Source organism: Synergistaceae bacterium (genome assembly GCA_017540085.1).
In the GTDB taxonomy this organism is placed as follows: domain Bacteria; phylum Synergistota; class Synergistia; order Synergistales; family Aminobacteriaceae; genus JAFUXM01.
The window spans coordinates 1-56,447 of the sequence record JAFYBQ010000025.1 but is presented as its reverse complement, the minus strand read 5'-3'; the positions used below and the strand labels follow the sequence as shown (position 1 = coordinate 56,447).

The window sequence follows — 56,447 nt, the reverse complement described above, 5'->3', positions numbered from 1 at the left end:
CGCCCCGGCTCTGAGTGAGGCTATAACATACTGCTGTGCGTCATAGGAAGTCAGCATAACGATTGCGGTATTCATTCCCTCGTTCTTGACCTTCTGCGCGACCGCAACGCCGTCATAACCTGGCATACGAATGTCAAGCAGTGCGACATCAGGCCGCAGCTCCTTTATTTTGTCCCATGCCTCGATTCCGTCTTCAGCTTCCGCGACTAGCTCAAATGATTCCTCACGCCTGACAAACTCCGCAATCCCTGAGCGCGTCAAAGGATGATCATCCGCCAACAATATTCTTACTGACATAATATCTGAATCATCTCCGATAGAATTTTTCTGCTACATTCCGATTTCTTTCTCGACCGGGCGCAGTGCCTTTATTGTTTCGGTGATTACGTCATCGAGGGGTATATTCATTTTTTCCGCACCCTGCTTGATTATTTCACGGTTCACGCCGCGGGCAAACGCTTTGTCCTTCCATTTCTTTTTGACGGACTTCAATTCGAGGTCAGCAAGCGATTTTGACGGCCTCACGAGTCCCGCCGTTATGATAAGCCCGGTAAGCTCGTCAACCGTGAATAGAGTCCTCTCCATGTCATTGGCCGGCTCAACGTCAGAGCATATCCCGAATCCGTGCGACTGTACCGCGTGAATGATGTCCTCATCGACTCCCGCTTCCCTCAAAATCACGGGGGCTACATGGCAGTGCGTATTAGGCTCCGGGGCTGTCTCCTCCCAGTCAATATCGTGAAGGACTCCGACGACTCCCCATAGTTCCGGGTCATCGTGGTAGATTTCCGCAAAGTGCCTCATGGCCGCCTCTACTGCGTGCGCGTGGTGAATGTGGGACTCTTCCTTGTTGTGCTGCCTGAGAAGGTCATATGCCTGTTCTCTTGTCGGTATCATGTTTTTGTCTCCCTGAAAATTTTTCCCTGTAATTATATCTTGACGGGATTATATTTTCTTATCACATAAGGCTGATTTTTGCAGGGCGTGTATAATTCAAGCAATCAAACTTTCAAGGAGGCATATTTCTTCCATGCATAAAATTTTCGCGTCAATACTTCTTGTTATGCTCATGATTACTCCGGCAATGTCCCGCGAGAGTCAGCCAAAGAAATCCGCAATGCTCGTTGTGTCGTTCGGAACGTCAATGCCGGAAGCCCGCAAAGCAATCGACAATCTTGTTGACACTGTGAGGAAAGAATTTCCCGGCCATGAAGTGAGGCTCTCTTTCACGTCAAACATAATCCGCCGAAAAATTCAGCGCGAACATGGCGAGGCCGTCCCGAATCCATCACAGGCATTAGCACAGCTCAACGATGAGGGCTATACGCACGTAACAATAATCCCGACTCACATGATACCCGGCGAGGAATATGACGAGGTTCGCGGGGTCGCTTCTGCTTTCGGGAAAATGTCCGGGAAATTCGGCTTTGAGGAAATCAGGGTATGCAGTCCGTTTCTTGACGGCGTGAAAGGCTGTGAGGCAGTCGCGGACATTCTCATGAAGAGATTTGAGTCCCGCCTCAAAGACAAAGAGACCGCAATAATCCTCATGGGACACGGAACCCCGGAGCATTTCGCAAACGCGCAGTATCTTCAATTGCAGCTGGCACTGAATCAGAAGGCATACGGGCGTTTTTTTGTGGGGACTGTCGAGTCGTCGCCCTCGCTTGATGATGTTCTTGCGGAGCTGAAACGCCATCCCGAAATAAAGAGGCTCATACTTTCCCCGCTGATGATAGTCGCCGGAGACCACGCGAATAACGACATGGCCGGAGAAGATGACCCCGACTCGTGGATTAACATTCTCAGGAAAAACGGGTACAAGGACATTGATATATACCTTGTGGGACTGGGAGAGGATGATAATCTTGCGCGTGAGTTAGTCATGAAGATACGCGCTCTCGGTGAATAGTTGCTGCCTGCGTTAATACTTCTTGCGGTGTCATTGTGGCGGATTGCGTCGGGTGAATGGGACATCCCTTTTTCTGACGTGATCCGTTTTTTGCTGACGTGGACGGACTCCCCGGAGGCTGCTGTGATTCATTCGGTGAGGCTTCCGCGTCTGTTATGCTCGATATTCGCGGGGGGGATTCTGAGCGTCTCAGGCGTAACATTTCAGGGACTCTTAGCGAATCCATTGGCGGAACCGTACACGCTCGGAATAGCATCGGGGGCGGCGTTTGGTGCGGCTGTCGGGATATTGGGCGGTGAATGGGCGGTAATGCCGTGCGCGTTTGCCGGGGCAATGTGCGCGTTAATCCTGACGGGAGCAATTGCGCGTGACGGAGGCCGGGAGCGTCTCATTCTTGCCGGGGTAATCTCCAACGCTGTACTGTCTGCGGGCGTAACGTTCCTGAAATCGATTGCGGGCGAGAAAATCGGGGCTGTAGTCCTGTGGCTGATGGGAAATTTTTCGGGGGCTTCATGGCGTGATGTATGGGCGGTAACGGCGGGGGCGGTGATAGTGCTTTTCCCGGCATACATCGCGGGGAATGCGCTTGATGTTATGTCGCTGGGCGGTGAGAGGGCTTCAGCTTTGGGCGTGAATGAGAATCTCGTTCGGCGGACTCTTCTTGTGTCTGCGTCAATGGGAGTCGCATTGTGCGTGAGTTCGTTCGGTGTGATTGGGTTCGTGGGACTCATAGTGCCGCATATTTCGCGTGGGATTGTCGGTGCAAATCATAGGCGTGTTACGGTGAATGCGTTTGTGATTGGTGCTGTGATGATGAGTCTTGCTGACGGAATAGCGCAGAGGCTTGGCGAGATTCCTGCTGGGGTGATTACGGCTGTAACGGGCGGGCCGTTTTTCTGCTGGGTGCTTGGGAGAAGGGGATAATTATTGCGGGCTTATTGTCCAGTCTTCATGAATGAGGCCGTCAATCCTGCCGAACTCGTTTATGTTGTTAGTTACGAGGATTCCTTTTCGGGCTAAAACTGTTGCGGCTATGATTGGTCGTTGTAGCCGATTTTCTGTCCTCTGAGTTCAAGCGAGGCTCTTATTTTCGCGTAAGTCATGAGCATAGAATCCTCAAACGGGACAATCTCATACGGCATTAAGAAAGCAAGCGTTTCCGTGAGAGTTTCATTGCGCCTTTTGCTTTTCTCCGCGCCGACAAGCAACTCACCTTTAACAACAGCCGGAATCTTTATGCGTTCAGGCTCTATTGCGTTGATTCTGTCAGCAAGAATCCCGAACGGCCTGCACATGTGGAAAATGCAGATGTTAGTGTCGAGATAGTACACGTTATTCATGCCCGGCTTCATCCTCATCACGTGCATAACCGTCCGGCGGCCTCACAAATGTTTCATCAGTAACAGAACCGGCCGTGTTCATAACGTATTCGTGCCATCCTTCGGGCGTGTGGTAATCGAAAACTTTTACCATCAGCTTTTCTCCGCCGTAATCAACTTCTTCATAACGCATATTCATTCCTCCTTTGGGATATTACTATTATCACAAAAAACTCCCCCCGATATTCAGGAGGGAGCCTCTATTTTTCTGTAACGCTTAAATTTCAAGCGGCTTAATCTTCCTCACAACGTCGAGAATTGTCCCGTCGCGAGCCTCAAGAATCGCCACTACCTTGTCTTCCCACTCTAAATCGTCCGGCCTTCCTACAAGTGAGTACGCCTTCTCCTGAAGCTGCTTAATCGGAACGTGCTTAATTCCGGCCTTGTCGAGTGCCTCTATTATGTCCGTGCGTCTCGGATTGACCGCCGTCCCAAAATCCGTAACAACGACATCAACGCAGTCTCCCGGAGTCGTAACCGTAACAACATGCTCGCAGATTGTCGCCATTCTCCCGCGTGTCAGGGGCGTAACGATCACGCAGCACTTTGCGCCCTCTGCCGTGTCAGGATGTCCGCCCGGTGCGCCGCGTAATACTCCGTCAGAGCCGGTTATGACGTTGACGTTGAAATCTGTATCGACCTCAAGAGCCGCGAGAACAACGAAATCCAGTTTGTTGACGAATGCGCCCTTGTTGGCGGGGTTGGCATATTCGGAGGCTGTCATCTCGTAGTGATTCGGATTCGTACGGATGTCCTCGATTGCTCCCGTGTCAAAGTCCTGAACGTCAATAATCTTGCCGACCTTGCCTTTTCTCTGAAGCTCACAGATTGCCGCAGTGATTCCGCCGATTGCCCACGCCATTTTGATTCCCTTTGCGTCCATTAACGGCTCCAAGAATCTATTTACGGCTAACGAGGGGCCGCCCGCACCTGTCTGGAAGCTGAAGCCCTCTTTGAACCACGGACAAGCGGCTATGACTTTTGCTGTGTTCTCGGCCATCATCAAGTCGCGGGGATTCTGAGTCATTCTTGCGGCGGCTGAGGCGATTTTCTTCGGGTTACCAATCTCATCAACCTTCACAACGTAATCAACATTGACTCCGTGTATGCTCGGCGGGAAATTCGGGTAAGGCACAAGCGTATCTGTGATAACTACAACTTTGTCGGCGTATTCCGAGTCGACATAGGCATAGCTGAGGACTCCGCAGTCGCCCTTTCCGCCTAATGCGCGGGCGTTTCCGTACTCGTCTGACGTAGGCGCACCGATAAACGCAACATCAATATGTACGTCGCCTTCCTCGATTGCACGTACACGGCCTCCGTGTGAACGGAGAATTGCGGGTGTCTTGAGCTTTCCGTGTGAGACAACATCGCCCATTTTCCCGCGAATGCCTGAAGTCTGAATGCCCGTAACGATTCCGCGCTCAATGTATTCGGCTATAGGGTCGTGAGCGTCTCCGAGACTTGACGCGGCTATAGTGATGTCCTTTATGCCCAAGTCAACAATTTCCTTCATGACCATGTTCACTATGTAGTCGCCGTTCCTGAAGTGATGATGGAATGAAACTGTCATGCCGTCTTTGATTCCGCAGGCGATTACGGCATCACGGATTGAAGGAAGTAATTTGCTTTCCTGCGGGTTCTCGTAAATTCTCGTGGTAGGGCCGGCCTTCTTGATATATTTTCCGTCCCTGTAGCCTTTTCCCTGATACGGCTCGTACTTTCTGCCGTTCTTGAGCTGTACTGCTAATGCTTCTTCGGGTATCTCTCTTCCTACTGCGTTTTTCATGACTTAAAGATCCCCCTCGTAAATTCCGCTGGCTTTCGCTAACTTTATGACTCTCTCTGCGCCGGGGACAAATGCGATGTCAATCATTTTCCCGTTGTCGAGCGTGAAGACTCCGACTCCCTCTTTTGCGTGTTCGCGGAATGCCCGCACAATCTTTTCTGCCTCTGCGATTTCCTTCTGAGTCGGGGCGAGCATTTCATGGACGATGGGAATCTGTTTCGGGTTGATGAGTGATTTACCGTCAAAGCCCATTTCTACATTCTGCTTGACTTCAGCCCTGAATCCCTCGTCATCGTTAAGGTTCGTGAATACCGTGTCAAAGCACTGAATCCCCGCAGCCCTCGCCGCATTGAGCATTAACCCGCGGGCGAATAACATCTCTATTCCGCCGGGAATGACTTTGACCTGCATACACTTGCGGTAATCTCCGCCCGACAAAGCAACGCCGAATAATCTCGGTGAAGCCTGGCAGATCTCGTAAGCGTTAAGCACACCTTTGGGACTCTCAAGCGCGGCCATGAGAAGAGTCCTTCCGACCTCGACTCCGAACTCTTTCTCAGCTTCTGTTACTGCCGCGTCAACTGTCTTAACGTCCTGAGCTGACTCGGTCTTTGCGATTCTGATTCCGTCGCACCCTCCCGCAACGCAGACCCGGATGTCTTCCTTCCAGTGAGGAGTGTCGAGTCCGTTGATACGCACGATAACTTCTGTGTCGCCGTAATCAATCTCTTTGAGCGCGTGATAGAGTGAGAATCTTGCGCTGTCCTTCTGATTTTCTGCTACAGCGTCCTCAAGGTCGAGCATTATGGAGTCTGCCCCGTAAATGTATGCGTCCTTGATGAGTCCGGGCTTCTGTGCGTTCATGAACATCATTGTTCTGCGGAGACGGAATCTCTCCGGCTTCGGTCTCGGTAAACTCATTAGCGAATCACTCCTCCCCAGTCAAATTTGCCGTCCATGTCAACGCCGCAGCCCCTGTAGAACGCGCACTCAACGCGGGCTTTGATTGTGCAGTCCAATGCGCCGTGATCGTTTACGATGACTTTTGCGTTCTTCACGCCGAGCCTTTCGAGTGAGGCAAGCACCTCTGCTTTTATCTGCCTGCCGTACTGATTGAGAACAGAGCTTTCGAGCGTCAAATCGATTCCGCCGCTGTCTTTTGGCTCAAGCGTTATCATTATGTCGCTCGACTCAAGAGTCCCGGCAGTGCCAGCCGCTTTTAACTCCATAAGAACAAACACCTCCTGCAAAATTCGCGATGCCTCCGCTGAAATTCCCTGCAAGATTCACAGAGCCAGCAGACGCGCTCAATGTAAGAAATTTAATTTGTCGTGGAAATATCAACAAGAATTTTATCACATGGGCATGAAATGAAAATAGAATTTATTGACGAAAGACAGAGAAATATTAAGCGCAAGCAGAGTATAATAAATACATTCTTAAGAAAAAATTTAACACAATAAGGAGGGCTTATGATGTTTTATAACAATACGCAAGGCCAACAATACGCCAAAAAAGGCTTCACACTCGTTGAGCTTCTGATTGTTATTATTGTAATCGGCATTCTCTCGGCCATGATGATGATTTCAGCGGGCGAGATCATCGCAACGACAACAGCGACAACCGTCATAAGCAACCTGAAGAATCTTAAGGCAGCTGTAACGTTCTGGTATATCGACAACCCGGACAAAATAGAGAAACAGTCTAACAATGGCGCATATCTTGTTAAATATAACGGCCATAAAAGCCCGGTGCAGGAATTTTGGGAGAGCAGAGAAGACAAAGATTACCGTGATACAAGTGGCTTCAAAGCGGAAGTGCTTCGCTACATGAGCAACATTCCCGGAGTCCGTGCGAGCGGCTCAGGGTATGGAACTGACAAGAAATCCGCGGCTATTACATCGGGAGCTTACCGCCTGAATGACAACGATGGCAAAAATAAAAGAAATCAATGGTTCATAGGCTACGTGATTTCTGACGGCAAAGACGGAGGAAACAGCACCCTCAAACGGAAATTCGCAGAACGCGCAAAATCTTTCGGACTCCTTCAGACGAACAATAAAAACAGTGCACCCTACACAAACGGCGATGTAGTGTGGATGATGATACTTCAGCTTTAATCACGGCAAAAAATTTCCGGTGTCTTTTCTTTTGCAGGATGATAAAAAAGCCTCCCGCGATTCTTTCACGAGAGGCCGCAAACTATTCATGATAATATACGTGTTCGGGGGCGCAGTCTAATGTGTCATCCCAAACTATTGCGCCATCTTCAGCATGAGCTTTCCTGAAGAATGATATATCGCGCAGTTTTCGGAAGACTCCTTTATTGAAATGATCTGAGAAATCACGGGCCTTTATTGTTCCGTCAGCAAATTCAACCTTCAGCACATAATCATTAAGCGGCTCAACTTTCACAGCATCGGGGCATTCATGGCATCCCATTATTATTTCAGCCCCCTTATGCTTGTCAATTCGCGTCCGTCTCTTGCGTCCTCCCAGTTCTCTTCAAGCTCCCGTGAATGAAGTACTGCCCATCCTGCAATTATCTTTGTGATTCGCGCAGGCATTGAGCCTTTCAGCAGATCGCCGTCAAAATTGTATTCGGCTTCTTCACCGTCATATTTTGCATGGAAGTGAGGCGAGTTATGCTCATCATAATACATGTAGATTCTGATTCCGTAGAACCGTGAAATTTCCGGCATAAAATCCTCCTTACAACAAAAAGCCTCCCGCGATTCTTTCACGAGAGGCAAAAATTTTTCGTCTTACGCTTCTTTCTTCCTGAAGAGTGATGACACTATCGGCCACACAAGAAGCACAAGGCTGATTACCATCAACGTACCAGCAACAGGACGCGCAAACATGTTCACGAGGTTAGCCCGCGAAATCGTGTAAGCCCTGCTGAAGTTCCCCTCGCATATCACGCCGAGAACGAGTCCGAGAATCAATGCCGCGCTGTTGAAGTGGCACGCAGAAATTATGAGACCTATCACGCCCGCAATCGCCATGATTTTCACGTCAGCAATGCTCATGTTCGTTGCGTATGATCCGATTATCGCAAGCATTATTATTATCGGCCCAAGATATGAATACGGCACCGCCAAAATCTGCGCAAACACTTTCGCAATCGCAATCGCAACGATGACCATCAATATATTTGTTACGACCATTGAAGCAAATGTTGCGCTGAGATACTGAGGCTGATTTACGAGTAACAGCGGCCCTAACTGTACGCCCTTCAGCACAAGCGCACTCATCATTACCGCCGCGGCATTACCGCCCGGAATACCGAGAGACAGTAACGGCACCATTGCTCCGCCCGTTGCGGCATTGTTGGCGGTTTCGGAGGCGGCTATACCGTCAATGATTCCCGTTCCGAATTTCTCCGGGTGCTTTGAGAGTTTCGTCTCGCTTGAGTAGCACAGGAATGAAGCTATCGTAGCACCAGCCCCCGGAAGTATGCCGATTATCGTACCAATGACAGAACATCTTGCGAGCAACCATTTGATCCCCCACCATTCGCGGAATGATGGCATCTTTGTGTTTACGCTGGCTGTGCTCTCGTCGGCTGTGAGCTTGTCGCGCTTCTTTGTCTGCTTGAGTACTTCTGTTACGGCGAATATTCCGATTAACACGGGAATCATTTCGAGTCCCGCAATAAGTTCACCGCTCCCGAATGTGAGTCGCTGTACCGCGTACATAGGATCCTGTCCCACGCACGCAAGCAGGAGTCCCAAGAGGCCGGAAATCAGAGTCCGCAGAATGTTCTTGCTGTCGAGGCATGTCAGGATTGAGAGTCCCATGAACGTAATCGCAAAAATGTCTGACGGGCTGAATGACAATGCCGCCTGTGTCAATTGCGGTGATAATGTCAGCATTGCGAGAGCCGAAACGAGTCCGCCGATTGCTGACGACCCTAACGCGATTCCGAGAGCCTTCCCCGCCTCGCCCCTCTGCGCCATCGGGTAGCCGTCAAATGTCGTAGGTGCTGACGATGGTACACCGGGAATCTTGAAGAGGATTGCCGTAATGCTTCCGCCCGTGATTGATGAGCAGTAGATAGCCACAAGGAACACTATCGCCGGAACTGGCTGCATTGAGTACGTGAACGGGAGTCCCAGTGCCACCGCCATTGTCGCGCTGACTCCGGGCAATGCCCCGAATATCGTCCCGACAACAATCGCAAACACCACCATCAAAAATGTGTAGGGATCCATCAATACGCTGAAGCCGTTTGTGAACAATTCCCAAGTTGTCATGATTATTCCTCCCTACATGCCTAATGCTGACTGAACAGAAGCTACAATGCCTTCAACGTAAAGTGAGAAGTTGCGACAGGCTTCAATCGTCCCTCGCGGAAGATTCACCGACAGCAACACGCTGAACACGACATAAAGAACGAACGTAATCACCACAGAAAATATTGCGAGCCTGAACACGTGAGTTTGTCCCAGCAATAACCCGTAAAGGAACAGCACAAGGCAGCACGTAGCCATATAGCCGAGAGGCTCAAGCACAAAACTTGCGCCGATGATGATTGCCATACCGAGCCAGCGTTTTACGTTGATGTTGAACATTGACGCGAACGAGAAATCCGGGTTGTTCCTGTTCTTGCGGATGATGTTGATGATGTTGATTGCTATGCAGATGAGTAGCAGTATGATGATTGCTTTCGGCCAAACGTCCGGCTTCAGTGTGTAGGGGTTGCGGGCTGTTCGGTCGGGGATTGGTGCTTCTAGGACGTGGAAGAAGTAAGAATAGAGGAGTCCCAGCCATAATAGAACGTTGCAGATTAATTCAAACACTGTGATTTTCTCCTTTGCACAAAAAAACGGGGCATGACTTCACCCCGCGTATTGTCATGTCGCTATTTGTAGTAATCTTTCTTCAGCACGCCTTCTGATTTGAGGTAATCAGAAAGCAGCCTGTAATCCTTCTCGCAGTCCGCTCCATATTCAGCAGGCCCCGCGAATCCGGGTCTCTCATCGTAGCACCCCTGCACAAGGAACGCCTGCCACTGAGGATCTTGGGACGCTTTCTCGATTGCCGCGACAAGGACATCAATAGCTTCTTTCGGTGTTCCCTTCTTGGCGAAAATTCCCCTTGCAGGCCCTAACACCGAATTGATTCCCAGCTCAACCGAGCATTCAACATCCGGGTAACGCTTCATTCTCTTTTCTGACAGCGCAAGGAGCGGAACGACATCCCCGGCCGCAATGAGTCCCTCTATTTCGTCAGTGCCTGTTACCATAATGTCAATATGCCCGCCGACAAGTGCCGAGTTCATTTCAGAGCCGGAAGGATACGAAACATCAAGAATGTCGAGACCCTCAAGAGCCTGCTTCAATGACGCGCCGTCTAGCCCCGTGCTTGTCAACATACCTACGCTGACCTCAAACGGATTTTTCTTGACGTACTCAATCATTTCTGAGAATGTCTTGTAGCCCTTGCGATCCATTGCTTTTTTCGAGGCTGTTATTACGTTGATTGCGTGAACGAGTCTTGCTACGGGGATAAATTCGTCCTTGAAGTTCATTGACGTTGTTCCCTGAATGTCCTGCATGAAAAGACTCTGAGTCCCAAGCATGTACGTATAGCCGTCCGCCGGCTGCTTGTAGACATACTCAACCGCCGTAACTCCGTTTCCGCCCGTAACATTCACGATTTCAACCTCTTGGCCGAGAATGGGCTTCAACAAATTTGCCATCGGCCTGAGAGTCGAGTCAGCACCCCCGCCGACACTCCACGGGCAAACGATGGTAACCTTGCGCTCAAACTTCCATTCAGTGGAAGCGAACGCCGCGCATGACAGCACAAGCATTACAGCAAGCACTGAACACAAAAATTTTTTCATGAGAATTTTACCCTCCCTGAAATTTGATATGGTTTATGGAAATTTCGATAGCGTAATTCTAACATAGGCCGTTAATGTTGTTATCTGTAATTGTTACGGCGGTGATACAATGTCAGCAAAAATTTTCCCGGAGGCGGTAACAATTCACACTCAATACATGTCCCGCGCTTTGTCGCTGGCAAAAAACGGACTCCGAATGACATCCCCGAATCCTATGGTAGGCTGCGTAATCGTGAAGGACGGACGCATAATCGGCGAGGGCTGGCACCATCAGTACGGCCATCCTCACGCGGAAATTGAAGCCATAAATGACGCGCATAATCACGGCGAAAATGTCCGGGGAGCAACGGTGTATGTTACTCTTGAGCCTTGCTCCCATTACGGGAAGACTCCCCCCTGCGCGAATCGTCTTGTCGCTGAAGGAGTCGCAGAGGTCATAATTGCCATGAGAGACCCGAATCCCAAAGTCAACGGAAAAGGGATAGACATTCTCCGCGAGTCTGGGATAAAGGTTACGGAGCTGAAAGATTTTGAGGCTGAAGCGAAATTCCTCAACCGGGGATTCGTTTTCGTCCACAAATACGGGCGGCCATTCGTCAGCCTGAAGGCGGCAATTTCTCTTGATGGGCGAATGAATCTGCCGAACGGCGCAAGCAAATGGATAACAGGGATCGAGTCCCGCACAGAATCCCACAGAATGAGGGCGGAAAATGACGCTGTATTAGTGGGAGTCGGCACTGTCCTTAGCGATGACCCCGAATTGACCGTGAGACATGTTGCGGGGATTAATCCTGTCCGCGTGATTCTGGACTCGCGTCTGACGACTCCCACGTCAGCAAAAGTTATCGGCCATGACGGGAAATGTATCATCATCACGGCGGAAGGTGCAGACCGTCAGAAGGCAGAAGCATTGACGGACATAGGCGCGGAAATCGCAGAGGTGAAATCATCCGGGGGTCATGTCGGCATTCATTCGGCACTGGAATATTTAGCGGGGCGGGGGATTCTGACACTCATGGCCGAGGGCGGGCCGGGTATATTGGGCGCGTTGCTTCATGAGGGAGTCGCGGACTACATACGGCTGTTCATTGCCCCTAAAATTTTCGGCGGGGGGAAAACTATTGACGCTGGTATGAATTTTGCTGACGTAAAATCGGCCTTCACACTCACGAATCCAATCACGCGCACAGCAGGCGATGACACGGTAATAGAAGGGAGATTGTCATGTTCACCGGACTTATAGAGACGATCGGGACGGTAAAGAGTTTCAGCAGGAAGGGAACGTATTACACTCTCAGCATTGAGTCTGAAATTTCTGGTGAATTGTCGCTCGGTCAGTCCGTCAGTGTGAGCGGGGCATGTCTGACAGTAACGCGGAATGACTCGCACGTGTTCGATGTTGAGATGATGCAGGAGACATTTTCGCGGACATGGTTCGGGCGGGGACTTCATGCGGGGACGAGGGTCAATCTTGAGCGGGCTATGAGGCTGACAGACAGATTAGACGGTCATTTAGTGCTGGGACATGTTGACGGTGTAGCGGTTCTGAAGGAGATTCGCGGGACTGACACGAAAGAGGCCGTATTTGTCCCGGAAGACTCAGACTTATTGCGGGGAATCGTGGAGAAGGGATCCGTTGCGGTTGACGGAATCAGCCTGACAGTGATTGACGCGGGGACTCGCTCGTTCTCTGTCGGAATTATCCCTGCAACTCTGGGCGCGACGACTCTGGGAGGGCTTAAAGCCGGAGGAATAATCAACCTTGAGACGGATATTCTTGGGAAATATGTTGCGAGGCTTTCGGAGTTTGGGACGGGCGTTAAGGACTCGGATTACTGGCGGTCGCTCCTGTCGTGAGAATTTCCCGGAGGCTGTCAATATATGGCGGCCTCGCGATCCCGTATTCAGTAACAATCCCCGCAATCAATGAATTATCCGTAACATCAAACGCAGGATTGTAAACTTTCACGCCATCGGGAGCCATTCTCTTTGAGTACCACATTTCTGTAACCTCATCGGGATTCCTTTGCTCAATCACAATTTCCGCGCCTGTCTGAATTGTCATATCTATTGTTGACGCGGGGCAGAAAACGTAGAAGGGAACGCCGTAATATTTCGCCATGATCGCGAGTCCCGATGTTCCGATTTTGTTGCAGCAGTCCCCGTTGGCCGCTAACCTGTCGCACCCGACAAAAACCGCGCTGACTCTTCCTTCCTTCATGACCTGTGAAGCCATGTTGTCGCAAATCAATGTAGTGTCGACTCCGTCGGCGACAAGCTCAAACGCTGAGAGCCTCGCACCCTGCAATAACGGCCTTGTTTCGTCGCAGTAAACGCGGAAATTCATTCCCTTCTCGCGTCCCAAGTGTATGGGTGCTAATGCGGTGCCGTATTTTGACGTGGCGAGCTGTCCGGCGTTGCAGTGTGTCAAAATTCCGTCCCCGTCGTGTATCAATGTCAGGCCATATTCGCCGATCTTCCTGCATGTTTCTGTGTCCTCTGACTTTATCGCGAGAGCCTCAAGCCTTAGTGCCTCTATGATTTCGGGAATGGCTTTGTCTGCGCTGGCTTCTGCGACTGAGTATACCCGGTTCAACGCCCACGAGAGATTGACGGCTGTAGGCCGGGCGGAATTGAGGTAGTCTTTTGCGTCTTTGAGTCCGGCCATGAACGCGGGGTAATTGCTTGCGGTGATGTTTCTTGCTGACAGGTACAGCCCGAATGCGGCGGCTATTCCAATTGCGGGCGCGCCCCTGACCTGAAGGGTCTTGATGGCGTTCCATATGTCCCGGATGTCAGTCAGGCGGAGAATTTTGACATGGCCGGGCAGTTTCGTCTGATCGAGAATGAGAAGGGCGGACTGATTTTCGTCAAGCGACACAGTTTCATATGTCAGTATGTTCATGATTGCCCCCTGAGATTTTGATTGATGGGAATGATTATAGCCCCTAGAAAATGATTCGGCTATTCGGTGAAGAAAGCTGTTGACAAAGCCCCCCCCCCCTAATAGTATAATTGCCGTAAAATTTCACAGTGCAGAAAAATTAACACTCATCAACAAAGACTTAGCGTAAAGAAACCACAAAACGCAAGGTTGTATTTGTGCTAGTTTAAGGAGGCTACAACATGGCGAAAACGGCGGAGACTTATGAGAAAGTCGCTGAGACCTTCACGCGCAAGGGTAATACCGAATGGGCGAAGGCCAAAAATGGCGAGGGAGATTACCATTACGGGAACGCGAAAAAGGATTACGCGACCGCGGAGCTTGCGAGGAAGAAAGCGCAGGAACTGAGGAATAACGGTTAGGAGGTGCAGTAAATAATGCCCAAGGAAAATGTAGTTGATATAGAAACAACTCCAATACCGGGCGGCGGGAGCAAAACCAAGGTTACAGTGAAGCCGTCAAAAAGCGGTGCTATAGCTGGAGCCAGCGCGGGGGCTGCTATTGGCACTGCGGTGGCCGGGCCTGCCGGGGCTGCTGTAGGAGCTGCGGTAGGAGGGGCTGTAGGTTACATTTTCGGGCCTGCGGATTAGCTGACGGAGGAGGCGCAAGAGCATGGGATTCTTCAGCAGTTTGATGAAAAACGCGGCTAACTCAATGGCGGAGACAGGAATAAAGAAGTAAAGGGAAATGGCCGCGATGGTGGCAAGGTCTGACCCTGAAAAAGCGCGTGAACTCCTTGACAAAGCAGAAGCCGCGTCAATCAGGAAAATTGAAGCGGACGCTGACAGACACGGAATCCATGACCCTAGGGAAAGGGATTACTTCATCGAAAACGAGACCAGGAAAAGACATGATGAAGCAAGAGCCTTGAAATCACGCATACTGCGCGGTAGTGAGTGGTAAGCTGGAACACAGACAAAGGCTCGCGCCCCCGGTCAAACGCAAACAGCTTCGACAAATGCCCCAAATTGCCGGACAAGCGTCATCATTTCGAGGAAGTGTAGCAGGAAATCACAAGAGCATCGGACACTCACAGCCGGTGCTTTTTTTGTGTGCTAATATACCCGCGAAAGGAGATGAAACGAATCATGATGTACCCTTTTATGACCCTCAACGATGACACAGAGATTACGCATTCAGAGATGTACCCGGACGGCACCGTGAAAGTGTATATTGAGACTCCTGTTGACGGAGGATTTCACGACGCTACGTGCTGGCTTCCTATGTACAGATGGGAGGTCAACGGCTATTCGTGGCTGGAAATGCAGTACCTGAAGCACCTTGTCAGAATGAATGAAGCTCTTTTCATGAAGTACTCACAGGACGGAGGGATTACTTGTGCCGACTATTTTTAGGATTGGCCGATACGTTATATTTTCTGGACGAATGAAGGAGAACCTCGCGAGCCTGTGCATGTACATATTGCTATAGGACAGCCCGGCCCAAATGCTACAAAGATATGGATAACGAAAGACGGCAAAGCCATTGTAGCCAACAACAATTCACGGATTCCTGAAAAAGGACTGCGGAGGCTGATTGAGGCAATAAAAGATGACATCGGTACTATCATTGAAGCGTGGCTGGATTATTTTGGCGAGATAAGATATTTCTGCTAATATAACTCCCGCAAAGAGAGATGATAAACATTTGGACTGCCATAATCACGATCACGAAATAATAATCACAAAAAGCAAATACAAGCGCGTTGAGAAAAAATTAACCGTCCCAATCCCGACTCCCTTTGGACTCTTCCAAGTCAGCGCATACAGGAGCATAACGCAGGATGACGACTCCCACACTCATTTAGCGTTAGTCATGGGCGATATTTCGACTCCCGAACCCGTTTTAGTCCGAGTACACAGCGAATGCTTCACCGGGGATGTTCTCGGCTCTCTCAGGTGCGACTGCGGGCCTCAGCTACACACAGCCTTGAAGATGATTGCTGACGAGGGGCGCGGGGCATTGCTCTACATGAGGCAGGAAGGACGCGGAATAGGTCTCCTCAACAAGCTACGGGCGTATCAGCTTCAGGACGAGGGACTCGACACAGTAGACGCAAACGTGGCATTAGGCTTCCCCCCCGACATGAGGGAATACGGAACAGGCGCGGAGATTCTCAAAGACCTTGGACTCAAACGAATACGCCTGATGACGAACAACCCCGGCAAAATTTCCGGCCTAGAAGAATACGGAATAGAAATCACCGAGCGCGTGCCAATCGTAATTACGCCCAACGACTATAATATTAAGTATCTTGACACAAAAGCCAGCCGCATGGGTCATGTGTTTACAGTCTGACCAACATTGTCCCTTTTGTGGTAACCCCTCTGCCCCCCTTAGTCCCCCCTAAATTAGGGGGGAGGGAGCGCGAGCGGAAGAGGGGTTCAGGAACACAGTCAAATGAAGGAGGAAATAAAGCAGTGAAAGTAACAGAAGGAAAATTAATCGGCTCAGGTCTCAATATCGCAATAATCGCCTCACGCTTCAATGACATAGTAACATCCCGACTCATCGAGGGCGCAAAAGATACCCTCATCCGTCATGACGTATCACCGAACGCAATCGACATCTACTGGGTTCCTGGGGCGTGGGAGCTTCCGTTAATCGCCGAGGAAGTCGTGCTTACGGGGAAATATGACGCTGTTATAGCACTTGGCGCGGTGATTCGCGGTGATACTCCGCATTTCGACTATGTAGCGGCGGAGTCGTCAAAGGGACTCGCGTCTGTCGGCCTGAAACATCGAGTCCCCGTCCTTTTCGGGGTGCTTACGTGTGATACATTGGAGCAGGCACTCTTGCGGTCAGGCAGCAAGGCTGGCAACAAGGGATCTGACTGCGCTTTAGGTGCGATTGAGATGGCAAATTTACTCCGTGCCGTCAGAAAAACTACATCAACAGAAGGGAACTAATCCACAATGCTCGACATCAAATATATACTCTCCAACATGGACGAATACGCCGGAATGCTCCGGGACAGAAAGCACGATTTCAACTTGGCTGTACTCACGGAGCTTGACGCTAAACGGCGCAGAATCATCGGCGAAACAGAAGACCTCAAAGCAAAACGCAATGAAGGCTCAAAGCGTATCGGAATGGCCAAGAATGACCCCTCACTTGACGTAAACGCCCTCAAAGCCGAAATCAAAGCAATGGGCGGGAAAATCAGCGAGCTTGATTCAGAGCTGGCAAAAATCGAGGAGGAATTACACGGCTACTTAATGACCCTTCCCAACAAGTTAAGCGCAACGACTCCAATCGGCAATGATGAGAATGATAACCCCGTTGTGCGGACATGGGGAGAACCCCGGAAATTTTCCTTTGAGCCTAAACCGCATTGGGACGTGGCAGAGGCTCTCGGAATTATGGACTTTGAGAAGGGAGTCATGTTAGCGCAGAGCCGTTTCACCGTCCTTCAGGGACTCGGCGCGAGAATGGAGCGGGCATTAGTCAATTTCATGCTTGACCTTCACACGAAACAGCACGGATATTTAGAGGTTGAGCCGCCTTTCATGGTACGTTCGGCGATTCTTGAGGGTACCGGGCAATTGCCGAAATTCGCGGAGGATTTGTACAAATTGCAGAATGATGACTTATGGCTTATCCCTACCGCTGAAGTGCCATTGACGAATCTCAACCGTGAAAGCATACTTGAGGAAAAAGACCTCCCGAAATATTACACCGCGTATACTCCGTGTTTCAGGCGCGAGGCAGGCAGCGCGGGAAGAGATGTACGGGGACTCATGCGTCAGCACCAGTTCGACAAAGTTGAAATGGTGAAAATCTGCACACCTGAGACAAGCTATGACGAACTCGAAAAACTCACCTCAAACGCTGAGGATGTCCTCAAAATTCTCAATCTCCCGTATCATGTCGTAAATCTCTGCTCCGGGGATATTGGGTTCGGCTCATGCAAGACATACGATCTTGAAGTGTGGCTGCCGTCTCAGAACAAATACCGCGAAATCAGCTCATGCTCAAACTGTGAGGACTTCCAAGCCCGGCGAATGAACCTGCGTTACAGGCCGGCGGACGGAAGCAAGCCCAGATTCGCGCACACCCTTAACGGCTCAGGAATCGCAGTAGGACGCACATTAATTGCCATCATCGAGAATTACCAGAATGAAGACGGAAGCATAACAATCCCCGAAGCCCTCGTGCCTTACATGGACGGACTGACGAGAATTGACGCACGGTAATATTTTCGTGGTACTCGGCTGTGTCCTCATGGCCGGAATATGTATCGGAGTCCAGAAATATATCAAGTACCTTCTTGACGCGAGGCAGTACGGATATATGCGGGATATAGTTCTTGCGGGGGCGTTCATGGTTCTTGCGATATGGTTCGGGAGCATGGACGCGAAAATAGTCGTGGCAGGGGCTATGCTTGCGGCTGTGGCAGGAATCGCTGAGGATATTTACGGCAGAAAGGGCTGGCGATGGCTCTACCCCGTAATAGGACTCCTATGCACGTATTACGGCCCGGCGGTACACTTCATACGATTCCCGGACGGAGAATATATCTACCTCACTCCGGCATTCTCGCTCATTGCCGGGACAATGTGGTTCAGCTTTTTCCCGTTCATATTCAGGTACATTGACGAAATTCCCGGACTCACCGGCCATGTTTTAGCGGTTACGTTCGTGCTTATGATGTCGGCCTGCATTGCTACGGGTTCGGGCGAGTTCTTCATGTCATTCGCGGGAATGATGCTGCTTGCGGGATTCTGGTCTCGTTTCGGCAACATGTACCGCCAGGCAGGAAAATCCCTCTCATCAATGTGGGGCTTCCTCGTGGCAGGCACATCAATAATGGGTTCGACAAAAGGAATCGTGTTAAGCACCGTATTATTTCTCTCGCTTGGACTGTTTGCGATTCCGGCGGCTGAAATTCTCGTGTCGTTCGCAAAAAGCATAATGACCGACTCAGACCCTCATGAAGGAGGCAAAATTTACCGTGATATGCTCCGCGACGGCGTGGAACATTCTGAGGCTGTGCAGTCAGTTGCGGGGCTTTGCGCTGTTACGAGCATGGCGGCGGCGTGGGAGAAGTGGACAGTTGCCGGGCTGATAGTGCTTGCGGTGATAATCTTCCGGCACATAAGGAGCAGGAAAAATCCGCTTCCCCCGTCCCTATGGGGCGTTGATTTCGACAACGTGTCAATGAATTACGCGGTCTCAAAAGCGCGGGGAATGATTCAGAATCCCGACCCGCAGTCAGCAAAATTAATCGTTACCCTTAACGCCATAGGCATGGAGACGTTTATTGATGATGAGGAATTTGCAGAGGCTGTAGACTGGTCATCAATGAGGCTTGCTGACGGCTCCGGGTTATGCGCGGGAATGTATATTCTTGGGCGGCCTGTTCAGGAGAGAGTCGCGGGGATTGATTTTGCGGAGAACTTATGCCGGACGGCGGCGGCTGAGGGATGGCCTGTGTATTTCTGCGGTGCTGCGGGCGACACTGCGGTGAAATGCGCGGAAATATTGCAGGACAAAATTCCCGGCCTTGTTGTCGCGGGGGCGAGGGACGGATATTTTGACGTGAGGGACGAGACTATACCCGCTGAAATTTCCCGGTCAGGCGCGAAAATTCTGCTTGTTGCGATGGGTCAGCCGCGCCAGGAGAAATGGGTGTACCGTCATCGGGACAAGCTCCGGGGTATATTGTGCGTTGGAGTCGGGGGAGCGTTTGATGTGTTCAGCGGGAATCTATTGCGCGCTCCCTTGTGGGTTCAGAAAATCGGCTTTGAGTGGCTCTACCGAATGTTGCAGGAGCCTGGGCGGTGGCGGAATAATCTGCGTCTGATTTCGTTCACGCTGAGAATATTTGCCTCACGCTTAGGGCTTTACAGGAAGTAAAAAATTCTCCCCTCCGGCAATTGTCAGAAGGGAGAATTTTTTTGCCTCAAAATCTCACAATGCCGCGCAAATTTTTTCATGGCCGTAGCAATTTCAGGTATAATAATCTCATCCAAGGGGTAAAATTTTCACAAATAACAACGAGGGAGTGAATCAATTTTGAGTCGCCTTAGCATTATGAATGAGACAAAAGCTCAGGCCGCCGTAGAATCCCTTCACAAAGACCTTGAACGGCGTGTTACGGGTGCGCCCCCTGCTCTTTGTCCGCTTGACGTTGCGAGCAGCTATCTCAAAGTTTGCGCCGCACAGACCTGCGGAAAATGTGTGCCCTGCCGCGTGGGTCTTCCTCAGCTTGAGAGGCTCATTGATGATTTGATTGACGGCAAAGGAAATATGAAGACCGTTGAGACGATCGAGAAGACTGCAGAAGCTATTTCAACATCCGCTGACTGCGCTATAGGTTACGAGGCCGCTAACATGGTCTTGAAGGGCGTGAAAGGATTCCGCGAGGACTACGAAGCACACGCTAAAGGCCATCAGTGCACATCAGAAGGATTCCGGGCTGTTCCGTGCGTAACGTTATGCCCCGCGCATGTAGACATTCCCGGATATATCGCTCTCGTGAACGCCGGAAGATATGCCGACGCAGTGAGACTCATCCGCAAAGATAACCCGTTCCCGTCAGTCTGCGCTATGGTCTGCGAACATCCCTGCGAGAACAAATGCCGCAGGAGAATGGTAGATGACGCGATAAACATTCGCGGCCTCAAACTTTACGCGATAGATCACGCCGGCCATGTTCCTGTTTACCGTGAAGGCGAGAAGCCCGCGCCCGCAACAGGGAAGAAGGTCGCCATTGTCGGAGGAGGCCCAAGCGGAATTTCAGCCGCATATTATCTCGGCATGATGGGACACAGCGTAGAAATCTTTGAACAGCGCAAGAGACTCGGCGGAATGCTCCGTTACGGAATCCCGTCATACAGACTCCCGCGTGAAGTCCTGCATGAAGAGATTGAAACATTGCTCACTGCCGGGGACATCAAAGTACACAAAGAGGTATCAATCGGCGGAAAAGATTACCCGCTCTCAAAGCTCCGCGAGAATTTTGACGCTGTATATATCGCAATCGGAGCGCACACGGATAAATCATTACGGATTCCCGGCGAGGACGCAGACGGCGTTATGTCGGCTGTAACACTCTTGCGGAGAATCGGCGATGAGGATTTCCCCGATTTTCGCGGGAAAAAGGTTGTCGTTGTCGGAGGCGGTAACGTTGCTATGGACTGCGCGAGATCGTCATTACGTCTCAACGCGGACAAAGTTACATTAGCTTACCGCAGGCGCAAAGATGACATGACAGCATTAGCGGAGGAAGTAGAAGCGACAGAGGTTGAAGGGTGCGAGATTATAGAGCTTGCCGCCCCGCTGAAGGTTGAAGTTGAAGACGGAAAAGCCAAAGCACTCTGGGTGAAACAGCAGATGATAAGCAACATTAAAGGAGGCCGCCCCGCTCCCAAAGACGCAAGCGCAGATCCTATACGCATTGAGGCAGATATTATCGTTGTTGCGATTGGGCAGGGAATCGACTCGCACAATTTCGAGGAGTCCGGGATTGCGGTCAAATGGGGCTGCATTGAGGCATTCGACAGCGAGCAGGTTAAAGGCGACAAAATGGAGGGCGTTTTCTCCGGGGGAGACTGCGTATCAGGCCCCGCGACAGTAATACGAGCCATCGCCGCAGGAAAAGTCGCCGCCGCTAACATTGATGAATATCTCGGCTTCCATCACCCGATAACGCTTCCTGTTGAAATTCCTGACCCCGTTCCGCATAACCGCCCGGCCTGCGGAAGAGTCAAAATGCGCGAGCGTCCGATTGACCAGCGTATTCACGATTTCGAGCTTGTCGAAAAGGGAATGACACAGGAGGAAATGGAACAGGAGTCGGGAAGGTGCTTACGGTGCGACTATTACGGCTTCGGAAAATTCAGAGAGGGGCGTGAAGTGAAATGGTAAACGCGACAATTAACGGCAAGGCAATACAAGTCCCCGAAAACACAACGATACTTGAGGCCGCAAAGCTCAATCACATAACCATTCCGCATTTGTGCTACCTCAAGAACGTAAACGAAATAGGCGCGTGCCGTGTCTGCGTCGTCGAAATAGAAGGGCTTGACCGTCTCGTGTCATCATGCAACACTTACGTTCAGGAAGGCATGAAGATTATCACGAACAGCCCGAAAGTCAGACAGGCAAGAAGGACGAACGTTGAATTAATCCTCTCACAGCATAACGCAAGGTGCGCTGAGTGCGTCCGCTCCGGGAACTGTGAGCTTCAGACGACAGCAAACGATTTAGGAATTAACACGTTCCCTTACCACGAGGATATAGCCGCGTTCAGATGGAACAGCGATTTTCCGTTAATCCGAAACGATGACAAGTGCATAAAGTGTATGCGCTGTGTTCAGGTCTGCGAAAAGATTCAGCAAATGAACGTGTGGGACATCGCCAAGTCAGGCTCACGCACAACAGTAGGCGTTACGGGCGGAAAAGAAATCACAGATCCCGAAGTACACTGCACAATCTGCGGGCAGTGCATAACACATTGCCCGGTCGGCGCATTGGTTGAGCGCGATGACACGCAGAAGGTTCGCGACGCATTCGCACAGGGCGACAAGATCATGATCGCGTCAGTAGCTCCGGCTGTGAGAACGTCATGGGGCGAAAAGCTCGGACTTTCACACGAGGAAGCAAGCGCGGAGAGACTCGCGGCGGCATTACGGGCTGTAGGGTTCAATTACGTGTTTGATACAGATTTTTCTGCTGACTTGACGATCATGGAGGAAGGCTCAGAATTTGTAGCGAAACTCAAGAACGCAGCAGCAGGAAAGCCGGAGAAATTCCCGATGTTCACATCATGCTGCCCGGGCTGGGTACGCTTCATAAAGATGGAATTTCCTGATCTTGTGCCGAATCTCTCATCAGCGAAATCACCTCAGCAGATGTTCGGTGCAATCATCAAGACGTGGTACGCACAGATTCTCGGAGTTGAGGCCGACAAGATATATCACGTGTCATTCATGCCCTGCACCGCAAAGAAGTATGAGTGCGATGTTGACTGCATGAACGCTTCAGGCGCGAGGGATATTGATGTAGTCTTGACAGTGAGAGAGCTTGACAGGCTCATAAAGTCGGAAGGAATTGACGTAAAAGCGCTCTCAGACGGAGAATTTGACGCACCCCTCGGAACAGCGTCGGGAGCTGGTCATATTTTCGGGACGACCGGCGGAGTCATGGAGGCGGCATTACGGAGCGCGTATTACCTCGTTACGGGCAAGAACCCGGACGCAAATGCATTCCGCTACGTTCGCGACTATGACGGCATAAAGGAAACAGAATTTGAGATTGCCGGAAAGAAACTGCGTATTGCCGTAGCTCACGGACTGGGAAATATCCGCAGGCTTTGCGAGGATGTCAGGAGCGGAAAAGCTCAGTATGATTTCATTGAGTGCATGGCCTGCCCGACAGGGTGCGCGGGCGGAGGCGGTCAGCCCATCGAGGAAGGTAACGAACTCGGAGAAAGCCGCGGGAAAATCCTTCTCGACATGGACAGGAAGATGACTCTGCGATTCTCACACGAGAACCCGTCAATCGTTCAGTGCTACAAGGAATACCTTGGCGAACCGTTAGGCGAAAAGGCACATCACCTTCTTCACACAGATCAGTCAAAGTGGGAGCTGTGGAAGTAAAATCGTAAGCAAAATTTTCCCTCGTCAGAAAACGGCGGGGGAAATTTCATGCTGATATACATTCCCATAAAAGGCGGTTGACAGACAGTGATAAATAGTATAATAGACTCAGAATGAATTATGGCCTCTTAAAGTACTCATACACATCGAAGTACTTATACACAAATATAGGCGATGAGATACAGAGTCTTGCCGCGCAGAGATTTCTGCCACATGTGGATTACTATATATTCAGGGAAAAGATGAATGAGTTCCGCAGCAATGACCATGAGAAAGTGAAAATGATTCTCAACGCGTGGTATATGTTTTGCCCTGAGAATTTCCCCCCGTCAGAAGATATTGATCCTCTTTTGCTGTCAATGCACTTTGCGGAAAAGATACGGCGGAAAATAGAAAAAAGCAGACGCGCGAGAGATTATCTTATTTCGCACGGCCCTGTCGGCTGCCGGGACGAGTCGACAATGAAATTCCTTCTCGAAAACAGCATACCCGCATATTTTTCCGGATGTCTTACAACAACTCTCATACCGAACGAAAATCTCAGGAAGAAGCGCGAAGCCGAGTATATACTCTGCGTTGATGTCTCTGATGAAGTTTATGACTATGTTTCACAAAGAGCGGAAAAGCCTGTGTACCGTCTCACAAAAAACTTCAGCCCGATGTTTGGCAGCAAGAGCCGTTTTGAGATTGCAAAAATAATGCTGTACACGTATCACAATGCTTATGCGGTCATAACGGGAAACCTTCATACGGCAATGCCCTGCTTGGCATTCGGGACTCCTGTCTGCCTTATTGACAAGAAAAAATATGACGGAAGGTTTGACGGGACGGAAGAATGGGTGCGACACTGTCCTGAGCAGGAATTTCTGGGCGGCGGATTCTATGACTTCAATACGCCTCCTGACAACCCGGAAAAATTCATCCCCTTCCGCGATTCTCTGGCGGAAAAATGCAGAGCCTTCACAGGATTTGACTCAGGGCGTTCACTGTTTGAGGATGACTACAGGCCGGATTTATTTTCTCTGCTGTCCATGATGGCCGAAAGCTATGAAGGTAGCCGCAGGGTAATACTTCGGACACCCGGAAAATATCTACTCAAAATAGGCGTGAAAAAATTGCTACATAAAGTATTGCCGTCTGTCTTTGGGGAATGTTCTATGTATGCCTTGAGTGAGGAAGATGAAAGCAAATAAATAATCCCAATCTCCCGCAGGAAATTCGGCGGGGGATTTTCTTTTCTCTGCGTTAAAATATACCCATCATGAATAATTTTCACATACTAAGAATATATCAGCGTCTTTGTGATGACGTTGGCAGGCTCCAATTCTCATGGCCGGCCGAATTTGTGTATAACCCCCTCAGTTATGCGTGGGACGGCTTCAGGCAGTACGCGAAATTCTCAGAGGGCAGGAAGCGCGCTGTCTTTCTCGGAATCAACCCCGGCCCTTGGGGAATGGCTCAGACCGGGATTCCTTTCGGCGAGGTGAACGCTGTGCGCGATTTTCTCGGCATAACACGGATAAAGATCTTCACGCCCGAAAATATGCAGCTCTCTTACCCCGTCAAAGGGCTCGACTGCCCGCGCTCTGAAGTCAGCGGCAAAAGACTCTGGGGACTCTTCCGGGAAAAATTCGGGACAGCAGAGAATTTTTTTGCGGAGAATTTCGTCCTCAACTACTGCCCGTTATTGTTCATTGCCCGGACAGAGAAAGGCAGCCTCCGTAACCTTACACCCGACAAGCTCGCCCCCTCAGACCGTCAAAGCCTCTGCGAACTCTGCGACAGCGCATTAATCGAGGCAATAGAAATTCTCAGGCCGGATTACGTTATAGGTGTCGGGACATTCGCATATTCACGTGCAAAATTATCACTGTCGTATTCACTGAGCTACGGACATCCGCGAATCATCAGGATACTTCACCCAAGCCCCGCAAACCCACGCGCCAATAATGACTGGGCCGGGAAAACTGAACGCCAGCTTACAGCGTTGGAGGTGTGGCAATGAGTTACTACGAGGACAGGAGCAATTTTATCCGCGTTAGGGCGTTAATCTCCGGGAGAGTCCAGCACGTTGGCTTCAGGTATTGGGCATGTCAGCAGGCTGAAAGGCTCGGACTAACGGGAACGGTTGAGAATCTTTTTGACGGACGTGTAGAAGTCGTAATGCAGGGGCCTCCCGAATGCGTCAACGAAATGAAAGAGAAGCTCCGCCGCGGGCCGTCAATGGCAATAGTGAAGCAGGTCATATTTTACCGTGAGAGAGTCGACAGTGAAGAGACAAATTTCGGCGAGATATATTAAGTATGCTATTATTTCGCGGAGGTGAAAATTTCTTGGACGGCACAAAGAAAATACTTCACGAGCTTCACGGACATAATATCACTGTTGAGGAAGCATACCTTAAATTACGGGAGCAGCCTTTTGAGGATATTGGCTATGCTAAAGTTGACCTTCACCGAAAAATTCGGCAGGGAGCGTCTGAGGTCATTTACGGCGCGGGCAAAACTCCCGGGCAGATAGCCGGAATAATTGACGTAATGAAATCCCGCGGGCAGAATACTATTCTCATCACCCGTTTGTCGCAGGACTCAGCGGACGAGCTTCACCGCCTAGGCTGTGAGGTAGATTATCACCCTGACGCAAGAGCCGCTGTTTACGGAGAAATTCCCCGGCCTGAAGGAAGCGGATTCATTCTCGTTGCAACAGGGGGGACAAGTGATATACCAGTCGCAGAAGAAGCCGCCCTCACAGCTGAGACTCTCGGAAACCGCGTAAAACGACTCTATGATGTCGGAGTCGCCGGCCTTCACCGTATACTATCGCATGTCGATGACGTAATGAGCGCGAGTGTTATTGTCGCCGTCGCAGGGATGGAGGGAGCATTAGCCAGCGTTATCGGGGGGCTTGCGGATTGTCCTGTTATCGCCGTTCCTACGAGCGTGGGCTACGGGGCTTCATTCGGCGGGGTAAGTGCGCTTCTTGCCATGCTGAACTCATGCGCCAGCGGTGTCAGCGTCGTGAATATAGATAACGGATTCGGCGCGGGGTATTTGGCCTCAATGATAAACAGAATACGCACGGAGAGTGAGTCCCGGCCATGAAGGTTTATGATGATATTACTTGCAGGGGTGAGGAAATTTGTTCGGAACTGATATAGGTATAGATTTAGGGACTGCCACAGTATTAATTTACGAGAAACATCACGGAGTTGTCCTGCGTGAGCCTTCTGTTGTTGCGGTTGACCAGGACACCGGGGAGATTCTCGCGGTTGGCTATGACGCTAAAAGCATGGTAGGCAGGACTCCGGGAAGTATTACATCTGTCAGGCCGCTAAGGGACGGAGTAATAGCGAATTACGCGATGACTGAGGCAATGTTGCAGCACTTCATGAGGCGAATCACTAAAGGGACACAGAAATTTTTCCGCAACAGGGCAATGATATGCGTTCCTTCCGGGGCTACTGACGTTGAACGCAGAGCGGTACTTGAGGCGGCATTAGAGGTCGGAGCGCGTGAGGCGTATTTGATTGAGGAGCCAATGGCCGCGGCAATCGGTGCGAATCTGAATGTCGAGGAAGCCCGCGGGAAAATGATTGTCGACATAGGCGGAGGAACTACGGACATTGCGGTGATTTCGCTGGGCGGGGTTGTCGTGTCGAAATCTCTGCGGCTCGGCGGGGACAAGTTTGACGAGGGAATTACGCGGTATTTGCGCCGTCAGTATAATCTCGCAATCGGAGATCAGACAGCGGAGAACCTCAAAATCATGATTGGTACGTGCGTACCGCTGGAGCAGGATCAGCGTATGATAGTCAAAGGGCGCGACTTAGTGCAGGGACTCCCGCGTCAAATTGAGGTAACAAGCTCGGCGGTAAACATGGCCATAGGCGAAATGATTCAGACTCTTGTTGACGGGATTCGGAATGTTCTTGAGCTAACTCCCCCGGAACTTTCAGCCGACATAATCGACAGGGGCATAGTGCTTACAGGCGGAGGGGCATTGCTTCACGGACTCCCGGAATTAATCGCACAGCAGACAGGCATAAACTGCTTCACGGCGGAAAATCCGATGGAGTCAGTTGCACTCGGAACAGGCAAAGCCCTCGCGGAAATTGACAGCCTCAAAGGAACAGGCAGAAGCACAATGTTAGTCAACCTCAAACGCTCATCACGGAAACGCTACTAGGAAGGAGACATTGACACATGCACCGCGGAATATATGAGGCCGCTTCCGGAATGCTTGTTCAGGAAACGCACCTTGATGTCATCACAAACAACTTGGCCAACGTTGACACACCCGGCTACAAGCGCAGGATTTCGGCAACGTCTGATTTCTCCGCATTGCTTGACCGTATCGAGAAAGTATCAGAGGACGGCGAGACAAAAATCACAACTGTTCTTCCCGCTGATATGCCGTTCAAAGGCAGGGAGATTATCGGCTCTGTTGCGCTTGCGGCGATATTCTCCGAGGATGTCATGGACACTTTTCCCGGAGTCGTAAAGACCTCAGAGAATCCGCTCGACATGGCCATAGACGGACAGGGCTTTTTCTCTCTTGCTGACGAGGAAGGCAACACCTACTACACACGCGCCGGAAATTTCACCCTCGACAACAACGGGAACATAGTCAACCCGAACGGCCTTATGTTACAGGGCGAGGGAGGCCCGATTAATGTCGGCAACAACGCAACAACACTGACAGTTAATCTCAGCGGGCAAATCATCGTAAATAATGAGATTGTCGGGCGGGTATCGGTCTTCAATTTTGAGCGTCCCACGTACCTGCGTCATCACGGCAATAACCTTCTCACGCCCACAGAGCAGTCCGGGGAGGCCGAGAATGTCGAGACCCTAAAATATGGTCGGGAATGCTTGAAGCCTCAAATGTAGAAGTCGTTACGGAGATGGCGCGAATGATTGAGGCTCAGAGAATCTACGAGGGAGCGTCAAAGGCTCTTACGACTCACGATGAGCAGACAAGCAAATTAATCACGTCATTCAGCAGAGGATAACAGGAGGGATAAATCATGTTGCGGTCATTATGGACTAGCGCGTCAGGAATGATAGCCCAGCAGACGCACTTAGACGTTGTAACGCATAACCTTGCCAACGTCAACACACAGGGCTACAAGAAACGCCGGGCAGACTTTGAAGACTTGATGTATCAGATTTACCGTGAGCCGGGCGCACCTATTGAGGGAGGCTCAGTAGTGCCGACAGGAGTCCAGGTCGGACTCGGTACGAGGGTCAACGCTACGCCAAGTTTCATGGTACAGGGAAATTTTCAGATCACAGACGGCCCATTAGACTGGGTAATAGTTGACGACAACGCATTTTTTCAGGTCAACATGGGAAACGGGCGCATAGGCTACACACGCGGGGGATCATGGCAGATTGACGATCAGGGGCAAATTGTTGACGAGGACGGATATTTGCTTGAGCCTGGAATCACAATTCCCGACAACGCGCAGAGCATACAGCTTTCACCAACTGGAGTCGTTTCGGTGAGAGTCGGAGATGAGACAGAGCTTCAGGAGCTAGGGCAGCTTGAGTTAGCGCGGTTCGTCAACCCTACGGGACTCCGGGCATTAGGCGACAGGCTTTTTGTCGAGACCCCTGCAAGCGGCCAGCCCATAACAGGCAACCCCGGCGAGGACGGAATGCCGCAGGTAAGGCAGAATGTCATAGAGATGTCAAATGTTCAGGTCGTTGAAGAAATGGTAGAAATGATAGTAGCGCAGAGGGCTTACGAGGCAAACTCAAAGGGGATTCAGACGGCGGACGAGCTTTTGAGGATCGCCAACAGTCTCAAGCACTGAGGCGGGCTATGCTGCGGAAAATTTCAGGGCAGGGGCATATCTTTATGCTTCTGCTTTTTGTCATACTTACAGCCTTATGTGTTCCGGCGTATTCGGCGCAGTCTGTCATTCTCGAAATACCAAGCGTGATTTACACCGCAAAAAATCCCGTTAGGCTCGGAGAAATCGCCCGTATCACAGGAGGCAGCCAGCGAACCCGCAAAATGTTGGCTGACATTCAAGTGTGGCCGGACGGAGACAGGCTAGACCGCCGGGAAGTTATGCGGGCAATTGATGACAGTGATGTGAGTGATATACGTCTCGAAATCCGTATGCCGCTGTCGTCAAGAATCGAGTCCCCCGAATATGAGGGAAACTTCACGGAGACTTCACCGCCTCAGAAATCGCGCTCCCTTTCTGACCTTGTGCCGACGCTGAAATCTATTGCCGGCTGGAGCGGAGGACTCGAAATTGCGGGAAATTCCCCAGTCCCGGAAGGAAAGCTCATAGACCCCGCAAGCCTCGTACCCGGCACTTCAGGCGCGACTCTCAGGTTTCAGGATGACAGCGGAAGAGTCCGCCCTCTGAATGTCCGTCTCACATGGTCGCAAAATGTATTATTCGCCGCAAGCAACATCAAGAGGGACGACAGAATTTCACGGCAGAATGTTTTTTCCCGTCCCATGAAAATCACCCGCCCCGGTATTTACCCGTCAGACATCGCGGAAATCTCCGGCTTCACGTCAAACAGGAACATAAAGCAGGGTGAGCCGTTAGAATTTCGGTATCTCACAAATTCGCAGGTACTCAAGCGCGGTAGGCAGGTCAAAATCATAGCGCGTTACAACGGTGCGAGCGCAAGCACAGACGGTGTATTATTGGAGGACGGCAGGCCGGGCGAATGGGTCAAAGTCAGAAGGGCGGACGACAGGCGCGTAACACTCAGGGCAAGAATCATTGATGAGAACACTGTAGAAGTAAGCACAGACTGAGGGAGGGCAAATCATGAAAAAGTTGCTTTGCGTAATAATGATGATGATGATTCCGGGAATGTCATTCGCGGGTTCATTGTGGGATGACGGCGCAAACTGGTTCGGAGACACACGTCCGGGCAGGGTCGGCGACATTGTTACGGTTCAGGTTAATGAACGCACAGACGCTAAGGACGAGGCTACTATGGACGTAAACAAGACGGCAACCAGCAACATTAACGGAGGCGTGAACGGCACAAGCATATTGAGCTTTATACGCGGGCTGGCGAGTTTCACAACAACGAATACTTCAGCGGGAGACGGCTCTGTTGAACGGAAACATCACGCTACGGCAACGCTTGCATGTATTGTTACGGAAGTTTTGCCGAATGGTAATCTCGTCATCGAGGGCACAAGGGACGTAAGGACAAGTGAGGAAGTATTACAGTTTCAGCTAATAGGCGTTATCCGTCCTCAAGATGTAAACTCGGACAACAGAATAGACAGCTCACTAATCGCGAACGCTGAAATCGCGGTGAAGGGGCGCGGCATAATCTCACGAACACAGAAGCCCGGAGTAATCACGCAGATTTTGCAGACGGTATTTTAGGGAGGGGACTCGGCCATGAGGAAATATATTTTTGCGGCGGTTATCGTGATTCTTTCTGCGGGAATTTCATTCGGGGCGGTAAACCTTCAGGACATGGATTTTAACCGAGTGAATCCCACTGTCAGAATCAAGGACATCACAGAAGTAGAAGGCGCGAGAGGCAATCAGCTTACGGGAGTCGGTCTTGTTACGGGGCTTAACGGAACGGGCGACAATTCCCCGATGGCCGTCCAAATGATGAGGAACATGATGCGGAATTTCGGCGTAACTCTTGACGCTCGGTCAGTCAGAACCCGTAATCTTGCTGTCGTGGCATTAACCGCTAACCTTCCTCCCTATGTCAGGCCGGGACAGACAATAGACGTAAACGTCAACACAATGGGCAACGCCTCGAACCTTCAGGGGGGAGTCCTCGTTCAGTCTCCGTTGAGGGCGGCTGATGGTAAAGTCTACGCAGTAGCGCAGGGGCCTGTGATTGTCGGGGGAAGCTCGGCGCAAGGGGCGGGCGCGACTCGTACGCAGAACGTTCCCACAGCCGGAAGAATCCCGGGCGGCGCAATCGTTGAGCGTGAAGTCCCCGCTGATTACACGATGGGCGGTCAGGTTGCGTTATTGCTGAGGCAGCCGGATCACACGACATCGCAGAGGATTGCGGACGCGATTAACCGGGCTTACGGAGTCGTTGCATATGCGACAGACGCGGGACGTGTTGAAGTGAATTTGCCGGGGCAGTACGTCCAAGCCCCGAATGCATTTCTCGCCAGCGTTGGAGGGATTGAGATTGAGCCTGACACAACCGCAAAAGTTGCCGTGAATGAGCGTAACGGCACAATCGTAATGGGCGGGAATGTCCGTATATCATCAGTCGGAGTCGCACACGGGAATTTAGTCGTCAATGTCGGAGAAACAGCGCAGGTAGTCCAGCCTGAGAGCCTGAGCGCGGGAACTACGGCCTACAATTTCAGGACGGACATCACTGCTGACGAGGAGGGCGGAAGCATGATAGCAATGCCGGCGACAACTACGGTTAGGGACATGGTAAGAGTCCTAAACTCACTCGGAGCGAGGCCGCGGGACATCATAGAGATATTGCAGGCCATCAGCAAAGCAGGTGCGCTTCACGGTGAATTAGTCGTAATGTGAGGGGATAAATCATGCGGGTATATTATGACTATCAAATCATGATCGCGCAGAAATTCGGCGGTATATCTCGCTATATATACGAAATTTCGTCGAGGCTGCCTGCTCTTGGTGCTGACGCTGAAATATCCTGCGTCCATAACATGAATTACTACTTTGCGAAAAAGTTCGGGCTTCACGAAATGACGAGGCTTCAGCAGGGAGTCTTTCACGTTCTCGGAAAAATGAAGCGCGGACTCGACCTCATTCGCGGGAATTATGACATCTTTCACCCGACATACTATTACGCCTCAAAGCCGCCTCACGGGAAATTTGTTGTTACAGTGCATGACATGACGCACGAAATATTTTCGGGGAAATACCCTGTCAACCCGCGAGTCATTTCAGCAAAGCGCAGAATAATCCCGCAGGCCGACAGGATAATAGCGGTCTCAGAAAACACAAAGCGCGACATCCTGAAATACTTTCCCGGAATAAGCCCCGCAAAAATCTCGGTGATATATCACGGTGCGTCATCCGCTCCCGTCAGCAAATCACACAAAGTAATGCCGTATGATTACGTTCTGTTTGTCGGGAAACGCTCAATGTACAAAAATTTTTCCCGTTTCACCTCGGCCATGAAGGGAATAATGTCAAAAAACTGGGACATTGATGTATTGTGCGCGGGCGGGGGAGCTTTCACGGAGGAAGAAATTTCGTCATTCGGGGAATTTTCCGGGAGGTTTCATCAGGCGGAACTGACTGACGTGGATTTGTCGCAGGCTTACGCGGGGGCGGTATGCTTTGTGTTTCCGTCAGAATATGAGGGGTTCGGGATTCCCGTGCTTGAGGCGTTTGCGGCTGAATGCCCGGTAATTTGCGCGGAGGCCGGCTCTCTGCCTGAGGTGGCCGAGGACTCGGCGGTGTACTTTGACCCGCTCGACATTGATGACATGGCCGGGAAGATTCTTGCGGTGATTGAGGATGAGAATATCCGGGAAGAGCTGAGACACTCAGGGCGTGAGAGGCTGAAATTTTTTGACTGGGACAAAGCCGCCCGCGAGACATTAGAGTGCTACAATCTCGCGCTGAAAGGAGAATGACAGGTGATAAACAGCATACCGACATCAAAAATTATTCGGACTGACATTGACCCGGAAATCCACAAGACTCAGGAAGCGTTGAAGCTCAAAGAGTCGTGCCAGCAGTTTGAGGCTATATTGTGGTCAAAGCTGTGGAAGGACATGCAGAAGTCAGCGCGTGAAATCAGCGGAAACGACAAGGGCAGGCCGTATCAGCAGATGGAAGAATTGACGCTCGAAATGGCTACGGATGACCTTGTTACGAGTTCAGGCGGTGCGGGGCTGTGGAAAATGCTTTATGACTCGATGATAGGGAAGCTCGCCGCAGATCAGGAAGCCGAGTCGCGCAGGAAAGCCGATGAGGAAGCCGCGAATTATGAGGCAGGGAATGTCCCGGAATATGACGAACAGAGTCCGGGACTCGACGTTCAGGGATAATATTTTTCCCCTCGTCTGTTATTCGGCGGGGGGATTTTTCTTGCGGAATATTAATCTTCCCGGATAGAATATATACTCAGTCCACCGCAGGAGCTTCACGTTCCTGTACAGCCAAATTACGCAGAACGGAATCACCATCGCCGCGGCGAACGTAATCACAAACATCATAATAGGGTCAGAATTTGACGACATCCCCGAAACCGTGAATATCATCCTGAAACACGCGACAATCCAATTGTGCAGGCAGTAAATCACCATGCTGTAAAGCCCGTAAATTACCAGCCCGGAAAATTTCACCTCCAATGCGTAAAACAGAGTGAACAGTCCCAGACATGAGCATACCGCCGCGCCCGTCCTCGTGAAAATATTTGCCGCTCCATAAGCCCAAGGCGCAAAATAGAGCGTGGCCCCTGCGATAAACAGAATCAGCCCGGCAATGACACCTGGATTTTTGTCCCGCGAAATATAATTACGCTTCCTGAGAATGTACCCGCAATGAAAATATAATCCGTAATGAATCCCGGCGGGCAGTGAAATTCCTGACAGCACCGGGAATATGAACACCGTAGCCCAGAATAGCGCGTGAAGTTTTCCGGGACATCGCGAGCATTCAAACGCGGAATGAATCACTTTGATGAAGAATAATGACGCAAGAAACCAGTACTCCTTGAAGCCCCTCACGGGGATCATGTATAGGTCTGTGCTTTGGAGCGCGCCGAAATTCGCGGGGTTGTGGCGGGAAAAAATGAAGTACATTACCGCCCATTGTGTGAGCGAGAAAATCATGCAGGGAAAGTATATATCAATCGCTGATTTTTTGAGCCAGTGAAGCCAGCTTGATGCCCTGTAATCTTTCATGCCCTGAACATATCCTGAAATCATGAACATCAGCGGCATGTGGAAAATGGCTATAAATTCGCCTGCTACAGTCGAACGCGGTAGAATTATTCTTGAAGAACCGAACCAGTACACTACATGAGCGTACACAACAAGGATAATCGTAAATCCCCTCAGCGAATCAGCGACAATATCCCGCCCATCGCCCTGAAGCCCTGAAGCCCTGAAGCCCTGAAGCCCTGAAGCCCTGAAGCCCTGAAGCCCTGAAGCCCTGAAGCCATTATGAGCCGTTAATTTCATTTGTCAACCGCTCCTTTTATGTCCTTTTATGATTTTATTGTCGTGATTCTATCATGCAGGGTGAATTTGTCGTGATACAATTTAGGGTATCCCATTATCATTAACAGGCGGGAGGATTATTTTTGCGCGGTATTAGCCCGGCCGTGTTAAAATTCGGCGGAGTAACTCCGGGAATTGTACAGCGCAGATTTTCTCACTCTGAATTTGTTCATGGCGGTCTGGCTTTTTTCACTCACGCACAGCAAAATTAATATCCAGTCTACGAGGTCAAGCGCGTTGTGGCCGTAAAATATGCCTCCTTCAAGAATAGCATAATAATACATGAGGACAATAATTGCCCCGGTAAGTTTTTGTGTCTCGGTCATGTCCTTAATGTTGCTGAAATATACGAATGTAACACCAAGCGCGGAAGTAAAAAATATTATAAACCCTATAAGGCCGGTTTTCAGCAGAACAGACAAGTAAAAGCTGTCCATTAAGGGCATTTGTGTAATGCTGTTTATGGCTGACCTGCTTAACATACCTACGCCGGCAGCCCAGACTCCTTTTGCAGAGAGCCAAGGAAAGAGGCCGATGTAATTTACCCCCCTGCTTTCCCAAAAATAATTCCATAGAGCTTCCCAGTCTATAGCGACAGAGAGCATAAAAGCAAGCCACAGCATTATTGCTACCAGCATGGGTTTGGCATAGCGTTTCCCCTTTTGGTAGATACTCAGTGCCGAATATACAAGCCAAAATAGAAGCAACGAGGAAAGAGAGGTACGCGAGGCTGTTGTTAGCAATATTATCATCACAGGAGGGAACAAGAAAGCAAACTTTTTCCAGGCAGACGCTGAACGTATTTTATTCGATAATTTTTTTTCTCTGAGAATTGCCCTGTATATTGCTGTAAAAATAAAGAAGAACAAGCATAATCTTCCCCCTGTATTTGACTGCCTGAAGCCGTATCTGCTTCTGAATCTGCCGCTTTTCTGGAATATGCTTGCCAGTGAGTCTACAAAGTCAAAGCCCCTGTTGTAATATATAAATGCGTACAGCAAATACATACCCAGAAAGAAAACAGTTACGGCTATGACTTGGGACTTCAAATCATACAATTTTATTATCTTCACAGAAAGGAAAAGCGTATGCGTAAACACTCCTACAACAATAAACTCTCTGAGGGAAGAGAAATTCAGCGAAAGATATACAACGGACATACCTGAAAAATTTGCCAGGAAAGCCCATAATAGCCATAAAGAAATTCCGGCAAAGAAAAACTTTTCTGTCCCGCTCATAAAAACTTTGCGCCTTCCTGAAGTCATGTCTATTAATATGCAGACTGCCCACAGCAATACAGTAGCAAAAGACCCGAACGCAACTGCAAAAAATGCTGAATCGTATTCATCAAGATCCATAAGAAATCTTGAAATTAAAAATATTGAATAAGCAGCGAGGAAAAGTACAATTTTGGATTTCTCACCCGCGTTTGATTTTGCAATTGCCATAAATTTCTCCATGTGACTGTATTTTTCACTGAATTTTAATCAGCATGATAAAATACGTCAATCCCGTAAATATATGCAAAAAGGAGACATTCACATGCTCAAACAGGACATGCGTGAAATTCTTGACGGAGCAATAAAAGCAGTGCTGCCCGAAAACGCCGTGAAAGAAGCCCTCAATAACCCCGCTTTCACATCACGCAGGGGAAAAGGCCGCCTCATAGTCGCGTCAATCGGTAAAGCCGCCTGGCGAATGGCCAAAGCCGCAAGCGACATTCTCGGCTCAGGCATTTCGGGCGCAGTCGTAACGAAATACGATCACTCAATGGGAGACATTGCCGGGCTTGAGATTTTCGAGGCAGGACACCCAGTACCCGACATGAACACTATCAGCGGCACAAAAGCACTCCTCGAACACGTCAAAGGACTCAAGGCTGAGGATACCGTTCTTTTCCTCGTGAGCGGGGGAGGCTCTGCACTGTTTGAATTTCCTGCTGAGGGCGTTACGCTTGAGGACATGCAGAACGTAACAAGCCAGCTCCTTTCATGCGGTGCTGACATCGTAGAGATTAACACAATCCGCAAGCACCTCTCATCAGTGAAGGGCGGAAGGTTCGCGGAACTCTGCGCTCCGGCTCATGTCTTCATGGTCGTATTGTCTGACGTTCTCGGCGACAGGCTCGACAGCATCGCCTCAGGCCCCGCCGCCCCGGACATGTCAACATGCGCTGAGGCTCTCGCAATCGTCAAGAAATACAATCTCAAGCTCAAGCCCGAACTCCTCGAAAGGCTTTCCCATGAGACTCCCAAGAAGCTCGATAACGTTACAGCAACGATTACAGGGAGCGTTACGGAATTATGCAGGGCTGTGGCTGAGTTGTCCGCGAAAAAAGGATATTCACCCGTCATTCTCACAACGACTCTAACGTGCGAGGCTCGCGAGGCTGGCTCATTCATGGCCGGAATCGCAAGGGAAGTATTAACATCAGGAAACCCGGCAAAATCTCCATGCGCGATTATTGCGGGCGGTGAAACAGTCGTACACCTCACAGGCAGGGGCATGGGCGGACGGAATCAGGAGCTTGCGCTTTCTGCGGCTGAAGGAATTTCGGGGCTTGAGGGAGTCGTTGTAGCCTCGCTCGGTTCTGACGGCACGGACGGCCCTACAGACGCAGCCGGGGGAATCGTCGACGGGAAAACAGCAGGCATACTCCGGGAAAAAGGCATCAGCATTCCCGTTGTACTCAGGAACAATGATGCCTATAACGCACTCAAACAGGCTGACGCTCTCCTCATGACAGGCCCGACAGGAACAAACGTTAATGATGTCAGCGTTGTATTGATACGCTAATCCCCCGAACGAGCCGCCATTGCCGCGCCGATTAACCCTGCCTTGTAGCCCAGTGTGCATGACACTATACGGGGCAGGGCGAGTCCCTTGTAGATTTCACGCTGTACTTTCGCCCGCAGGGGGGCAAGCAATCTTTCACCCTGTTTCCCGATTCCCCCTCCGATTCCGATTACTTCAGGCTGAAGGCCGTTGATGAGATTCGCAAGCCCGCACGCTAAATACTCCGTGTAAGTGTCGATGACGTTCACCGCGTTTTCGTCGCCTTCCTGCGCCGCGTCAAATACCGTATGCCCGCTCACTGTGCCTTCAGCGTCCGCAATTTTCGCCATTATTCCGCCGGGATTGTCGGCAATTGCTTCCCGCGTCATGTTGATTAGCCCCGTTGCGGAACAATACGCCTCAAAGCACCCGGAACGCCCGCAGGTACATTTCCGCCCGCCGTGATGTATTACCATGTGGCCGAACTCAGCACCCCGGACTATTTTCCCGTCAACAACATACCCGGAGCCTACACCGGTTCCGAGCGTGATAATCATCGCACTGTTCGCACCTTTCGCACACCCCGCTACGACTTCACCCAATGCGGCCGCGTCCGCGTCATTCTCCAGTGTCGCTGGGATTTTGAGTGCCTCACTCATGGCCGGAGCTATCGCAAACTCATTCCATCCCAAATTGTTATTGTAGACGACGACTCCGCGTTTGCTGTCAATCAGACCGGGTGATCCCATTCCCACAGCTATGGGCGTAACTTGGGCTTTTGCGATTGACTCCTTCACCGATGATATTATGTCCTGCAAAACGACTTCCTGCGGTCTGTCCGCGCCTGTCGGAACACTGTCCTCGCTGATGATTTCGCCGAGTTCGTCAACAATTCCCGTCTTGATGTTTGTCCCGCCTATGTCAATTCCCGCGTAAAATTTCATGGATAATTCCTCCCTTTGCGTGTAATAATATCCCATGAAAGGAGAGTTTTCCATGAAGAGAAAATTTATTGCCGCCCTCGTTCTGATTCTTGCGGGACTGCTGTCGCTCTGCCTGCGCGTTTTTCGTGAACCGCAAGAGTATACCCGACATTCCCAAGCCATGAACACAATCATACGCATGACGGTTTACGGCCATGACAACACTGCGCTCGATGACGCATTTACGCTCCTGAATGAGACTGACCGCAGACTCTCAATGTATGATCCCTCGTCAGATATTTCACTCGTCAACAAAAACGCCGGACTCGTTCCCGTTTCGCCAAGCCCTGAAACTGTCGAGGCAGTCAACGAGGCAATCAGGCTGTACGAAATCACCGGGGGAGTCTTCAACCCGCTAATCGGCCCGGTAACGAGGCTGTGGAAAATCAACAGGGAGGACGGACTCAATAAAATTCCTTCCCCGGAAAGTTTAGACAGTGCTGTGAAACTGGCTGACATTGGCAACATTTCAGTGTCAGGGGACAAAATATTTCTGCGTGAAAAAGGCTGTGTCATCGATTTGGGCGGAATGGCAAAGGGATTCGCGTCAGCAAAAATTGCGGATATGCTCCGGGATAAAGGCATATCATCAGCAATAATAGACCTCGGCGGGAACGTTCACACAGTCGGGACTAAGCCGGACGGGTCAAAATGGCGCGTGGGAATCAGAAATCCCCTCAAGCCCGCCGGGACTCCTGCTCTTGTCGTTGACGTTGAAGACAGCGCGGTGATTACGTCCGGGAACTATGAGCGGTACAAGACGATTGACGGGAAAAAGTATTCACACTTCTTTGACCCCCTCACAGGGCAGAGCGTGAACAGCGATTTATTGTCGGTTACGGTGATTTCTGAGAACGGCTCACTCGCTGACGGTCTCGCAACGGCATTCATGATTACAGGAGTCGAAAAGGCACTGGGAATCCTGCGGAATATGGCCAATCCTCCCGGCGTAATCTTCATAACGCAGGAAGGAATCACGGCAACGGAAAATCTCCGGGAAGTCATTACGCAGTCTTTGATTCCCGTAACTTTTCGTGAAGTCCGCTGAGTTCTCTCATCTCGTCAAAATCTGCCGTATTCGCTGACATTTTCCCCTCAATTTCACGGATACGGCGCATTATTCCCTGCCTCTGAATGTCTGAGCATATGCGCTCCCATTTCCCCGCCTCATCAAGCCCGGCAAACTGCGACAAAAATATTTCTCCCCGCGATATTATTCCCGTCTTGCCCGTCTCGCCCATTGCCCGCCACATGTCAAGAAGTCCTTCCGGCCCGTCAGAAATTATGCTCCCTGCGACAGATTTAGCGTCCTCATCCGTGAGAAGCCCGGCGATTTTTCCCGCGTAAGGCGACATCCTGCACTCACTGTTATGCATGAGCATGGCGCAGAATCCGCACTCTAATCCGTTGCTGACAGTTTCAGGTTCCGGGACAGGGGCAGGAATTTCACGCGCAGGATTTTTCCGGCCGTCAAGAATACGCCGCCTCATTTCGTCAGGAGGAAGCGAGAATATCCCGCACAGACTCGCAAGGTACCTCAATGACTCGTCAGCACCTGCTTTTCTCACGCCATCCCACAAATCACGGAGCGCACCTTTCCGCCGGAGTCCGTCTTCAAGCAATGGCCGCAACATCTCAATGTGATACGGGATTAACGGCAGGGCGGAGGCTATAGCCTTCTCGAAACTCTCCGGGGGGTTAGCCCGGAGGAAGTCGTCCGGGTCTTGTCCTTCAGGCAGTCGAATCACACGCACGTCAAGACCGTTTTCCGCAAGGATGTACATTCCCCTGATTGAGGCTTTCTGCCCGGCACTGTCCCCGTCATAGCAGATATAGCACCTGTCAGCAAAACGCTTCAGGAGTCCGGCCTGCTCCGCCGTCAATGACGTACCCAATGACGCAACACTCTCACGGAATCCGGCCATGTGCAGCCGTATAACGTCCATATATCCCTCGCACAATATGCTGTAACCCTTCTCCCGGATATAATTCCCGGCGGTGTTCAGCATGTAGAGATTTCTGCGCTTTCGGTAAATGTCGCTTTCGGGCGAGTTTATGTATTTCGCTGTGCCGTCAGGAGCAACAAGCCTCCCCCCGAACGCTATAATCCTCCCGGAAATGTCCTTCACAGGAAACATCAAACGCCCCCGGAAACGGTCATGCATTCCGTTTTTCCCCTCAATGACAAGCCCCGAATCAATCATCATTTTTCTGTCAACGCCGCGCCGCGAAAGTACGTCAAGAAGATCGCTCCATGATTCCGGCGCATAGCCTATCCCGAAAGAAGCAGCAATTTCCGGCGATATTCCCCGGCCTTCAAGATATACCCTGCCCGCTGTAAGCCTCCTGAAATTTTCCGTGAAAAATTCCTGCGCCATCTTCAGAACGTCATATATACTTCTGTCCCTGCCGCCTCCCTGTTTCCTGTACTGCCCCGCGTCAATGCCGGCCTCCTCAGCAAGAAGCGATACTGCCTCCGGGAAGGTGAGATTCTGAGTCTTCATGACGAACGTGAAAATGTCGCCGCTCTCATGGCACGCGAAACAGTAATAGCTCTGCGACTCGCTGTACACATGGAAGGACGGCGATTTATCATCGTGGAAGGGACATAATCCGCTCCAGCCCCTTTGAGTTTTTCTGAGACTGACTGTGCGGCCTATTATGTCCTCGATTCGGAGGAGGCTCCGTATTCTTTCGGTTAAATCATTCGGCATAACGTTAATTTCTCCTTTGCAATATAATATAACTTCAATGCAAAATGCAGAAAGGAGAATTTTTTTCCATGCGTAAATTTTGCATGGCACTTGCTATTGTGTTCGTCTTTGCGGGGGCTTCATTTGCTGACCCTGTTGATGACCTTCTCGCCTACTATGCCGGGCAGTTCGGAGTCGAGCGAGGAGAAATCACCGTTGACGCTCTTCCCGATGAGACAGGGCAATTCAGCGACATATACATGACTTTGACCGGGCTTGTAGTCGAGGGACTCAGGATCGACAGTGTTACAGTCAGGATGAAGGGCGTACAGTTCAATGAGCCGTCAAACTGGAAGGCCGGAAATGTCGAATGCAAAAGCGCGATTTCAGTAAACGCTGTAGCAGAAATTTTCGAGACCGACATAAACCGGGCAATTGCGGCAAAAACTTTCGGCGAGGACGGCGACAATGACGAATGGCATGATCTTTCGCTGAAGATAAAGCCTGCGGGGCTGTCCGGGAGAGGCTACTACAAGTTCGGTTTCCTCGATATTCTCATAGAGATAATGAGCAACCTGCGTGTAGTCAAAGGCAAAGAGCTTTGGCTCAAAGATCCGCAGGTAAAAATCAACAAAATGAATCTCCCCGACTACGTAACAAAACAGGCACTCGGAAAAATTCAGCCTCTTGTTGACCTCAGCGACTTTCCTATGCCGCTTACACTTCACAAAGTCGAGCTGAAAGACGGAAGCGCGGTGCTGTCATCGCGAAATCTTCCCAAGCCAATCGAAAACGGCCTGAAGTACACCTACACGAAATAGCAGGCTGAGACATGAACAGAACAGACAGAAACCGCTATATATGCGTGGCACTTACGGCACTATTTCAGGGGTTATTGCTGGGAATCTACGCCGTAATAACGTCCGGGCATCCTGCATTGCTGCGTCTCAGGATAATTCCTTCGAAATTCTTGGCGTTCATGCCATTGCCCGCGATATTTCTTGTTCCGCTGGTGTTCTGGCTGTCTCAGGAGCACTGGGGGCGGCGGCTCTGGAATCTTCTTGCGGGGCTTGCGGCGGTGCTTCTTGCGCTCTGGGCTTACCGTTTATGGTCTTACGGGGGATTTTTAGCGGGCGTAGTGCCGTCGCAGAAGGCTGACCTTATACGCATATCGCTTGCGGTGTTCATGATTGTGCCGTTCTTCCAGTGCCGTATAGCCTCGTGGAGCTGGAAATTTCCCTACAGCGAGATGTTTTTCCAGATGTGCAGAAATTTGTTCCTGCTCTTTCAGGCTTCAATAGTGATTGCGGTCTTCTGGGGCTTGCTGATTACGGCGGGGCTTCTTTTTGACATTGTGGGACTTCATTTCGTGCCGCTTCTGCTGTTCAATCCTGTCTGCGCTGTTCCTCTGACAACGATAATAATTGCCGTCTCAATCTCCGTAGCCATAAAGCACCCGGGAATAGACTCACTTGGCCGCTGGCTGCTGGCTGTTCTGGCGTGGCTTCTGCCGTTCTTCTCGCTGTTGTCGCTGGCGTTCCTCGTGTGCCTTCTATGGGGCGGGTCAACGGGACTCAATGCCCTTTGGAACACCGGCCAGGCTTCAACGCTAATGCTATTGCTTCAGGCGGGTACAATAATTCTCGCTAATGCGGCGTGGCTTGACGGGTCAAAATCTGCGTTCAGGACTCGGAGTATTGACATCCTCGCGCAGGTCTCGCTGCTTTGCCTCCCGGTGTATTCTGTCCTTTGCCTGTACTCAATCAGCCTGAGAATTTCGCAGTACGGCCTTACGTCTGACCGTGTGCAGGCGTTATTTCTTGCTGTTACGGCTGGTATATGGGGAGTCGCTTACGCCGGGACGGTAATCGCACGAAACTGGCCTGTCTCAATCGGCCGGGTTAATATCGCGTGTATATTGTTCGTGGCACTCCTTGTGATTCTCATGAACTCGCCTGTTCTTGACCCTCTTAGGCTGTCGGCTGAGGATCAAATTTCGCGGCTAAAGTCCGGGGAGATTCAGCCGGAAGATTTCGACTACAAATATTTAGCGTCATTAGGGCGTTACGGGCGGGAGAAGCTCGACATCCTCAGCACCTCAAACGACATGGCCGGCCCTGAGTCCCCGAAAGAAATCACGCAGGGGGGAATAACTTTCGTGTTCAGCCCGTCAAAAGTCCGTCTCCTGAGTCAGGACAAATCACTAATCGGGACGATATACGGATATTTTCCGCCGAATGTCAGCCGCTCGGTTAAGCCCGTGCCAGTCCCGCCGGATTACGAGATTGACGGAACAATTTACCGCCCCGATTACGCCCGCTGATTTACTGCGTGAACATGTCCGGGTACAAAGGAATCCACGCCCGCGACTGTATGAGTCCCGCGTCAAGATAAACAGCAAGCATTGACCTTCCCGGATAGCCCGATGATGAAAGCTCTTCCGGGAGGGGTATTTGTATCTGCATGTGCGTCCGCTGAACGGGAATGTCGAGAGTGTCGCCGAGAGCGTAAAGAGTTTTCCCGCCTGTGAATGAGCTTGCACGCATGAGTCCCAATGACGGAATATCGCGTGCGTAAATATCAATCTCAAGCCCATTCAGTATGCAGAACTTCAGCAGCATTAACATATCTTCCTCCGTGAACGGAATAGAAGCGTCAACAATAACATTTGTCAGCGTCTCCCGGTGAAGAAGCCACACAGACGACAGAACGCTCTGAATGTCCCGGCCTGATGTAACTTGAGACGGCCTCACATTTAGCGGGAAAAGAGTCCCACGCGGCACAGGCATGTGAAAGAGTACTGCGTCAAAATTTTTCGGTCTTTGCCAGATGACATTACAGCGCATGTTTCTGTCATTCCATACGGACTGGGCTATGATTCGGGCGTTGTTGGCGTAGTGCATGAAAGGCGACATCAAAGCCGCGTCAATAATGAAGCTCTCGCGGTTCTCAGTGTCAGAAGCTATTGACGGGTTGTATATGCTGAGGAAGCCGGGAACCTCATCGCGGGCGGGCATCATTATGGCCTTGTAGATTCTCGACACGCTCATGTCAAGCCAGGAAATATCACCTTCAGCACTCTTGAAGAATGTCCATGCGTTTCGGATACCTTCCCGCCATGCTCCCGCGCTCCTGCTGGCGTAAGTGCGAGTCCCGAAATCAATAATGTAGTCGTAAATATTCCCGTCGTCCGTAAGCACAAACAATTCTCCCGTGCCTGACCATATAAGATCGCGGGGCTTCCGTATGTTTCGGATGTAAAAATATTCATGGCTAACGGCGTTCAGCAGATATACGCGGTCATTCATTCTGTCGGCAACCGCAAGCCAGTCCGCATAGCCCTCAACCGCGACAGGCTCAAAGAGAAAATCACCGTCCATTAACGGAGGCCGCCAATACCTGACCCGTATATCCCCTCTTGCGGTGCTGTAGAAGGCTATATTTCTCTCGGCAGGGTCTGAGACGGCGAAAAGATTCTCCGCAATCATTTCCGCGTCGCTCACAACGACAGAAGGAAGGGTCGCGAAATAGTCGGCTGAAATTCTCTGCTCACTCAGGCGCGAGGCGTTCAGCGTGTACATGTCGCCGTCAGCGTTGAAGATTCTGAATGTTCCATCGCCCATAGGAATCGCCGTAACAGGAGCAGGGACTCCGATTTCCCTGATTGCCCCGATTCCGCCCAAGAGATTCCGCCCGGCCTGACGGATATATATCTTGTTGCCGAACTGATCGGGGATGCATATCGTTGTTCCCAGTGAGCGAACTTTTCCGAGTCCCCGTATGCTGAAAGGACGAGTGTAGCCCGTACTCCATTCGGATTGGACGTTTGACTCTGAATATCTCCATGAGACTGGAATCGGAGCAGTGCCGAGAACGGAGCGCAAAACCCTGTCCTGCTCGTCAAAATTCCTGTATATTCTCGGCGCGGAGACATCAAGCGGGCGGACTTCAAGATAGCCGCTAAGAGCCGTCATTGATTCGTCCGTGTAGCCCATTCGGTTAAGGTTTAGGGCGGCAAGAAGATAGTAATCAACCATGTATGTATTCTCGCGTATTGCCTGGTCTAAATACACTTGCGCGTCCCTGTAGTCGCGTCTCATGAAGTGAATATAAGCGTTGTGGAAAAATCTTTCTGCCTCATCGAGATTTGCCCTCGGAACTTCAGCGGCATGTGAGACTGTAACAAGCAGTGAGAAAATCAGAGCCGTGAAAACTTTTCGCATTCATAAAAACTCCTTATGTTAAACGGGTATTTAGTAGTATTATAAGACTGCATTCCACGAAAGGAAGTAATAGCAATGAGCGCGGAAAGCATACAGGGAAATATTCAGTCATCAGGGCAGTACGGCATACGCGCAAAACGCGAGGCGCAGACATTGAGTCAGGCGCAGGAAGCACAGAAAGCGACTCAGATTCAGGCAGAGCAGAAAGCCGCAGAGACTGACACATACGACAAGGACAACCCCGCCGGAGTTTTAGCGAGGGCAGAAGGAGTCTACAGCGTATCGCATGACGAGTCCGGGAATCTGAAAGTCGATTACGTTCAGCCCGCCGGAAAATCTGACAGCACGAACGCGAGTCAGTCAGCAGAAAACGCACAGGCCGCCCCGAAATCACAGCCCGCTTCAGCCGGAGGAATCGCACAGGCTTCAAGCTCAAGCAGTGATGATGACGAACTCGAAACATTACAGCGTCAGAAGAACGAGATTCAGCAGCAGCTGAACCGCGAGCAGGACGAGAACGTGAAAGCGCAATTGAGATTACAGCTTCAGAATATCGAGGCACAAATTATCCAGCTCCAAGCAAATTAGGAGGAATAATCATGAGGAAAATTTTTGCGGCGTTTTTTGTTATTGCGGTCATGGCCGGGAGCGCGTTTTCTGAGACGGTGAGTCTTCCTGCCCCCGACAAAGCATGTGATATGACATTGACGGAGGCATTGACATTCAGGAGGACAGACAGGAATTTTGCTGACAGTGATTTCACGCTTCAGGAGCTGTCAAATCTCCTGTGGGCGGCAGGAGGAGTCAACCGCCCGGACGGAAAATTAGTTTACCCTGTCGCAATGGGCAAGCAGGACATTACGATTTACGCCTTCACGCGGGAGGGAGTCTGCAAATATGACCCGAAAGAAAATACACTTGAGCTTGTCGCGGAAGGAGACCACAGAGCCGAAACAGGACAGCAGGATTTTGTCTCAAAAGCTGCCGTGAATCTCGCGTATGTTCATGACGTTTCATTGTGGAAGGACATGAAAGCCCCTGAAGAGGTCGTGAGGAGATGCGGTTTTGCTCATTCAGGGGAAATAGTGCAGAATGTTTATCTCTACTGCGCGGCTATGGGATGGAACTGCGTTGTGAGGATGTCATTTGACGCTGAGAATCTCGCAAAGCTCATGAAACTTTCACCGTCACAAAATATTACGCTGATTCAGACAGTCGGGAAGAGGCCACAGAATTAATCCCCGTAAATCTCACGCGCAAGACGGAATATCACTGAGGCGAGTTTTCTGGAGTCATGCCGGAGAACTCGCTTCTCTTTTGCGCTGTCATACACTGACATAATATCAGCCTCGACACATTCACAGCCCATACCCTGAATCGCTTTCCGCTGTCTGTCATCAAGATACAGGGGAGTCGCTCCTTCCTCCGCGTAACGGTCAACAATATCATCCGGGATTGCCGCCGAGTTTGTGATGATGTAGTCCGGCGTTTTGCCCAGTGCCGCGCTCACCCATTCGAGATGGCGCACAATGTTGAAGCCCTGTGTTTCTTCCGGCTGTGTCATGAGATTGCAGATATATATTTTCGGGACGGGCGAATCTTTCAGCTTTCCGGCAAAATCCTTCATGAGAATGTTCGGTATTACGCTCGTGAAAAGACTCCCAGGCCCAAGCAGAATCACATCAGCGTCATCAACCGCGCTCAAAACGTCCGGCAATGGCTTTGCGTCGTGAGGCTCTAGCCATATTTCCGACAGATTCCGGCCATGCTCCGAGATACTAAGCTCGCCTTTCACAGTGAGGCCGCCTGAAGTTTTGCCCATTAACGTTATGCCCTCGGTTGTTACAGGGAGGACGCGCCCGCGTATAGACAGCAGGTGATTCATTATTTCAACTGCCTTGCTGAAGTCCCCGCTCATTTCCGTAACAGCAAGAAGCAGCAAATTCCCTAAACTATGTCCGGCCAATTCTCCCCTGTCGAACCTGAAATCAAGTATGCGCTTCAGCTCCGAGTCATTCTCCGCAAGTGCCGCGATACAGTTCCGCACATCGCCCGGCGGGAGCATTCCCCATTCATTTCGGATTCGCCCGGATGAGCCGCCCTCGTCAGTAACCGCTACAACCGCCGTAATATTCCGCGTGAATGACTTTATCCCCCGCAGTAATGTTGACAGCCCGGTGCCGCCCCCTATGGCGAGGATATACGGCCCTTCCGACAGTCTGCGGTTAATTGCGCGCTCAATAGCCGGCCTTCCTGATGAGAGCTTCAGCCGCCCGAACATGAACAGAATCACGACCGCCGTAATCACTCCGAGTATGAATGTCGTCATTGCCGCCCGTGTCCTTTGTCCCTGTGGACTACGCAGACTCCCTCATACAGGGAGGCGCAGTAATCTCCGAGCCATTCAGCCACAGCCACAGAACGATGACGGCCCCCCGTACAGCCGATTGCGACATGAAGCTGTCCGCGTACATTGCTGAGGAACTGAGGAACGGCGAAATCAAGAAATTTTTTCACGAGGTCAAGAAATTCTGAGGTCTCCGGGAATTTCAGAAGGTAATCTTTCACTGCGTCATCTTTCCCGGTCAAGTCCTTCAAGTTTTCGACATAGTAAGGGTTAGGGAGGCAGCGAACATCAAATACATAGCTTGCGTCCTGCGGGACTCCGTACTTGTAGCCGAATGATGAAATTATGATTGAGACTCCGCCGTCATTGCCGAAAAATTCACGCACGAGCCTTTCACGGTGCTGGTGAAGATCCATCATTGACGTGTCTATAACAATGTCCGCCCTGTCGAGAACCGGCGCAAGCATTTCACGTTCTGCCCGTATGCTCTCACGCATTGACAGTCCTTTGTTCAGCGGGTGGACTCTCCTTGTACGCTCGTAACGCCTCAATAATTCCTCGTCCGATGCTGTGAGAAATAATACTTTCACCGTTCCGCCCCAGGCTTTTGAGACATCATCAATGACCTTCACGAAATCGCCGTTTACATTACGAACGTCAACAGTAACAACGACTCCGCGGGCATCTGACTTCTCAAGAAGCGCGAAAAGCTGAGGCAGTAATTTCGGCGGAAGATTGTCGATTGTCGTGAAGCCAAAATCCTCAAGCACCTTCAGAGTCATAGTCTTTCCTGCTCCGCTCATGCCCGTAACAATGATAAACTGTTTCAACGTGTGAATACCCCCTTGCGCCGTCATTGTACACTAAAAATTCACTGTGCTATAATTCGGCAATCATTTCATTTCACAAAGGAGTAGCCAGTTCATGAAGAAGGGAACATTTCAGCCTCACAAGTTACCCAGAAAACGCAAGATAGGATTTCTCGCCCGCAGCGAAACACCTTCAGGGCGCAAAATTCTCCGTAACAGAAGGCGCAAGGGACGCAAATTTCTGACACGTGCTTAGAGTCTCAAGGCTCAGGAAAGGCCGTGAGTTTGATGAGATATTCCGCACTGGCGCAAGGATAAACGGAGGGCTGGTGCGGATATTGTATTTGCGGGGCGATGACGGGGGAATAAAATTCGGCTGTGCTGTCGGAAAACGTCAGGGCAAAGCACACATACGCACGAGGGGGCGCAGAATATTGCGGGCGGCCTTCCGCGAAATTTCCGGGCGTATAATCTCAGGCATGAAGATAGTATTACTGTTACAGGACAAAGGACTCACATCAAAATCAACAGACATTCAGCGCGAACTCGAAACCCTAATGTTACGCAGGAAGCTCATCAAATGAAGTACATCGCTATAATCTTAATCCGCATATACCAGTCTGCAATATCACCGTACTTAGGCAATAACTGCCGCTTTTACCCGACATGCTCAAACTATGCCATAAGCGTTTACGAGGAATGGGGATTCTTGCGCGGGACTTTGCTGACGGTGAAGAGGCTGTTAAAGTGCGGATTCTGGAATCCGGGGGGCGTTGACCTTCCGCCGAAAAAATTACGAGAGGTGAAACAATAATACATGTGGGCACAGGCAAAATCATTGCTGCTGGCACTTCTTGAGACAATCCACAGCGGCATTACATCAATCGGAATCGGTACAAATTTCGCATGGGGTCTGGCAATCATCGCGCTGACTCTGCTAGTCCGTCTCCTTATGCACCCTCTTACGGTCAAGCAAATGAACAGTATGCAGAAAATGCAGAAATTGCAGCCTCAATTGAAGGTCTTGCAGGAGAAATACTCGGACGACAAAGACCGACTCAATCAAGAGACAATGGCACTCTACAAGGACAACAAAGTGAACCCGGCAAGCGGCTGCCTTCCGTTAATCATACAGCTACCGATATTCATATTACTGTACGGGGTACTGTATGACCTGACAAAGACAGAGGCATTCACGGACGTTACATTTTTCGGCGTGAACCTTGGCGGGAGTGTCCTTACGACAGTAGCCAACGCGCTGAATCTTGTTGACGAGTCCGGCGTGAGGATTCCTGATGAGCAGCTCGGCTTCATCATGGTATTTCTTTCGTCATTCACGAATCTGGGACTCCTCTTCTCGCACATTGGGACATGGATATTCAACTTCATACTGCTGATACTGATTGCCTATCTTACGTGGCTGCAGCAGCATTTGACGAGCGCGGGAAATTCTCAGATGGCTATGATGAACTGGTTTATGCCGCTGTTCCTGACGTTTATATGCTTCGGGCTTCCGGGGGGAGTCCTGCTCTACTGGGGAGTGTCCTCACTGATGGGAATAATTCACCAGCTCAGAGTCTCAAAGAAAACGAGCGAGGAAATGAGTCAGAAGCCCACGCTGTACAAGGAGAAACCAAAGACAAAATGATTCAGGAAAGAAAAATAACGCTTGAAGTCCCTGACGTTCAGGAGGCATTGAACGAGGCTTCCCGGCAGTGGAAATTACCCGTTGAGGATCTGCACGCGGAAATACTCAGCACGGAGCGCGACGGATTTCTGGGTTTGTTCGGGAGCAAGAAAATCCGCGTTGAGGTTACAGCGAATGCCCGCCCGGATATTATGGCGAGGGGACTTGAGTTTGTCGGCGAAATTCTGAGGCTTATGGATTTTGACGCACACCCGGCCATGTCTGAGACTGAGCGGAATATGATCGACATTCAGGGCGATGATGCCGCAGATTACGTTGTCGGGCGTTACGGGGACGCGCTGAAGGGGCTTGAGTACATCGTGAATCTTGCGCTGAGAGACCCTAAGACAGAGCCGCGAATAAAGATCGACTCATGTGGCTACCGTGAACGGAGGACTAAGAGTCTTGAGCGTCTCGCGGAGGCTACAGCACGGCAGGCGGTGAAATTCGGCAGACCCGTCAGGCTTGACCCTATGGCAAGCTGGGAACGCTGGGTAATTCACACAACGCTGAAGAACCGCAGCGATGTTACGACCGAGTCAGTCGGCGAATCCCCGTCAAGAAAAGTCGTAGTAATCCCGAAATTTGAGCCGGAAGAAGTCAGAATGCCCGGCCCGGCTACACTGCGAGTCCGTGTACAGCGCGAGCTTAACGAGAAAGCCGGAGCAAGGAATCCCGCCCCGCAGAGCCGTTACCCAAGACGGAGAAACAGAAACCGCCGCGACACACGCAGGGACGACACCGCGACTCAGGAATAGGCTATACTTTTATCCCCCGTATTCCCCATCAAATCCCACCGCAAAAACTACCCCCCTAAATCCCCCCTTGGCAGGGCTACCCCCCTTCCGCTTGCGCTCCCTCCCCCCTTGGCAGGGGGGACGAGGGACTCGCGCCGAGGCTCTTGCCTCCCCTGCGAAAGGGGAGGTGCCTGCAAGGCGGAGGGGTCGACAACTCTGCGAAAGGGGAGGTGTCCGAAGGACGGAGGGGTCGCGGAGGGGTCAACCCTGCGAAAGGCGAGGGCAGAGAGGGGGCGCAGAGGGAACGGGGAAATTTTCACATGGCCAGACATAAAACAAGAGACCCGCACCGAATGCGAGTCCCTTTTCTGTGATGGGTGATAGAAGAATCGAACTTCTGACCTCTTCCGTGTCAAGGAAGCGTTCTACCTCTGAACTAACCACCCGTCTGGCAAAACGAAAGGTATAATACCAAATTTCGCGCCAATGTCAAATCATGCCCGCCCGCAAAAATTAAAGTCTCAAAATCGCAGGCCGATATATAACACGTGAGGGCAGGGAAGCCGATACACTGCAAGGGAATGCAGCACAAAACCCAAAATTTGAGAGACGGAGACAAATTTCACCGTTTGCAGGAGGCTTACACACAATGAGGATATATCACAACATACCGGCACTCACGGCGTATAACTCGCTCAATGCGACGAATAACGCGATGGAGAAGACAATACAGAAGTTGTCAACAGGACTCCGCATAAATTCAGCGGCAGATGACGCGGCAGGGTTCGCGATCTCCGAGAAAATGCGCGCTCAGATTTCCGGCCTTGAAGTGGCAATCCGTAACACTCAGGACGCTACATCAATGCTTCAGGTTGCTGAAGGCGCGTTAGGCGAGACCAACTCAATGCTCCAGAGAATGCGCGAGCTTGCGGTTCAGGCCAGCAACGACACACTCACATCACAGGACAGAAGCTATATACAGCAGGAAATAGATCAGTTACAGGATCAGATAGACAGAATCGCAAAGACTACACAGTTCAACAAGAAGAGGCTTCTTGACGGCTCATCAGCGGGAATCACATCATCTAGCAATCAGAGCGTGAAAGTATACGTTCGCGGCTCGCTGAGGGAGATTGACCAGTTCGGGCAGAAGAAATCCTTTGAGGGCAACTACAAAATCACGGTGAATGTTGACCCCAGCCAGACAGGAGCGGGGCAGGTTCAGAAGTCCTCAGTGATGACCATCAAGCACCCCAATGTAATCACGGACAAGGTAGTTGATTCGGACAAGGGCATAAAGGATGTTACTGTCGACAACCTTCCGGCGGGGGATTACACGGTCAAGAAGACAACAGCGGCAGAGGGCGCGAAACTTACAGGCTTCTATAACGCTGGTTCAGGCACTGCCGCGAATGCGATCGCCGCGGTAACATTCGGAGGCGGCACGACACAGACAGCCAACGCAAGCGTGCTTTTCGAGGTTGTGTCAAAGACAGGAACAGGCGCGGATGGAAGCGTAACGCTCCGGGCAACATCGAACGTGCTCGGCAAAGACGGCAATGTAGATAATTACCTTGAGGACGAGATTATAGTAACGTCAACCACGAAAAATATCGGCGACAAACTCGGACTGGGGGCTGCTGATGCCTGTACGCTCACGCTTGCAAATGCGGACAACATCGAAGTCGGCACAAAGTTTGTCTACACCTACACAGCAGCCGGCACAGGAGTATCGATTTCAGGCGTTCAGGATGAAAACTGGCCGAACAAATGGGGAACTGACCCTGCAACTGTAACATGTGCAGATGACGGAAGTTACGCGAGCGGAAATGCTGTAACATTTGGACTTACTGCGGGTGCAGACCTTGACAGCAAGGAGATACATTTCCGTAATTTCTACGTAAACGGCGATAACGGTTCAGTCTATGAAGGCGATATTATCCTAACGACAACTGAAGATTTCTCGACAAAAGCTCCCGCTGCTAAAGACGACGACCCGCTGGCCTCATTCACAGCGGCTTACATCGGCAAGACAGCCACGCTTGATACGAAACTTCGCGACCTCAATACGTTCTGGAACAGCTCCGGCGTGTTCATGCTTGAGACTCCCAAGACAATCACAATCAATCAGGGCGACGGCAAAAGCGCGACAGTAACGCTTTACGGGACTGACACAATCCGCGAGCTTCAGGCCAAATTCAACTACGCAATCGGCACAGAGTTAGGGCAGGGCGCATATGTTGACGGCTCCGGCGCAAGCAAGTTCTGCACGTTTGTCGAGAAAGGCAGCGAAGACTCACAGGGACTTGAGACAGTTCCCGGCACGTTCATGTTCAGGTCAGTGCTTCCCGGCGCGGGCGGTGAGCTTACATTTAGCAGCGATGACGAGGATTTAATCAACACATTCGCGCTCAATGAAGTAAAAGCAGGCACAACAACGGCATTCAGGGCATCAATATATGACGCTCACACGGGAATCGCCATCCCCGGCGCGACGAACATCAAAGTGTCAGACAACAAACTTGTTGGAGTCCTTCACCCGAACGTTGACATCGAGTTTGACCCGACAGCCAACATCAAAGCGGTGTGGAGCGACGCGGAAAAGAATTTCATTCTCTCACCCGATGATACGACATACGAGGCAACAATTCACATTGTCGACAGCTCAACGGTCTTCCAGATCGGCGCGAATGAGGGAGAAGACATCGCAATAGACATCGGCAACATGTCAGCGGCTTCAATCGGCGTTACGAACATCAACGTTACGACACGCGAGTCGGCCTCGAAATCAATCGGCCTCATTGACGCGGCAATCAGCAAAGTGTCATCACAGCGCGCCAAAATCGGAGCGTACCAGAACGCGCTCGACTACACAAGCGAGAACCTGACAACAACAATGTCCAACCTGACAGCGGCGGAGTCCAGAATAAGAGACGCGGACATGGCCCAGACAATGATGGAGTTCGTGAAGCTGCAGATCCTCAACCAGAGCGGTACAAGTATGCTTGCTCAGGCAAACCAGCTCCCGCAGTCAGTGATGAGCCTCCTTCAGGGCTAACGGCAGAAATTTTCCCAGTAAATATAACTCCAACCCAAAGAGATCCGGCGGACAATGCCGGGTCTTTTTTTGCGCCTGAATTGTTGTATAATAGTCGCATTCACATAACAGGAGGAAAAATTAATTATGGCTGTAAGAGTTGCTATCAACGGCTTCGGCAGAATCGGCAGGCTTGCTTTCCGCCAGATGTTTGACGCAGAAGGCTATGAAGTCGTCGCAATCAATGACCTTGTGAAACCTAAAATGCTCGCTCACCTTCTCAAGTTCGACACAACACACGGACGTTACCCGCACAAAGTAGATTTTGACGATGACAAAGGCACAATCACTGTAGACGGAAAGACAATCACAATTTACGCCATGCCCAAAGCCGAGGAGCTTCCCTGGGGAGATCTGAAGGTTGATGTAGTTCTTGAGTGCTCCGGGTTCTATGCGTCAAAAGCAAAGGCTGAAGCACACATCAAAGCAGGTGCGCGCAAAGTCGTAATCTCCGCCCCCGCAGGCAATGACCTTCCGACAATCGTCTACAATGTCAATCACAAGACACTGAAGCCTACAGACACAATCATCTCCGCGGCAAGCTGCACAACAAACTGCCTCGCGCCTATGGCCAAAGCCCTCAATGACCTTGCCCCGATAGTGTCAGGATTCATGACGACAGTACACGCCTACACAGGGGATCAGATGATTCTTGACGGCCCTCACCGCAAAGGCGATTTGAGACGCGCAAGGGCGGCGGCCTGCAACATAGTGCCTAACTCAACAGGCGCGGCAAAAGCTATCGGACTCGTAATTCCTGAGCTGGCCGGGAAACTTGACGGCGCAGCGCAGAGAGTCCCGACTCCGACAGGCTCAACAACAATCCTTGACGCTGTCGTCAAAGGCACGTGGACAAAAGAGCAGGTCAACGAGCAGATGAAGAAGGAAGAGACAGAGTCATTCGAGTACAACACAGAAGAGATTGTATCTTCCGACATCATCGACAGCACAGCAGGGTCAATCTTTGACGCGACTCAGACAAAGTGCAAGCCCGTAGGCGATGATATGACGCTCGTACAGGTTGTTTCATGGTACGACAACGAGAACAGCTACACATGCCAGATGGTACGCACAATCAAGTACTTCTCCGAGCTTAAATAGCATTCACGAAAAATTCCCGGACTCCTCCCGAATTTAACCGGGGGGAGTCTTTTTTTATGCGCTATAATATTTCCATTCCCAATAAAACAGAACAGGAGATGAATATTCATTCACATGAAAATGCTTCTCGCCCTCATCGGTTTTCTTTCGGCTGTAACGCTGTGCTTTGTCCTCAATGTCGCAAGCAATGTATTTATCCCGCTGGTTATTGCCTGGTTCATTCTGCAAATGCTAAGGCCAGTGATAAAAATCGGCAACGTTCTGCGCTTCAATGCCTGGTCAAATGTAATTCTCGTGTTCGCCATTCTCTCTGGAGTCGGGCTTCTTGGCTTCAAGTTCGTAGCGTCTCAGGTTGTCGAGTTCGCGCACGTCTACACAGAATACTCCGACAAGCTCATAGAATGGTCAGTAAGTCTCATGCAGACATTGAGCGTACCCCCGGAGGCCGTGAAAAATTTTGACTGGTTCGCGATTTTACGCAGCAACACAAGCAACATTTCATCCGTCATCATCGCCCTGTCAAGCAAATTTGTCATGACGCTGGTATTCTTGATGTTCATGATGATTGAGGCACCTTTTCTTGACGACAAAATCAACAAGGCTTTCGGCAGAAATTCCGAGCGTGTACGCAAAATTCTTTCTACGATTTCCGAGCAGGTCAGCCAGTATCTTGGGACTCTGACTCTGATCAGCTTTGCTACTGGTGTATGCGCGTGGCTTGTGCTTACGGTCTTGGGCGTGAGGCTTGCGGCGGGCTGGGGGGTATTAACATTCCTGCTAAACTTCATTCCTACAGTCGGGTCAATAATCGCGACAATTCCGCCTGTTGTCATGGCCATAATACAATTTTCGCCGGGGCTTTTCCGTCCGTTTATGGTTCTCGTGTCATTGGCGGCAATTCAGCTCCTCATAGGCAACGTGATTACGCCGAAAGTCATGGGCGACAAGCTCGGAGTGAGTCCCGTCATGATTCTGCTGTCATTATTGCTGTGGGGAATGATCTGGGGCATACCGGGCGCGCTTCTGTCAACGCCGATAATCTCAATCATCAAGATTGTGTGCGAGAATATACCCGTCATGCACCCTATAGCGGTTCTAATCGGGAGTACTGAGTCCGTGAGAAAACTTGCTGAAGTGAAAACACCTGAGGCCGTCGGGAATGTAGTAGAAACAGTGAAGAAAAAAATCGCCGAAACCGCGAAAAAAGTCAGGCTTCCGAGAAGGAAAAAGGGACGTGAAAAATAAACTTGACGAAAGCGGGATAAATCACTAAAATTATTTCCCGTTGCAAGGCGGTATAGCCAAGTGGTAAGGCAGAG

At 50.7% G+C, this 56,447-nt stretch carries 63 protein-coding genes and 1 tRNA gene (1 of these 64 running past the window's edge); 43 read left to right on the top strand and 21 right to left on the bottom strand.

The genetic code is table 11. The features are described from left to right. Positions 1-297, bottom strand: partial view of a response regulator transcription factor gene (locus tag IKQ95_05040; GenBank protein ID MBR4196060.1) — the beginning only. Its footprint begins 342 nt before the window's first position; the window shows 297 of its 639 coding nt (coding positions 1-297); the start codon lies at positions 295-297; the stop codon falls past the left edge of the window. A gap of 33 nt (positions 298-330) precedes the next feature. Continuing rightward, on the bottom strand, positions 331-897 hold the full coding sequence (locus tag IKQ95_05035; protein MBR4196059.1) for a hydrolase: 567 nt from the start codon (positions 895-897) through the stop codon (positions 331-333). A gap of 133 nt (positions 898-1,030) precedes the next feature. Here IKQ95_05035 and IKQ95_05030 point away from each other — a divergent pair, with 133 nt between their 5' ends. Together IKQ95_05030 and IKQ95_05025 are read left to right on the top strand one after the other, a co-directional pair. Then, positions 1,031-1,912, top strand: coding sequence for a sirohydrochlorin cobaltochelatase (locus IKQ95_05030; GenBank protein MBR4196058.1), 882 nt, complete (start codon positions 1,031-1,033; stop codon positions 1,910-1,912). Further along, positions 1,913-2,836 carry an iron ABC transporter permease gene (locus tag IKQ95_05025; protein ID MBR4196057.1) on the top strand — a complete coding sequence of 308 codons (924 nt, stop codon included), beginning with the start codon at positions 1,913-1,915 and terminating at the stop codon, positions 2,834-2,836. Between the two features lie 107 nt (positions 2,837-2,943). On the opposite strand, the gene IKQ95_05020 is transcribed toward IKQ95_05025, so the two are convergent. The 5 genes from IKQ95_05020 to citD all read right to left on the bottom strand — a co-directional run bounded on the left by IKQ95_05020 (position 2,944) and on the right by citD (position 6,309). Next, on the bottom strand, positions 2,944-3,252 hold the full coding sequence (locus IKQ95_05020) for a type II toxin-antitoxin system VapC family toxin (GenBank protein MBR4196056.1): 309 nt from the start codon (positions 3,250-3,252) through the stop codon (positions 2,944-2,946). Further along, positions 3,245-3,424: a hypothetical protein gene (locus tag IKQ95_05015; GenBank protein ID MBR4196055.1), complete on the bottom strand. Its 180-nt coding sequence runs from the start codon at positions 3,422-3,424 to the stop codon at positions 3,245-3,247. Before IKQ95_05015 ends, IKQ95_05020 begins: the two co-directional genes overlap by 8 nt. Positions 3,425-3,508: 84 nt before the next feature. After that, on the bottom strand, positions 3,509-5,080 hold the full coding sequence (citF, locus tag IKQ95_05010; protein ID MBR4196054.1) for a citrate lyase subunit alpha: 1,572 nt from the start codon (positions 5,078-5,080) through the stop codon (positions 3,509-3,511). A 3-nt stretch (positions 5,081-5,083) separates the two neighbouring features. Further along, positions 5,084-6,001 carry an HpcH/HpaI aldolase/citrate lyase family protein gene (locus tag IKQ95_05005; protein MBR4196053.1) on the bottom strand — a complete coding sequence of 306 codons (918 nt, stop codon included), beginning with the start codon at positions 5,999-6,001 and terminating at the stop codon, positions 5,084-5,086. Then, positions 6,001-6,309, bottom strand: coding sequence for a citrate lyase acyl carrier protein (gene citD, locus IKQ95_05000; GenBank protein ID MBR4196052.1), 309 nt, complete (start codon positions 6,307-6,309; stop codon positions 6,001-6,003). Before citD ends, IKQ95_05005 begins: the two co-directional genes overlap by 1 nt. A 246-nt stretch (positions 6,310-6,555) precedes the next feature. Here citD and IKQ95_04995 point away from each other — a divergent pair, with 246 nt between their 5' ends. Further along, the gene (locus tag IKQ95_04995) at positions 6,556-7,200 is read left to right on the top strand and encodes a prepilin-type N-terminal cleavage/methylation domain-containing protein (GenBank protein MBR4196051.1); all 645 of its coding nucleotides are present in this window, start codon (positions 6,556-6,558) and stop codon (positions 7,198-7,200) included. A gap of 82 nt (positions 7,201-7,282) precedes the next feature. On the opposite strand, the gene IKQ95_04990 is transcribed toward IKQ95_04995, so the two are convergent. From IKQ95_04990 to IKQ95_04970, 5 genes are all read right to left on the bottom strand, one after another. After that, positions 7,283-7,522 carry a DUF2442 domain-containing protein gene (locus IKQ95_04990; GenBank protein MBR4196050.1) on the bottom strand — a complete coding sequence of 80 codons (240 nt, stop codon included), beginning with the start codon at positions 7,520-7,522 and terminating at the stop codon, positions 7,283-7,285. A 2-nt stretch (positions 7,523-7,524) separates the two neighbouring features. Beyond that, positions 7,525-7,782, bottom strand: coding sequence for a DUF4160 domain-containing protein (locus IKQ95_04985; protein MBR4196049.1), 258 nt, complete (start codon positions 7,780-7,782; stop codon positions 7,525-7,527). A 63-nt stretch (positions 7,783-7,845) separates the two neighbouring features. Continuing rightward, the gene (locus IKQ95_04980) at positions 7,846-9,339 is read right to left on the bottom strand and encodes a tripartite tricarboxylate transporter permease (protein MBR4196048.1); all 1,494 of its coding nucleotides are present in this window, start codon (positions 9,337-9,339) and stop codon (positions 7,846-7,848) included. Positions 9,340-9,351: 12 nt separating this feature from the next. Beyond that, a complete protein-coding gene (locus IKQ95_04975) occupies positions 9,352-9,885 on the bottom strand; it encodes a tripartite tricarboxylate transporter TctB family protein (GenBank protein MBR4196047.1) in 534 nt (177 codons plus the stop codon). A 62-nt stretch (positions 9,886-9,947) separates the two neighbouring features. Continuing rightward, positions 9,948-10,934: a tripartite tricarboxylate transporter substrate binding protein gene (locus IKQ95_04970; GenBank protein MBR4196046.1), complete on the bottom strand. Its 987-nt coding sequence runs from the start codon at positions 10,932-10,934 to the stop codon at positions 9,948-9,950. Between the two features lie 109 nt (positions 10,935-11,043). On the opposite strand from IKQ95_04970, the gene ribD reads away from it, so the two are divergent. Further along, entirely contained in the window at positions 11,044-12,177 is a 1,134-nt protein-coding gene (gene ribD, locus IKQ95_04965; protein ID MBR4196045.1) for a bifunctional diaminohydroxyphosphoribosylaminopyrimidine deaminase/5-amino-6-(5-phosphoribosylamino)uracil reductase RibD, read from the top strand. Beyond that, positions 12,159-12,791 (top strand): riboflavin synthase, encoded by a 633-nt coding sequence (locus tag IKQ95_04960; GenBank protein ID MBR4196044.1) that lies wholly within the window; start codon positions 12,159-12,161, stop codon positions 12,789-12,791. Before ribD ends, IKQ95_04960 begins: the two co-directional genes overlap by 19 nt. Here the strand turns inward: IKQ95_04960 and mtnA are convergent. Beyond that, positions 12,754-13,839, bottom strand: coding sequence for an S-methyl-5-thioribose-1-phosphate isomerase (gene mtnA, locus IKQ95_04955; protein ID MBR4196043.1), 1,086 nt, complete (start codon positions 13,837-13,839; stop codon positions 12,754-12,756). The two genes, IKQ95_04960 and mtnA, sit on opposite strands and share 38 nt — an antisense overlap. 221 nt (positions 13,840-14,060) lie before the next feature. Here mtnA and IKQ95_04950 point away from each other — a divergent pair, with 221 nt between their 5' ends. The 24 genes from IKQ95_04950 (at position 14,061) to IKQ95_04835 (ending at position 33,500) form a co-directional block, all read left to right on the top strand. Continuing rightward, the gene (locus IKQ95_04950; protein MBR4196042.1) at positions 14,061-14,240 is read left to right on the top strand and encodes a hypothetical protein; all 180 of its coding nucleotides are present in this window, start codon (positions 14,061-14,063) and stop codon (positions 14,238-14,240) included. Between the two features lie 15 nt (positions 14,241-14,255). Then, positions 14,256-14,468, top strand: a complete 213-nt coding sequence (locus tag IKQ95_04945) for a hypothetical protein (protein ID MBR4196041.1) — start codon at positions 14,256-14,258, stop codon at positions 14,466-14,468. 97 nt (positions 14,469-14,565) lie between these two features. Beyond that, positions 14,566-14,781 carry a hypothetical protein gene (locus IKQ95_04940; protein MBR4196040.1) on the top strand — a complete coding sequence of 72 codons (216 nt, stop codon included), beginning with the start codon at positions 14,566-14,568 and terminating at the stop codon, positions 14,779-14,781. 185 nt (positions 14,782-14,966) lie between these two features. Next, positions 14,967-15,233 carry a hypothetical protein gene (locus IKQ95_04935; GenBank protein MBR4196039.1) on the top strand — a complete coding sequence of 89 codons (267 nt, stop codon included), beginning with the start codon at positions 14,967-14,969 and terminating at the stop codon, positions 15,231-15,233. Positions 15,234-15,242: 9 nt separating this feature from the next. Beyond that, the gene (locus tag IKQ95_04930; GenBank protein MBR4196038.1) at positions 15,243-15,494 is read left to right on the top strand and encodes a DUF4160 domain-containing protein; all 252 of its coding nucleotides are present in this window, start codon (positions 15,243-15,245) and stop codon (positions 15,492-15,494) included. After that, the gene (gene ribA, locus IKQ95_04925; protein ID MBR4196037.1) at positions 15,484-16,176 is read left to right on the top strand and encodes a GTP cyclohydrolase II; all 693 of its coding nucleotides are present in this window, start codon (positions 15,484-15,486) and stop codon (positions 16,174-16,176) included. The genes IKQ95_04930 and ribA overlap by 11 nt, the downstream gene beginning before the upstream one ends. A 122-nt stretch (positions 16,177-16,298) precedes the next feature. Further along, the gene (locus IKQ95_04920) at positions 16,299-16,787 is read left to right on the top strand and encodes a 6,7-dimethyl-8-ribityllumazine synthase (GenBank protein MBR4196036.1); all 489 of its coding nucleotides are present in this window, start codon (positions 16,299-16,301) and stop codon (positions 16,785-16,787) included. 6 nt (positions 16,788-16,793) lie between these two features. Further along, positions 16,794-18,074: a serine--tRNA ligase gene (gene serS / locus IKQ95_04915; GenBank protein ID MBR4196035.1), complete on the top strand. Its 1,281-nt coding sequence runs from the start codon at positions 16,794-16,796 to the stop codon at positions 18,072-18,074. Next, positions 18,061-19,737: a WecB/TagA/CpsF family glycosyltransferase gene (locus IKQ95_04910; protein ID MBR4196034.1), complete on the top strand. Its 1,677-nt coding sequence runs from the start codon at positions 18,061-18,063 to the stop codon at positions 19,735-19,737. The genes serS and IKQ95_04910 overlap by 14 nt, the downstream gene beginning before the upstream one ends. Positions 19,738-19,896: 159 nt before the next feature. Next, positions 19,897-21,750 (top strand): FAD-dependent oxidoreductase, encoded by a 1,854-nt coding sequence (locus IKQ95_04905; GenBank protein ID MBR4196033.1) that lies wholly within the window; start codon positions 19,897-19,899, stop codon positions 21,748-21,750. Then, entirely contained in the window at positions 21,744-23,483 is a 1,740-nt protein-coding gene (locus tag IKQ95_04900) for a [FeFe] hydrogenase, group A (GenBank protein MBR4196032.1), read from the top strand. Before IKQ95_04905 ends, IKQ95_04900 begins: the two co-directional genes overlap by 7 nt. A gap of 215 nt (positions 23,484-23,698) precedes the next feature. After that, on the top strand, positions 23,699-24,676 hold the full coding sequence (locus IKQ95_04895) for a hypothetical protein (protein ID MBR4196031.1): 978 nt from the start codon (positions 23,699-23,701) through the stop codon (positions 24,674-24,676). A gap of 68 nt (positions 24,677-24,744) precedes the next feature. Then, positions 24,745-25,488, top strand: coding sequence for a hypothetical protein (locus IKQ95_04890; protein ID MBR4196030.1), 744 nt, complete (start codon positions 24,745-24,747; stop codon positions 25,486-25,488). Continuing rightward, on the top strand, positions 25,485-25,784 hold the full coding sequence (locus IKQ95_04885) for an acylphosphatase (protein MBR4196029.1): 300 nt from the start codon (positions 25,485-25,487) through the stop codon (positions 25,782-25,784). Before IKQ95_04890 ends, IKQ95_04885 begins: the two co-directional genes overlap by 4 nt. Positions 25,785-25,786: 2 nt before the next feature. Beyond that, complete coding sequence (gene larB, locus IKQ95_04880) at positions 25,787-26,584, top strand: nickel pincer cofactor biosynthesis protein LarB (protein MBR4196028.1); 798 nt, start codon at positions 25,787-25,789, stop codon at positions 26,582-26,584. 37 nt (positions 26,585-26,621) lie between these two features. Beyond that, positions 26,622-27,668 (top strand): rod shape-determining protein, encoded by a 1,047-nt coding sequence (locus tag IKQ95_04875; GenBank protein MBR4196027.1) that lies wholly within the window; start codon positions 26,622-26,624, stop codon positions 27,666-27,668. 17 nt (positions 27,669-27,685) lie between these two features. After that, positions 27,686-28,372 carry a flagellar hook-basal body protein gene (locus IKQ95_04870; protein ID MBR4196026.1) on the top strand — a complete coding sequence of 229 codons (687 nt, stop codon included), beginning with the start codon at positions 27,686-27,688 and terminating at the stop codon, positions 28,370-28,372. Further along, positions 28,351-28,494 carry a hypothetical protein gene (locus IKQ95_04865; GenBank protein MBR4196025.1) on the top strand — a complete coding sequence of 48 codons (144 nt, stop codon included), beginning with the start codon at positions 28,351-28,353 and terminating at the stop codon, positions 28,492-28,494. The genes IKQ95_04870 and IKQ95_04865 overlap by 22 nt, the downstream gene beginning before the upstream one ends. 15 nt (positions 28,495-28,509) lie before the next feature. Then, on the top strand, positions 28,510-29,301 hold the full coding sequence (flgG, locus tag IKQ95_04860; protein MBR4196024.1) for a flagellar basal-body rod protein FlgG: 792 nt from the start codon (positions 28,510-28,512) through the stop codon (positions 29,299-29,301). A gap of 44 nt (positions 29,302-29,345) precedes the next feature. Further along, positions 29,346-30,272, top strand: a complete 927-nt coding sequence (flgA, locus tag IKQ95_04855) for a flagellar basal body P-ring formation protein FlgA (protein MBR4196023.1) — start codon at positions 29,346-29,348, stop codon at positions 30,270-30,272. Between the two features lie 13 nt (positions 30,273-30,285). Further along, positions 30,286-30,861, top strand: coding sequence for a flagellar basal body L-ring protein FlgH (locus IKQ95_04850; protein MBR4196022.1), 576 nt, complete (start codon positions 30,286-30,288; stop codon positions 30,859-30,861). Positions 30,862-30,876: 15 nt separating this feature from the next. Then, positions 30,877-32,004, top strand: a complete 1,128-nt coding sequence (locus IKQ95_04845) for a flagellar basal body P-ring protein FlgI (GenBank protein MBR4196021.1) — start codon at positions 30,877-30,879, stop codon at positions 32,002-32,004. A gap of 11 nt (positions 32,005-32,015) precedes the next feature. Beyond that, a complete protein-coding gene (locus IKQ95_04840) occupies positions 32,016-33,083 on the top strand; it encodes a glycosyltransferase family 4 protein (protein MBR4196020.1) in 1,068 nt (355 codons plus the stop codon). Positions 33,084-33,086: 3 nt separating this feature from the next. Further along, complete coding sequence (locus tag IKQ95_04835; GenBank protein ID MBR4196019.1) at positions 33,087-33,500, top strand: hypothetical protein; 414 nt, start codon at positions 33,087-33,089, stop codon at positions 33,498-33,500. Positions 33,501-33,518: 18 nt separating this feature from the next. Here IKQ95_04835 and IKQ95_04830 read toward each other — a convergent pair whose 3' ends face one another. Further along, positions 33,519-34,637: an acyltransferase gene (locus IKQ95_04830; protein ID MBR4196018.1), complete on the bottom strand. Its 1,119-nt coding sequence runs from the start codon at positions 34,635-34,637 to the stop codon at positions 33,519-33,521. 146 nt (positions 34,638-34,783) lie between these two features. Then, positions 34,784-36,136 (bottom strand): hypothetical protein, encoded by a 1,353-nt coding sequence (locus IKQ95_04825; GenBank protein MBR4196017.1) that lies wholly within the window; start codon positions 36,134-36,136, stop codon positions 34,784-34,786. Positions 36,137-36,212: 76 nt separating this feature from the next. Here IKQ95_04825 and IKQ95_04820 point away from each other — a divergent pair, with 76 nt between their 5' ends. Continuing rightward, positions 36,213-37,472: a glycerate kinase gene (locus IKQ95_04820; GenBank protein MBR4196016.1), complete on the top strand. Its 1,260-nt coding sequence runs from the start codon at positions 36,213-36,215 to the stop codon at positions 37,470-37,472. Here IKQ95_04820 and IKQ95_04815 read toward each other — a convergent pair. After that, on the bottom strand, positions 37,469-38,395 hold the full coding sequence (locus tag IKQ95_04815; protein MBR4196015.1) for an ROK family protein: 927 nt from the start codon (positions 38,393-38,395) through the stop codon (positions 37,469-37,471). The two genes, IKQ95_04820 and IKQ95_04815, sit on opposite strands and share 4 nt — an antisense overlap. Positions 38,396-38,447: 52 nt before the next feature. Between IKQ95_04815 and IKQ95_04810 the strand changes: the two genes are divergently transcribed. After that, positions 38,448-39,482: an FAD:protein FMN transferase gene (locus IKQ95_04810; protein ID MBR4196014.1), complete on the top strand. Its 1,035-nt coding sequence runs from the start codon at positions 38,448-38,450 to the stop codon at positions 39,480-39,482. Here the strand turns inward: IKQ95_04810 and IKQ95_04805 are convergent. Beyond that, the gene (locus IKQ95_04805; GenBank protein ID MBR4196013.1) at positions 39,439-41,148 is read right to left on the bottom strand and encodes a DNA primase; all 1,710 of its coding nucleotides are present in this window, start codon (positions 41,146-41,148) and stop codon (positions 39,439-39,441) included. The genes IKQ95_04810 and IKQ95_04805 overlap by 44 nt on opposite strands. Positions 41,149-41,216: 68 nt before the next feature. On the opposite strand from IKQ95_04805, the gene IKQ95_04800 reads away from it, so the two are divergent. After that, positions 41,217-41,948, top strand: a complete 732-nt coding sequence (locus tag IKQ95_04800; GenBank protein ID MBR4196012.1) for a DUF2993 domain-containing protein — start codon at positions 41,217-41,219, stop codon at positions 41,946-41,948. An 11-nt stretch (positions 41,949-41,959) separates the two neighbouring features. Further along, positions 41,960-43,450, top strand: a complete 1,491-nt coding sequence (locus IKQ95_04795; GenBank protein ID MBR4196011.1) for a DUF4153 domain-containing protein — start codon at positions 41,960-41,962, stop codon at positions 43,448-43,450. A gap of 1 nt (position 43,451) precedes the next feature. Here the strand turns inward: IKQ95_04795 and IKQ95_04790 are convergent, their stop codons facing one another. Next, positions 43,452-45,350: a hypothetical protein gene (locus IKQ95_04790; protein ID MBR4196010.1), complete on the bottom strand. Its 1,899-nt coding sequence runs from the start codon at positions 45,348-45,350 to the stop codon at positions 43,452-43,454. A gap of 75 nt (positions 45,351-45,425) precedes the next feature. Here IKQ95_04790 and IKQ95_04785 point away from each other — a divergent pair, with 75 nt between their 5' ends. Together IKQ95_04785 and IKQ95_04780 are read left to right on the top strand one after the other, a co-directional pair. Beyond that, on the top strand, positions 45,426-45,938 hold the full coding sequence (locus IKQ95_04785; GenBank protein ID MBR4196009.1) for a hypothetical protein: 513 nt from the start codon (positions 45,426-45,428) through the stop codon (positions 45,936-45,938). Positions 45,939-45,949: 11 nt separating this feature from the next. Then, positions 45,950-46,588 carry a SagB/ThcOx family dehydrogenase gene (locus IKQ95_04780; protein MBR4196008.1) on the top strand — a complete coding sequence of 213 codons (639 nt, stop codon included), beginning with the start codon at positions 45,950-45,952 and terminating at the stop codon, positions 46,586-46,588. Here the strand turns inward: IKQ95_04780 and yvcK are convergent. Together yvcK and rapZ are read right to left on the bottom strand one after the other, a co-directional pair. Further along, complete coding sequence (gene yvcK / locus IKQ95_04775; GenBank protein ID MBR4196007.1) at positions 46,585-47,679, bottom strand: uridine diphosphate-N-acetylglucosamine-binding protein YvcK; 1,095 nt, start codon at positions 47,677-47,679, stop codon at positions 46,585-46,587. The two genes, IKQ95_04780 and yvcK, sit on opposite strands and share 4 nt — an antisense overlap. Next, the gene (gene rapZ, locus IKQ95_04770) at positions 47,676-48,527 is read right to left on the bottom strand and encodes an RNase adapter RapZ (GenBank protein ID MBR4196006.1); all 852 of its coding nucleotides are present in this window, start codon (positions 48,525-48,527) and stop codon (positions 47,676-47,678) included. The genes yvcK and rapZ overlap by 4 nt, the downstream gene beginning before the upstream one ends. A 94-nt stretch (positions 48,528-48,621) precedes the next feature. Between rapZ and rpmH the strand changes: the two genes are divergently transcribed. Genes rpmH through IKQ95_04745 form a run of 5 tightly spaced genes read left to right on the top strand, consistent with a single transcriptional unit; the run spans position 48,622 to position 50,951 of the window. Beyond that, a complete protein-coding gene (rpmH, locus tag IKQ95_04765; GenBank protein MBR4196005.1) occupies positions 48,622-48,762 on the top strand; it encodes a 50S ribosomal protein L34 in 141 nt (46 codons plus the stop codon). Beyond that, positions 48,755-49,090 carry a ribonuclease P protein component gene (gene rnpA, locus IKQ95_04760; GenBank protein MBR4196004.1) on the top strand — a complete coding sequence of 112 codons (336 nt, stop codon included), beginning with the start codon at positions 48,755-48,757 and terminating at the stop codon, positions 49,088-49,090. Before rpmH ends, rnpA begins: the two co-directional genes overlap by 8 nt. Further along, positions 49,087-49,320 carry a membrane protein insertion efficiency factor YidD gene (gene yidD / locus IKQ95_04755; protein ID MBR4196003.1) on the top strand — a complete coding sequence of 78 codons (234 nt, stop codon included), beginning with the start codon at positions 49,087-49,089 and terminating at the stop codon, positions 49,318-49,320. The genes rnpA and yidD overlap by 4 nt, the downstream gene beginning before the upstream one ends. Before the next feature lie 3 nt (positions 49,321-49,323). Continuing rightward, positions 49,324-50,154, top strand: coding sequence for a YidC/Oxa1 family membrane protein insertase (locus IKQ95_04750; protein MBR4196002.1), 831 nt, complete (start codon positions 49,324-49,326; stop codon positions 50,152-50,154). Then, positions 50,151-50,951: a Jag N-terminal domain-containing protein gene (locus tag IKQ95_04745; GenBank protein ID MBR4196001.1), complete on the top strand. Its 801-nt coding sequence runs from the start codon at positions 50,151-50,153 to the stop codon at positions 50,949-50,951. Before IKQ95_04750 ends, IKQ95_04745 begins: the two co-directional genes overlap by 4 nt. 353 nt (positions 50,952-51,304) lie before the next feature. On the opposite strand, the gene IKQ95_04740 is transcribed toward IKQ95_04745, so the two are convergent. Continuing rightward, a tRNA-Val gene (locus IKQ95_04740) sits at positions 51,305-51,376 on the bottom strand. Positions 51,377-51,579: 203 nt separating this feature from the next. Here IKQ95_04740 and IKQ95_04735 point away from each other — a divergent pair. From IKQ95_04735 to IKQ95_04725, 3 genes are all read left to right on the top strand, one after another. Then, on the top strand, positions 51,580-53,988 hold the full coding sequence (locus IKQ95_04735) for a flagellin (GenBank protein MBR4196000.1): 2,409 nt from the start codon (positions 51,580-51,582) through the stop codon (positions 53,986-53,988). 126 nt (positions 53,989-54,114) lie between these two features. Then, positions 54,115-55,128, top strand: a complete 1,014-nt coding sequence (gene gap, locus IKQ95_04730; GenBank protein MBR4195999.1) for a type I glyceraldehyde-3-phosphate dehydrogenase — start codon at positions 54,115-54,117, stop codon at positions 55,126-55,128. A 114-nt stretch (positions 55,129-55,242) separates the two neighbouring features. Then, the gene (locus IKQ95_04725) at positions 55,243-56,373 is read left to right on the top strand and encodes an AI-2E family transporter (GenBank protein ID MBR4195998.1); all 1,131 of its coding nucleotides are present in this window, start codon (positions 55,243-55,245) and stop codon (positions 56,371-56,373) included. Positions 56,374-56,447: the final 74 nt, after the last annotated feature.

What these genes read in the sequence shown, in the direction of transcription:
- IKQ95_05035 (MBR4196059.1), bottom strand. Translation starts at nt 897, where the DNA reads ATGATACCGACAAGAGAACAGGCATATGACCTTCTCAGGCAGCACAAC.
- IKQ95_05030 (MBR4196058.1), top strand. Translation starts at nt 1,031, where the DNA reads ATGCATAAAATTTTCGCGTCAATACTTCTTGTTATGCTCATGATTACT.
- IKQ95_05020 (MBR4196056.1), bottom strand. Translation starts at nt 3,252, where the DNA reads ATGAATAACGTGTACTATCTCGACACTAACATCTGCATTTTCCACATG.
- IKQ95_05015 (MBR4196055.1), bottom strand. Translation starts at nt 3,424, where the DNA reads ATGCGTTATGAAGAAGTTGATTACGGCGGAGAAAAGCTGATGGTAAAA.
- citF (MBR4196054.1), bottom strand. Translation starts at nt 5,080, where the DNA reads ATGAAAAACGCAGTAGGAAGAGAGATACCCGAAGAAGCATTAGCAGTA.
- IKQ95_05005 (MBR4196053.1), bottom strand. Translation starts at nt 6,001, where the DNA reads ATGAGTTTACCGAGACCGAAGCCGGAGAGATTCCGTCTCCGCAGAACA.
- citD (MBR4196052.1), bottom strand. Translation starts at nt 6,309, where the DNA reads ATGGAGTTAAAAGCGGCTGGCACTGCCGGGACTCTTGAGTCGAGCGAC.
- IKQ95_04995 (MBR4196051.1), top strand. Translation starts at nt 6,556, where the DNA reads ATGTTTTATAACAATACGCAAGGCCAACAATACGCCAAAAAAGGCTTC.
- IKQ95_04990 (MBR4196050.1), bottom strand. Translation starts at nt 7,522, where the DNA reads ATGGGATGCCATGAATGCCCCGATGCTGTGAAAGTTGAGCCGCTTAAT.
- IKQ95_04985 (MBR4196049.1), bottom strand. Translation starts at nt 7,782, where the DNA reads ATGCCGGAAATTTCACGGTTCTACGGAATCAGAATCTACATGTATTAT.
- IKQ95_04980 (MBR4196048.1), bottom strand. Translation starts at nt 9,339, where the DNA reads ATGACAACTTGGGAATTGTTCACAAACGGCTTCAGCGTATTGATGGAT.
- IKQ95_04970 (MBR4196046.1), bottom strand. Translation starts at nt 10,934, where the DNA reads ATGAAAAAATTTTTGTGTTCAGTGCTTGCTGTAATGCTTGTGCTGTCA.
- ribD (MBR4196045.1), top strand. Translation starts at nt 11,044, where the DNA reads ATGTCAGCAAAAATTTTCCCGGAGGCGGTAACAATTCACACTCAATAC.
- IKQ95_04960 (MBR4196044.1), top strand. Translation starts at nt 12,159, where the DNA reads ATGTTCACCGGACTTATAGAGACGATCGGGACGGTAAAGAGTTTCAGC.
- mtnA (MBR4196043.1), bottom strand. Translation starts at nt 13,839, where the DNA reads ATGAACATACTGACATATGAAACTGTGTCGCTTGACGAAAATCAGTCC.
- IKQ95_04950 (MBR4196042.1), top strand. Translation starts at nt 14,061, where the DNA reads ATGGCGAAAACGGCGGAGACTTATGAGAAAGTCGCTGAGACCTTCACG.
- IKQ95_04945 (MBR4196041.1), top strand. Translation starts at nt 14,256, where the DNA reads ATGCCCAAGGAAAATGTAGTTGATATAGAAACAACTCCAATACCGGGC.
- IKQ95_04940 (MBR4196040.1), top strand. Translation starts at nt 14,566, where the DNA reads ATGGCCGCGATGGTGGCAAGGTCTGACCCTGAAAAAGCGCGTGAACTC.
- IKQ95_04935 (MBR4196039.1), top strand. Translation starts at nt 14,967, where the DNA reads ATGATGTACCCTTTTATGACCCTCAACGATGACACAGAGATTACGCAT.
- serS (MBR4196035.1), top strand. Translation starts at nt 16,794, where the DNA reads ATGCTCGACATCAAATATATACTCTCCAACATGGACGAATACGCCGGA.
- IKQ95_04900 (MBR4196032.1), top strand. Translation starts at nt 21,744, where the DNA reads ATGGTAAACGCGACAATTAACGGCAAGGCAATACAAGTCCCCGAAAAC.
- IKQ95_04890 (MBR4196030.1), top strand. Translation starts at nt 24,745, where the DNA reads ATGAATAATTTTCACATACTAAGAATATATCAGCGTCTTTGTGATGAC.
- IKQ95_04885 (MBR4196029.1), top strand. Translation starts at nt 25,485, where the DNA reads ATGAGTTACTACGAGGACAGGAGCAATTTTATCCGCGTTAGGGCGTTA.
- larB (MBR4196028.1), top strand. Translation starts at nt 25,787, where the DNA reads ATGCTATTATTTCGCGGAGGTGAAAATTTCTTGGACGGCACAAAGAAA.
- IKQ95_04870 (MBR4196026.1), top strand. Translation starts at nt 27,686, where the DNA reads ATGCACCGCGGAATATATGAGGCCGCTTCCGGAATGCTTGTTCAGGAA.
- IKQ95_04865 (MBR4196025.1), top strand. Translation starts at nt 28,351, where the DNA reads ATGCTTGAAGCCTCAAATGTAGAAGTCGTTACGGAGATGGCGCGAATG.
- flgG (MBR4196024.1), top strand. Translation starts at nt 28,510, where the DNA reads ATGTTGCGGTCATTATGGACTAGCGCGTCAGGAATGATAGCCCAGCAG.
- flgA (MBR4196023.1), top strand. Translation starts at nt 29,346, where the DNA reads ATGCTTCTGCTTTTTGTCATACTTACAGCCTTATGTGTTCCGGCGTAT.
- IKQ95_04850 (MBR4196022.1), top strand. Translation starts at nt 30,286, where the DNA reads ATGAAAAAGTTGCTTTGCGTAATAATGATGATGATGATTCCGGGAATG.
- IKQ95_04845 (MBR4196021.1), top strand. Translation starts at nt 30,877, where the DNA reads ATGAGGAAATATATTTTTGCGGCGGTTATCGTGATTCTTTCTGCGGGA.
- IKQ95_04840 (MBR4196020.1), top strand. Translation starts at nt 32,016, where the DNA reads ATGCGGGTATATTATGACTATCAAATCATGATCGCGCAGAAATTCGGC.
- IKQ95_04830 (MBR4196018.1), bottom strand. Translation starts at nt 34,637, where the DNA reads ATGAAATTAACGGCTCATAATGGCTTCAGGGCTTCAGGGCTTCAGGGC.
- IKQ95_04825 (MBR4196017.1), bottom strand. Translation starts at nt 36,136, where the DNA reads ATGGAGAAATTTATGGCAATTGCAAAATCAAACGCGGGTGAGAAATCC.
- IKQ95_04815 (MBR4196015.1), bottom strand. Translation starts at nt 38,395, where the DNA reads ATGAAATTTTACGCGGGAATTGACATAGGCGGGACAAACATCAAGACG.
- IKQ95_04810 (MBR4196014.1), top strand. Translation starts at nt 38,448, where the DNA reads ATGAAGAGAAAATTTATTGCCGCCCTCGTTCTGATTCTTGCGGGACTG.
- IKQ95_04805 (MBR4196013.1), bottom strand. Translation starts at nt 41,148, where the DNA reads ATGCCGAATGATTTAACCGAAAGAATACGGAGCCTCCTCCGAATCGAG.
- IKQ95_04800 (MBR4196012.1), top strand. Translation starts at nt 41,217, where the DNA reads ATGCGTAAATTTTGCATGGCACTTGCTATTGTGTTCGTCTTTGCGGGG.
- IKQ95_04795 (MBR4196011.1), top strand. Translation starts at nt 41,960, where the DNA reads ATGAACAGAACAGACAGAAACCGCTATATATGCGTGGCACTTACGGCA.
- IKQ95_04790 (MBR4196010.1), bottom strand. Translation starts at nt 45,350, where the DNA reads ATGCGAAAAGTTTTCACGGCTCTGATTTTCTCACTGCTTGTTACAGTC.
- IKQ95_04785 (MBR4196009.1), top strand. Translation starts at nt 45,426, where the DNA reads ATGAGCGCGGAAAGCATACAGGGAAATATTCAGTCATCAGGGCAGTAC.
- IKQ95_04780 (MBR4196008.1), top strand. Translation starts at nt 45,950, where the DNA reads ATGAGGAAAATTTTTGCGGCGTTTTTTGTTATTGCGGTCATGGCCGGG.
- yvcK (MBR4196007.1), bottom strand. Translation starts at nt 47,679, where the DNA reads ATGACGACATTCATACTCGGAGTGATTACGGCGGTCGTGATTCTGTTC.
- rpmH (MBR4196005.1), top strand. Translation starts at nt 48,622, where the DNA reads ATGAAGAAGGGAACATTTCAGCCTCACAAGTTACCCAGAAAACGCAAG.
- yidD (MBR4196003.1), top strand. Translation starts at nt 49,087, where the DNA reads ATGAAGTACATCGCTATAATCTTAATCCGCATATACCAGTCTGCAATA.
- IKQ95_04750 (MBR4196002.1), top strand. Translation starts at nt 49,324, where the DNA reads ATGTGGGCACAGGCAAAATCATTGCTGCTGGCACTTCTTGAGACAATC.
- IKQ95_04745 (MBR4196001.1), top strand. Translation starts at nt 50,151, where the DNA reads ATGATTCAGGAAAGAAAAATAACGCTTGAAGTCCCTGACGTTCAGGAG.
- IKQ95_04735 (MBR4196000.1), top strand. Translation starts at nt 51,580, where the DNA reads ATGAGGATATATCACAACATACCGGCACTCACGGCGTATAACTCGCTC.
- gap (MBR4195999.1), top strand. Translation starts at nt 54,115, where the DNA reads ATGGCTGTAAGAGTTGCTATCAACGGCTTCGGCAGAATCGGCAGGCTT.
- IKQ95_04725 (MBR4195998.1), top strand. Translation starts at nt 55,243, where the DNA reads ATGAAAATGCTTCTCGCCCTCATCGGTTTTCTTTCGGCTGTAACGCTG.